Annotated in this window: 57 protein-coding genes and 8 tRNA genes (2 of these 65 running past the window's edge); 43 read left to right on the top strand and 22 right to left on the bottom strand. The window is 54.3% G+C overall.

All coding sequences use genetic code 11. The features are described 5' to 3' along the window. From tviB to CLV44_RS11470, 9 genes are all read left to right on the top strand, one after another. Nucleotides 1-831, top strand: the 3' portion of a protein-coding gene (gene tviB, locus CLV44_RS11510; protein ID WP_106592256.1) for a Vi polysaccharide biosynthesis UDP-N-acetylglucosamine C-6 dehydrogenase TviB. The gene continues 438 nt to the left of window position 1, outside the view; the window shows 831 of its 1,269 coding nt (coding positions 439-1,269); its start codon lies off the left edge, out of view; the stop codon is at nt 829-831. Nucleotides 832-859: 28 nt separating this feature from the next. Further along, the gene (locus CLV44_RS11505; protein ID WP_106592255.1) at nt 860-1,882 is read left to right on the top strand and encodes an NAD-dependent epimerase/dehydratase family protein; all 1,023 of its coding nucleotides are present in this window, start codon (nt 860-862) and stop codon (nt 1,880-1,882) included. A 37-nt stretch (nt 1,883-1,919) separates the two neighbouring features. Beyond that, nucleotides 1,920-3,026 carry a glycosyltransferase family 4 protein gene (locus tag CLV44_RS11500; RefSeq protein ID WP_281257827.1) on the top strand — a complete coding sequence of 369 codons (1,107 nt, stop codon included), beginning with the start codon at nt 1,920-1,922 and terminating at the stop codon, nt 3,024-3,026. Further along, nucleotides 3,023-3,979: a UDP-glucose 4-epimerase family protein gene (locus CLV44_RS11495; RefSeq protein ID WP_106592253.1), complete on the top strand. Its 957-nt coding sequence runs from the start codon at nt 3,023-3,025 to the stop codon at nt 3,977-3,979. The genes CLV44_RS11500 and CLV44_RS11495 overlap by 4 nt, the downstream gene beginning before the upstream one ends. Before the next feature lie 54 nt (nt 3,980-4,033). After that, a complete protein-coding gene (locus CLV44_RS11490; RefSeq protein WP_106592252.1) occupies nt 4,034-4,972 on the top strand; it encodes a UDP-glucose 4-epimerase family protein in 939 nt (312 codons plus the stop codon). A 61-nt stretch (nt 4,973-5,033) separates the two neighbouring features. Beyond that, complete coding sequence (locus CLV44_RS11485; RefSeq protein WP_106592251.1) at nt 5,034-5,588, top strand: sugar transferase; 555 nt, start codon at nt 5,034-5,036, stop codon at nt 5,586-5,588. A 75-nt stretch (nt 5,589-5,663) separates the two neighbouring features. Next, nucleotides 5,664-7,304 (top strand): glucose-6-phosphate isomerase, encoded by a 1,641-nt coding sequence (gene pgi, locus CLV44_RS11480; protein ID WP_106592250.1) that lies wholly within the window; start codon nt 5,664-5,666, stop codon nt 7,302-7,304. Then, complete coding sequence (locus CLV44_RS11475; RefSeq protein WP_106592249.1) at nt 7,301-8,575, top strand: nucleotide sugar dehydrogenase; 1,275 nt, start codon at nt 7,301-7,303, stop codon at nt 8,573-8,575. The genes pgi and CLV44_RS11475 overlap by 4 nt, the downstream gene beginning before the upstream one ends. A gap of 42 nt (nt 8,576-8,617) precedes the next feature. After that, nucleotides 8,618-10,597: a polysaccharide biosynthesis protein gene (locus CLV44_RS11470; RefSeq protein ID WP_245912680.1), complete on the top strand. Its 1,980-nt coding sequence runs from the start codon at nt 8,618-8,620 to the stop codon at nt 10,595-10,597. A gap of 18 nt (nt 10,598-10,615) precedes the next feature. Here CLV44_RS11470 and galU read toward each other — a convergent pair whose 3' ends face one another. Genes galU through CLV44_RS11455 form a run of 3 tightly spaced genes read right to left on the bottom strand, consistent with a single transcriptional unit; the run spans nt 10,616 to nt 12,569 of the window. Continuing rightward, nucleotides 10,616-11,491, bottom strand: a complete 876-nt coding sequence (gene galU / locus CLV44_RS11465) for a UTP--glucose-1-phosphate uridylyltransferase GalU (protein ID WP_106592248.1) — start codon at nt 11,489-11,491, stop codon at nt 10,616-10,618. After that, on the bottom strand, nt 11,481-11,636 hold the full coding sequence (locus CLV44_RS11460) for an oxidoreductase-like domain-containing protein (protein ID WP_106592247.1): 156 nt from the start codon (nt 11,634-11,636) through the stop codon (nt 11,481-11,483). Before CLV44_RS11460 ends, galU begins: the two co-directional genes overlap by 11 nt. Nucleotides 11,637-11,669: 33 nt before the next feature. Further along, nucleotides 11,670-12,569: a LysR family transcriptional regulator gene (locus CLV44_RS11455; protein ID WP_106592246.1), complete on the bottom strand. Its 900-nt coding sequence runs from the start codon at nt 12,567-12,569 to the stop codon at nt 11,670-11,672. A 146-nt stretch (nt 12,570-12,715) separates the two neighbouring features. Between CLV44_RS11455 and CLV44_RS11450 the strand changes: the two genes are divergently transcribed. Further along, nucleotides 12,716-14,476, top strand: a complete 1,761-nt coding sequence (locus CLV44_RS11450) for a putative bifunctional diguanylate cyclase/phosphodiesterase (RefSeq protein ID WP_106592245.1) — start codon at nt 12,716-12,718, stop codon at nt 14,474-14,476. A 3-nt stretch (nt 14,477-14,479) separates the two neighbouring features. On the opposite strand, the gene CLV44_RS11445 is transcribed toward CLV44_RS11450, so the two are convergent. Both CLV44_RS11445 and CLV44_RS11440 read right to left on the bottom strand, forming a co-directional pair. Next, nucleotides 14,480-14,555: transfer RNA gene (locus tag CLV44_RS11445), tRNA-Gly, on the bottom strand. A gap of 4 nt (nt 14,556-14,559) precedes the next feature. Beyond that, a tRNA-Glu gene (locus CLV44_RS11440) sits at nt 14,560-14,635 on the bottom strand. 126 nt (nt 14,636-14,761) lie between these two features. Between CLV44_RS11440 and CLV44_RS11435 the strand changes: the two genes are divergently transcribed. The 8 genes from CLV44_RS11435 to CLV44_RS11400 all read left to right on the top strand — a co-directional run bounded on the left by CLV44_RS11435 (nt 14,762) and on the right by CLV44_RS11400 (nt 18,424). Then, nucleotides 14,762-15,535, top strand: coding sequence for a hypothetical protein (locus tag CLV44_RS11435; RefSeq protein ID WP_106592244.1), 774 nt, complete (start codon nt 14,762-14,764; stop codon nt 15,533-15,535). A gap of 171 nt (nt 15,536-15,706) precedes the next feature. Continuing rightward, entirely contained in the window at nt 15,707-17,758 is a 2,052-nt protein-coding gene (locus tag CLV44_RS11430) for a putative bifunctional diguanylate cyclase/phosphodiesterase (protein WP_146139998.1), read from the top strand. 77 nt (nt 17,759-17,835) lie between these two features. Beyond that, nucleotides 17,836-17,911: transfer RNA gene (locus CLV44_RS11425), tRNA-Glu, on the top strand. Nucleotides 17,912-17,913: 2 nt separating this feature from the next. Then, nucleotides 17,914-17,989, top strand: a tRNA-Gly gene (locus tag CLV44_RS11420). A gap of 20 nt (nt 17,990-18,009) precedes the next feature. Beyond that, nucleotides 18,010-18,085: transfer RNA gene (locus CLV44_RS11415), tRNA-Glu, on the top strand. A gap of 32 nt (nt 18,086-18,117) precedes the next feature. Continuing rightward, a tRNA-Gly gene (locus CLV44_RS11410) sits at nt 18,118-18,193 on the top strand. A 47-nt stretch (nt 18,194-18,240) separates the two neighbouring features. After that, a tRNA-Glu gene (locus CLV44_RS11405) sits at nt 18,241-18,316 on the top strand. Nucleotides 18,317-18,348: 32 nt separating this feature from the next. Beyond that, nucleotides 18,349-18,424 (top strand) — tRNA-Gly (locus CLV44_RS11400). Between the two features lie 155 nt (nt 18,425-18,579). On the opposite strand, the gene CLV44_RS11395 is transcribed toward CLV44_RS11400, so the two are convergent. After that, nucleotides 18,580-18,975 carry a PA2817 family protein gene (locus CLV44_RS11395; RefSeq protein WP_106592242.1) on the bottom strand — a complete coding sequence of 132 codons (396 nt, stop codon included), beginning with the start codon at nt 18,973-18,975 and terminating at the stop codon, nt 18,580-18,582. A 148-nt stretch (nt 18,976-19,123) separates the two neighbouring features. Between CLV44_RS11395 and CLV44_RS11390 the strand changes: the two genes are divergently transcribed. Genes CLV44_RS11390 through CLV44_RS11370 form a run of 5 tightly spaced genes read left to right on the top strand, consistent with a single transcriptional unit; the run spans nt 19,124 to nt 22,674 of the window. Further along, nucleotides 19,124-20,056: an ABC transporter ATP-binding protein gene (locus CLV44_RS11390; protein WP_106592241.1), complete on the top strand. Its 933-nt coding sequence runs from the start codon at nt 19,124-19,126 to the stop codon at nt 20,054-20,056. After that, nucleotides 20,053-20,826: an ABC transporter permease gene (locus CLV44_RS11385; protein WP_106592240.1), complete on the top strand. Its 774-nt coding sequence runs from the start codon at nt 20,053-20,055 to the stop codon at nt 20,824-20,826. Before CLV44_RS11390 ends, CLV44_RS11385 begins: the two co-directional genes overlap by 4 nt. Then, nucleotides 20,823-21,647 (top strand): NADPH-dependent 7-cyano-7-deazaguanine reductase QueF, encoded by an 825-nt coding sequence (queF, locus tag CLV44_RS11380; protein WP_106592239.1) that lies wholly within the window; start codon nt 20,823-20,825, stop codon nt 21,645-21,647. The genes CLV44_RS11385 and queF overlap by 4 nt, the downstream gene beginning before the upstream one ends. Nucleotides 21,648-21,662: 15 nt before the next feature. Beyond that, entirely contained in the window at nt 21,663-22,220 is a 558-nt protein-coding gene (locus CLV44_RS11375; RefSeq protein ID WP_106592238.1) for a nitroreductase family protein, read from the top strand. 1 nt (nt 22,221) lies between these two features. Continuing rightward, nucleotides 22,222-22,674, top strand: coding sequence for a YiiD C-terminal domain-containing protein (locus CLV44_RS11370; protein WP_106592237.1), 453 nt, complete (start codon nt 22,222-22,224; stop codon nt 22,672-22,674). A 141-nt stretch (nt 22,675-22,815) separates the two neighbouring features. On the opposite strand, the gene CLV44_RS11365 is transcribed toward CLV44_RS11370, so the two are convergent. The 4 genes from CLV44_RS11365 to CLV44_RS11350 all read right to left on the bottom strand — a co-directional run bounded on the left by CLV44_RS11365 (nt 22,816) and on the right by CLV44_RS11350 (nt 27,144). Beyond that, a complete protein-coding gene (locus CLV44_RS11365) occupies nt 22,816-24,507 on the bottom strand; it encodes an ABC transporter permease (RefSeq protein WP_106592236.1) in 1,692 nt (563 codons plus the stop codon). Between the two features lie 79 nt (nt 24,508-24,586). Further along, nucleotides 24,587-25,612, bottom strand: coding sequence for a Fe(3+) ABC transporter substrate-binding protein (locus CLV44_RS11360; RefSeq protein ID WP_106592235.1), 1,026 nt, complete (start codon nt 25,610-25,612; stop codon nt 24,587-24,589). Nucleotides 25,613-25,818: 206 nt separating this feature from the next. Beyond that, a complete protein-coding gene (locus CLV44_RS11355) occupies nt 25,819-26,538 on the bottom strand; it encodes a 16S rRNA (uracil(1498)-N(3))-methyltransferase (protein WP_106592265.1) in 720 nt (239 codons plus the stop codon). A gap of 126 nt (nt 26,539-26,664) precedes the next feature. Next, nucleotides 26,665-27,144, bottom strand: a complete 480-nt coding sequence (locus tag CLV44_RS11350) for a MarR family winged helix-turn-helix transcriptional regulator (RefSeq protein WP_211298131.1) — start codon at nt 27,142-27,144, stop codon at nt 26,665-26,667. Nucleotides 27,145-27,504: 360 nt separating this feature from the next. On the opposite strand from CLV44_RS11350, the gene CLV44_RS11345 reads away from it, so the two are divergent. The 13 genes from CLV44_RS11345 (at nt 27,505) to CLV44_RS11285 (ending at nt 39,266) form a co-directional block, all read left to right on the top strand. Next, a complete protein-coding gene (locus CLV44_RS11345) occupies nt 27,505-28,743 on the top strand; it encodes an amidase (protein ID WP_342748493.1) in 1,239 nt (412 codons plus the stop codon). A gap of 17 nt (nt 28,744-28,760) precedes the next feature. Continuing rightward, nucleotides 28,761-29,909, top strand: a complete 1,149-nt coding sequence (locus CLV44_RS11340; RefSeq protein ID WP_106592232.1) for an acyl-CoA dehydrogenase family protein — start codon at nt 28,761-28,763, stop codon at nt 29,907-29,909. A gap of 25 nt (nt 29,910-29,934) precedes the next feature. Next, nucleotides 29,935-30,297, top strand: coding sequence for an IacB protein (locus tag CLV44_RS11335; RefSeq protein WP_106592231.1), 363 nt, complete (start codon nt 29,935-29,937; stop codon nt 30,295-30,297). Between the two features lie 10 nt (nt 30,298-30,307). After that, a complete protein-coding gene (locus CLV44_RS11330; RefSeq protein ID WP_170069328.1) occupies nt 30,308-30,826 on the top strand; it encodes a nuclear transport factor 2 family protein in 519 nt (172 codons plus the stop codon). Between the two features lie 57 nt (nt 30,827-30,883). Beyond that, entirely contained in the window at nt 30,884-32,173 is a 1,290-nt protein-coding gene (locus CLV44_RS11325; protein WP_106592229.1) for an aromatic ring-hydroxylating oxygenase subunit alpha, read from the top strand. 3 nt (nt 32,174-32,176) lie between these two features. Further along, nucleotides 32,177-32,662, top strand: coding sequence for an aromatic-ring-hydroxylating dioxygenase subunit beta (locus CLV44_RS11320; RefSeq protein WP_106592228.1), 486 nt, complete (start codon nt 32,177-32,179; stop codon nt 32,660-32,662). Nucleotides 32,663-32,673: 11 nt separating this feature from the next. Continuing rightward, on the top strand, nt 32,674-33,429 hold the full coding sequence (locus tag CLV44_RS11315; protein ID WP_106592227.1) for an SDR family NAD(P)-dependent oxidoreductase: 756 nt from the start codon (nt 32,674-32,676) through the stop codon (nt 33,427-33,429). Nucleotides 33,430-33,439: 10 nt separating this feature from the next. Next, nucleotides 33,440-34,402, top strand: a complete 963-nt coding sequence (locus tag CLV44_RS11310) for a PDR/VanB family oxidoreductase (protein ID WP_106592226.1) — start codon at nt 33,440-33,442, stop codon at nt 34,400-34,402. An 87-nt stretch (nt 34,403-34,489) separates the two neighbouring features. Next, nucleotides 34,490-35,518, top strand: a complete 1,029-nt coding sequence (locus tag CLV44_RS11305) for a TRAP transporter substrate-binding protein (RefSeq protein WP_106592225.1) — start codon at nt 34,490-34,492, stop codon at nt 35,516-35,518. Nucleotides 35,519-35,529: 11 nt separating this feature from the next. Beyond that, nucleotides 35,530-36,051: a TRAP transporter small permease gene (locus CLV44_RS11300; RefSeq protein ID WP_106592224.1), complete on the top strand. Its 522-nt coding sequence runs from the start codon at nt 35,530-35,532 to the stop codon at nt 36,049-36,051. Beyond that, the gene (locus tag CLV44_RS11295; RefSeq protein WP_106592223.1) at nt 36,051-37,367 is read left to right on the top strand and encodes a TRAP transporter large permease; all 1,317 of its coding nucleotides are present in this window, start codon (nt 36,051-36,053) and stop codon (nt 37,365-37,367) included. Before CLV44_RS11300 ends, CLV44_RS11295 begins: the two co-directional genes overlap by 1 nt. A gap of 39 nt (nt 37,368-37,406) precedes the next feature. Further along, entirely contained in the window at nt 37,407-38,330 is a 924-nt protein-coding gene (locus tag CLV44_RS11290; RefSeq protein ID WP_106592222.1) for a catechol 2,3-dioxygenase, read from the top strand. Between the two features lie 15 nt (nt 38,331-38,345). Further along, a complete protein-coding gene (locus tag CLV44_RS11285; RefSeq protein ID WP_106592221.1) occupies nt 38,346-39,266 on the top strand; it encodes a flavin reductase in 921 nt (306 codons plus the stop codon). Nucleotides 39,267-39,357: 91 nt separating this feature from the next. On the opposite strand, the gene CLV44_RS11280 is transcribed toward CLV44_RS11285, so the two are convergent. The 6 genes from CLV44_RS11280 to CLV44_RS11255 form a co-directional block, all read right to left on the bottom strand. Continuing rightward, the gene (locus tag CLV44_RS11280) at nt 39,358-39,666 is read right to left on the bottom strand and encodes an AzlD family protein (RefSeq protein ID WP_106592220.1); all 309 of its coding nucleotides are present in this window, start codon (nt 39,664-39,666) and stop codon (nt 39,358-39,360) included. Continuing rightward, nucleotides 39,656-40,372: an AzlC family ABC transporter permease gene (locus CLV44_RS11275; RefSeq protein WP_106592219.1), complete on the bottom strand. Its 717-nt coding sequence runs from the start codon at nt 40,370-40,372 to the stop codon at nt 39,656-39,658. The genes CLV44_RS11280 and CLV44_RS11275 overlap by 11 nt, the downstream gene beginning before the upstream one ends. 164 nt (nt 40,373-40,536) lie before the next feature. Next, a complete protein-coding gene (locus CLV44_RS11270; protein WP_106592218.1) occupies nt 40,537-41,130 on the bottom strand; it encodes a TetR/AcrR family transcriptional regulator in 594 nt (197 codons plus the stop codon). 9 nt (nt 41,131-41,139) lie between these two features. Further along, nucleotides 41,140-41,604, bottom strand: coding sequence for a MaoC family dehydratase (locus tag CLV44_RS11265; protein WP_106592217.1), 465 nt, complete (start codon nt 41,602-41,604; stop codon nt 41,140-41,142). 136 nt (nt 41,605-41,740) lie between these two features. Continuing rightward, complete coding sequence (locus CLV44_RS11260; RefSeq protein WP_106592216.1) at nt 41,741-42,754, bottom strand: LLM class flavin-dependent oxidoreductase; 1,014 nt, start codon at nt 42,752-42,754, stop codon at nt 41,741-41,743. Nucleotides 42,755-42,781: 27 nt separating this feature from the next. Continuing rightward, nucleotides 42,782-43,372 carry an antibiotic biosynthesis monooxygenase gene (locus CLV44_RS11255; protein WP_245912679.1) on the bottom strand — a complete coding sequence of 197 codons (591 nt, stop codon included), beginning with the start codon at nt 43,370-43,372 and terminating at the stop codon, nt 42,782-42,784. 161 nt (nt 43,373-43,533) lie between these two features. On the opposite strand from CLV44_RS11255, the gene CLV44_RS11250 reads away from it, so the two are divergent. Together CLV44_RS11250 and CLV44_RS11245 are read left to right on the top strand one after the other, a co-directional pair. Beyond that, nucleotides 43,534-44,424, top strand: coding sequence for a LysR family transcriptional regulator (locus CLV44_RS11250; RefSeq protein ID WP_170069327.1), 891 nt, complete (start codon nt 43,534-43,536; stop codon nt 44,422-44,424). Nucleotides 44,425-44,516: 92 nt separating this feature from the next. Then, nucleotides 44,517-45,482 (top strand): AraC family transcriptional regulator, encoded by a 966-nt coding sequence (locus CLV44_RS11245; protein ID WP_106592214.1) that lies wholly within the window; start codon nt 44,517-44,519, stop codon nt 45,480-45,482. A gap of 48 nt (nt 45,483-45,530) precedes the next feature. On the opposite strand, the gene CLV44_RS11240 is transcribed toward CLV44_RS11245, so the two are convergent. From CLV44_RS11240 to CLV44_RS11215, 6 genes are all read right to left on the bottom strand, one after another. Next, a complete protein-coding gene (locus CLV44_RS11240) occupies nt 45,531-46,349 on the bottom strand; it encodes an IclR family transcriptional regulator (protein WP_106592213.1) in 819 nt (272 codons plus the stop codon). Nucleotides 46,350-46,467: 118 nt separating this feature from the next. Further along, nucleotides 46,468-47,178, bottom strand: a complete 711-nt coding sequence (locus tag CLV44_RS11235) for an ABC transporter ATP-binding protein (protein ID WP_106592212.1) — start codon at nt 47,176-47,178, stop codon at nt 46,468-46,470. A 2-nt stretch (nt 47,179-47,180) separates the two neighbouring features. Next, the gene (locus CLV44_RS11230) at nt 47,181-47,960 is read right to left on the bottom strand and encodes an ABC transporter ATP-binding protein (protein WP_211298130.1); all 780 of its coding nucleotides are present in this window, start codon (nt 47,958-47,960) and stop codon (nt 47,181-47,183) included. Further along, a complete protein-coding gene (locus CLV44_RS11225; protein ID WP_106592211.1) occupies nt 47,957-48,919 on the bottom strand; it encodes a branched-chain amino acid ABC transporter permease in 963 nt (320 codons plus the stop codon). Before CLV44_RS11225 ends, CLV44_RS11230 begins: the two co-directional genes overlap by 4 nt. Nucleotides 48,920-48,934: 15 nt before the next feature. Next, on the bottom strand, nt 48,935-49,798 hold the full coding sequence (locus CLV44_RS11220; RefSeq protein WP_106592210.1) for a branched-chain amino acid ABC transporter permease: 864 nt from the start codon (nt 49,796-49,798) through the stop codon (nt 48,935-48,937). A 65-nt stretch (nt 49,799-49,863) separates the two neighbouring features. Next, nucleotides 49,864-51,036, bottom strand: a complete 1,173-nt coding sequence (locus CLV44_RS11215) for an ABC transporter substrate-binding protein (RefSeq protein WP_106592209.1) — start codon at nt 51,034-51,036, stop codon at nt 49,864-49,866. A 278-nt stretch (nt 51,037-51,314) separates the two neighbouring features. On the opposite strand from CLV44_RS11215, the gene CLV44_RS11210 reads away from it, so the two are divergent. The 5 genes from CLV44_RS11210 to CLV44_RS11190 form a co-directional block, all read left to right on the top strand. Further along, nucleotides 51,315-52,238, top strand: a complete 924-nt coding sequence (locus tag CLV44_RS11210) for a catechol 2,3-dioxygenase (protein ID WP_106592208.1) — start codon at nt 51,315-51,317, stop codon at nt 52,236-52,238. 219 nt (nt 52,239-52,457) lie between these two features. Next, on the top strand, nt 52,458-53,798 hold the full coding sequence (gene benA, locus CLV44_RS11205) for a benzoate 1,2-dioxygenase large subunit (protein ID WP_106592207.1): 1,341 nt from the start codon (nt 52,458-52,460) through the stop codon (nt 53,796-53,798). A 3-nt stretch (nt 53,799-53,801) separates the two neighbouring features. Then, on the top strand, nt 53,802-54,296 hold the full coding sequence (locus CLV44_RS11200; RefSeq protein WP_106592206.1) for an aromatic-ring-hydroxylating dioxygenase subunit beta: 495 nt from the start codon (nt 53,802-53,804) through the stop codon (nt 54,294-54,296). 71 nt (nt 54,297-54,367) lie between these two features. Then, complete coding sequence (gene benC, locus CLV44_RS11195) at nt 54,368-55,381, top strand: benzoate 1,2-dioxygenase electron transfer component BenC (protein ID WP_106592205.1); 1,014 nt, start codon at nt 54,368-54,370, stop codon at nt 55,379-55,381. A gap of 10 nt (nt 55,382-55,391) precedes the next feature. Then, nucleotides 55,392-55,923 carry the 5' portion of a 1,6-dihydroxycyclohexa-2,4-diene-1-carboxylate dehydrogenase gene (locus CLV44_RS11190; protein WP_106592204.1) on the top strand. It continues 254 nt past the right edge of the window, so only the first 532 of its 786 coding nucleotides appear in the window; the start codon lies at nt 55,392-55,394; its stop codon lies beyond the right edge, outside the window.

Below are 55,923 nucleotides of genomic sequence, written 5' to 3'. Positions count from 1 at the left end.
GGCTACAGCCCAGAGCGTATCAACCCGGGCGACAAAGAACACCGTGTTACCACGATCCTCAAAGTGACCTCCGGCTCCACGCCTGAAATAGCGGACACCGTGGATCAGCTTTACCGCTCCGTTATCACTGCCGGTACTTACAAAGCAAGTTCCATCAAAGTGGCAGAAGCGGCCAAGGTGATCGAAAACACCCAGCGAGATGTCAACATTGGCCTGATTAATGAATTGGCGCTGATCTTCAACAAGCTGGGCATTGATACTGAAGAGGTATTGAAAGCCGCCGGTACAAAATGGAACTTCCTGCCGTTCCGCCCCGGCTTGGTAGGGGGGCATTGTATTGGTGTTGACCCCTATTATTTGACTCACAAGGCGCAGTCGGTTGGTTATCATCCAGAGATTATATTGGCGGGTCGTCGTCTGAATGATGGTATGGGGGCATATGTAGCCAGTCAACTGGTGAAGGCCATGCTGAAAAAGCGTATCCATGTGGAAGGTGCACGGATACTGGTAATGGGGTTGACGTTTAAAGAGAACTGCCCGGACTTGCGCAACACTAAAGTGGTGAATATCGTTGATGAGCTGAAAGATTACGGTGTTCAGGTTGATTGCTATGATCCGTGGATCAATCCGGAAGAGGCAGAGCACGAGTACAGCATCAGCCCAATCAGTGCGCCTGCAGCAGGTGAGTATGATGCGATCGTGTTGGCGGTTTCCCATAAGCAATTCACGGATATGGGTGCTAAACAGATTCGTGCTTTGGGTAAGGGCACGCACGTGCTTTATGATTTGAAATACATTCTACCGGCTGAGGCCAGCGACCTACGCCTGTAATTTACTGGAAAGACTGAGCGATATATATATGACTGCTTATCAACAACTACTGGAATCACTGTCAGCACACTCTAAAACCTGGCTGATCACCGGAGTGGCCGGTTTTATTGGTTCTAATCTACTTGAGCATCTACTGAAGTTGAACCAGCGAGTGGTGGGGCTAGATAACTTCGCTACCGGTCATCAGTACAACTTGGATGAAGTTCAGAAACTGGTCACGCCGGATCAATGGGCTGGTTTTACCTTAGTTGAAGGTGATATCCGTCACCTGGATGACTGTCAGAAAGCCTGTGCTGGCGTGGACTATGTACTGCACCAAGCCGCGTTGGGGTCTGTGCCGCGCTCCATTAATGATCCCATCACCACCAACGCCACAAACATCAGCGGTTTTCTGAATATGTTGGTTGCTGCGCGTGATGCTGAAGTTAAGAGTTTCACCTACGCTGCCAGTAGCTCCACCTACGGGGATCACCCAGCGTTGCCCAAGGTGGAAGAGAATATCGGCAAACCTTTGTCACCCTATGCGGTGACCAAATATGTGAATGAGCTTTATGCTGATGTTTTTGCTAAAACCTACGGCTTCAATACTATAGGTCTGCGCTACTTCAATGTTTTTGGTAAGCGTCAAGATCCTAATGGTGCATATGCAGCAGTGATACCGAAATGGACGGCCTCCATGATTCAGGGTGACGATGTGTGCATTAATGGCGATGGTGAAACCAGTCGTGATTTCTGCTTCATCGAAAATGCGGTACAGGCCAATCTACTGGCCGCCACAGTTGAGGATGGTGCCAAAAACGAAGTCTACAACGTGGCCGTAGGCGACCGAACCACACTGAATGATCTTTACCGCGCATTACAGGCAGCCTTGACTGAAAATGGCAAGCCTTACGAGAATGCCCCGGTTTATCGCGATTTCCGCGCCGGTGACGTACGCCATTCACAGGCAGACATTAGCAAGGCTGCGGACAAGCTGGGCTATGCGCCGGAATATCACATCATGGAAGGCATAGCCAAGGCTATGCCTTGGTATGTTGAGAATGTGAGTTGATATCATATTGAATAACAGGCCAAAGAAAATTTTATTTGTGGTGAATGCGCCTGAATTTTTCCTATCGCATCGCTTGCCATTAGCATTAGCGGCACAAAAATTTGGCTATGAAGTACATGTTGCAACGGCCAACGGACCTGATGTTGAAAAGGTTAGAGAATACGGTTTTTTTCATTACACAATACCCTTTGCTCGTAGCGGACAAAATCCAATAAGGGAGTTGAAAACAATATTATTTTTAACCAGGTTGTTTCGTGCTGTTAAGCCTGACTTGGTGCATTTGATTACAATTAAGCCAGTATTGTATGGTGGAATTTCTGCTCGAATTGTCGGTATAAAATCGGTAGTTGCGGCCGTTTCCGGGTTGGGAACTGTGTTTTTGGCATCATCAATAGCCGCTAAATTACGTCGATGGTTAGTAACATTTTTATATTCCACAGCTTTTAAGCAGAAGCGCTTGACGGTAATTTTTCAGAACCCTGATGACCGGGATACTTTACTCGAATTGGGCGTGGTTCGCTCAACTGAAACGTTTATGATACGTGGTTCAGGTGTTGATTTGGCAGACTATCCTTATGTCCCCGAGCCAGTTGGAACACCAGTTGTGGTAATGGCTGCTCGTTTATTAAAAGATAAGGGTACTCTAGATTACATTGAAGCCTCACGCCTCTTACATCAAAGAGGTACTGATCTGAAAATGCGTTTGATCGGGTCGCCTGATCCAGGTAACCCAACGACAGTTACTCAGCATGAGCTGGATGCTTGGGCTTGTGAAGGAACGGTTGAGTTGCTTGGCTACCGTAAGGATATTGCTGATCAGTATGCTGCTGCGAACGTTGTTTGTTTGCCGTCCTACCGAGAGGGATTGCCGAAAAGCTTGATAGAGGCCGCAGCCTGCGGGCGTGCAGTGGTCACCACGGACGTACCAGGGTGTCGAGATGCGATTATACCTGATGTAACAGGATTATTGGTGCCGATTAGAAATGCTAGCTTACTGGCAGATGCGATCCAGAAGTTGGTTGAAGAGCCAGAACTAAGAGAGCGGATGGGGCGTGCAGGCAGACGTTTAGCAGAGGACGCGTTTACTATTGAAAATATAGTGGCGCAGCATATGAGCATTTACCAGGAACATTTGGAACAATGACAAAACACACCAGAGTATTGGTAACGGGGGTAACAGGTTTTGTTGGAGGGGCTATAGCGAGATCTCTGGCTAAATTGGGAGTTATCGATTGTGTTGGTAGTGTCAGAATGATAGAGCCTGCTAAAAAATATTTTTGTAGACTCGTGGAGGTTGGTGAGTTGGATCAACTTACTGACTGGTCTTCTGCTCTGAATGGTCGGCAAGTTGTCATTCACGCTGCCGCTCGTACCCACATCATGAAAGGGAGGGGGGGTAAGCCGCAGGCCGAATACCATAAGGTTAACGTTGACGGCACTCTCAATTTAGCCCGCCAAGCGGCATCAGCGGGTGTTAAGCGTTTTATTTTTATAAGCTCTATCAAAGTGAACGGTGAACAAACGAGTTTAGGTAAGCCGTTTACAGCTGATGATATGCCTGCTCCTGAAGATGCTTATGGTATGTCCAAATTAGAAGCTGAACAGGGGCTTCAGGCGCTGGCCATTCAAACAGGTATGGAAGTTGTGATCATTCGCCCCCCTTTGGTATATGGTCCGGGCGTAAAAGGCAATTTTGCCAGTATGGTTAGACTTGTGAAAAAAGGAGTGCCTTTACCCCTGGGGTCTGTTAATAATCAGCGTACACTCGTCGCTTTGGATAACTTGGTTGACCTTATTCTCACATGTATTAATCACCCAGCAGCGGCTAATCAGGTGTTCTTGGCGGGCGATGGGCAAGACTTATCTACCACAGAGTTGTTGAGCGGTGTTGCAAAAGCTATCGGTAAACCTTCCCGCTTGGTTCCAGTTCCGGCTGGGCTATTAATGACAGGCGCGAAGCTGTTGAATAAAAAATCAGTGGTGCAGCGGCTGCTGGGTTCTTTACAAGTCGATATTACCAAAGCACGTGAAATATTAGGATGGAATCCGCCAATCAGCGTGAACGAGGGGCTTAAGCGATGTTTTACTGATGCTTAGGTACTACGGTATCAACACAATGATGCAAATAAAGTATGCGGAGCGCCGGCGATAGTGAATGTATTGTTAACAGGGGCAACGGGTTTTGTTGGTCGTCGGCTTGTAGATTGTTTATTGAACAAAACAAGCGTTGATTTAACAGCCGCTGTACGGAGTCATTCAGTACCAGAGCATGTACCATGTGTTATGGTTGATGATCTAGATTGGGATACTGATTGGTCAGCAGCTTTGCGTAACCAGCAAGTAGTTGTTCATGCAGCAGGTCGTGCCCATATTATGAAGGACTTGGCAAGTGACCCTCTTGCGGAATATCGTAGAATCAATGTGGGCGGTACGCTTAACCTTGCTCGCCAAGCAGCAAAAGCGGGTATTAGACGATTTGTTTTTATTAGTACTATTGGTGTGAATGGAAATATAAATACTTGCCCGTTTACCGAAGATGATTTACCCAATCCTGTTGAACCTTACGCTCAGTCCAAATGGGAAGCTGAGCAAGGTTTGTGGGATATACAAAAGGCAACTGGAATGGAATTGGTTGTTTTACGTCCACCACTAGCATATGGATATAATGCACCGGGTAATTTTGGTAACTTAATACGCTGGGTTGAAAAAGGCATTCCACTGCCGTTTGGTGCTATTCACAATCAACGTTCACTGGTAGCACTCGATAATTTGGTTGATCTGATTACGCTTTGTATTAACCATCCTGCGGCGGCTAATCAAACATTTCTTGTTAGTGATGGTCATGACTTGTCTACTACTGAATTGTTGATTGGTGTTGCCAGTACAATGGGTAAGCCTTCGCGTTTGTTGCCAATCCCTGCTGGAGTATTAATGCTGTGTGCAAGGTTTTTGGGTAAAAAGGCGCTAGCTCAGCGTTTATTAGGCTCTTTACAGGTGGATATTTCTAAGTCCCGTACATTATTAGGGTGGGAGCCTCCTGTTTCAGTGAAGGAAGGTTTACAGCGCTGTTTTGATAAAAAAAATAATTAATTAGGGAATGTATCCTGGTTTTTAATTTAAAATTTATTAGTGAAATAATAAGGGTGTTGATGTGATCCGGTTGTTTGATTTTGTATTTTCTTTACTGGGGTTGGTGTTTGGTTTTCCGGTACTGTTGTTGCTAACGGTTATTGGTTTTTTTGATACCGGTTCGCCCATTTTCCGGCAGGAGCGGGTGGGACGGCATAAAAAGCCGTTCACGCTGGTCAAGTTTCGCACCATGCGTAAGGACACCACTTCGGTGGCCAGCCATTTGGCCAGTGCTGATGCGATCACGTCCTTTGGCCGCTTCTTGCGTCGTACCAAGTTGGATGAGCTACCGCAGCTGTGGAATGTGCTCAAAGGTGAGATGAGCCTGGTCGGGCCGCGCCCCTGTCTGTTTAATCAGCAGGAGCTGATCGCCGAGCGTGAACAGCGCGGCGTGCTGAATGTACGCCCGGGAATTACCGGGTTGGCACAAGTGAAGGATATCGATATGTCGACCCCGACGCTATTGGCTGAAACCGACCAGAAAATGTTGCAAAGCCTCACGGTTGGGGCATATTTCAAGTACATCCTCATGACCGTTGCTGGTAAAGGAGCGGGTGATCGAGTGCCTGGCAAATAATGAGCCTGCTTGGACTGACTGCGTTAAACTCCTTTCAGTTACACCTTAACCCGTTCAGACAAGGATTGATTGGCAATGAAAGACTGCCAGGCCATGCCGTCGTTACAGCGTAAAGCCGCCGGTATGCCCCCCCTGCGTGAACTTTTTGATACCCATCCCGCGCGGGGTACGATTTTTCGTGCCAGCGGTGCCGGTATTACCCTGGATTACAGTAAGCAGCGTGTGGATGCCGAGGTGCTGCAGGCGTTGGCGCAGTTGGCCGAACAGAGCGGTTTTGAGGCTGAGCGAGCGCGCCTGCTGGCGGGTGAAGCTGTCAATAAGACTGAAAACCGTGCGGCTTGGCATACGGCACTGCGTGTGCCCGCTGATCAGCAAACAGCGGCCCAGTCCTGTGTTGAAGAGCAATTGCAGCGGATGGAGGCCTTGGTCGGCAAGGTGCAGGCCGGTGTGTGGCGCGGATTTTCCGGCAAACGCATCACTGATGTGGTGAACTTGGGGGTCGGTGGTAGTGATCTTGGGCCGTTGATGGTCACGCATGGGCTGCGTGAGCATGCTGAGCCTGCCGGCCGTGCGTTGAATGTGCATTTTGCCTCCACCATTGATGGCAGTCAGCTGTTTGATCTGCTGGACCGTCTCAATCCTGAAACCACTCTGTTCATTATTTCGTCCAAGTCGTTTACCACCATCGATACCCTGTCCAATGCCGATACCGTGCGTTCCTGGTTGGCCAGCCATTGCAATGATGAAACGTTGCTTTTGCGTTGCCACTTTATTGGCGTCTCGGCGGCGCAGGATAAGATGACGGCCTGGGGGCTTCCGGCCGAGAATCAGCTGTATTTCTGGGAGTGGGTGGGGGGGCGCTTTTCGCTGTGGTCGACGATTGGCTTGCCGATCGCGCTGGCGCTGGGAGCGTCGGTGTTCCGCCAGCTGTTGGCTGGTGCACATGCCATGGATGAGCACTTTCGTACCGCTCCGCTGTTACAGAATGTGCCGGTGATGTTGGCGCTACTGGGTGTCTGGAATGTCAATTTTCTCGATATCCGTGCCCATGCCATTCTGCCTTACGATGGGCGTTTGAAATACTTTCCCTCCTATCTGGAGCAGCTGGAGATGGAAAGTAACGGCAAATCGGTGAATCAGGCCGGTGAGCCACTGGACTACGCCACCTGTCCGGTGCTGTGGGGTGAAATCGGTGCCAACGCCCAGCACGCCTTTTATCAGCTACTGCATCAGGGCACGCAAGCGGTGGCGTCCGACTTTATTCTGGCGGCCTGCCGTTATGAGGCGACAGCCCATATTGCCTATCACGAGCAACTGCTGGCGCAGCATCAGCTGAATATCGCAAACTGTCTGGCCCAATCACGGGTGTTGGCCTTTGGTGATGCGGCGGTGGCGGCGGATGATACCCCCTGGCGCCGCTACCCCGGTAATCAGCCATCCTCTACGCTGTTGCTGGAGCGGCTGGACCCGCGGTCATTGGGGGCGCTAATTGCCGCGTATGAACACAAGGTGTTCACTCAGGCTGTGATCTGGGGCATCAACCCCTTTGATCAGTGGGGGGTTGAGCTGGGCAAGCAGGTGGCGTTGCAGTTGCAGCCGCTGCTGAATAACTCCGGTGCAGCCTCGGCCGCCAAACTCGACACCTCGACCCGTGCATTGGCGTTGAGTATCCAGCAACAACAAGCATCTGAACAGGATAACGGGGGTAAGGCATGAAGGTCCGTGTATTGGGCTCCAATCTCGAAGCCTGGACGCTGGCGGGCGCGTTGGCGTTTACCGGGTGCCGGGTCAGCCTGGAAGCAGCGCAACTCCCCGAGGAAGGGTCTGATGTCAGTGAGCCGGATCTGTTGCAATTGCTGGAACAGCAGCGGGATGCCGGACGCTTGCAACTGGATGACTCAGAGGAAGCCGGCGATCTGTTGTTGGTTGCCTGTCGCCACGCATCGCTGGAATCGTTGCAAATGGCGGTACAAGGGTTCGTTGAAAATGTATCTGCCAATGTCGGTGCGCAGCCTTTGATTGCGCTGGTACAGTCGATGGCAATCGGTACTACGGATCAGTTGCAGCAATGGCTTGATGAACAGGGTGCAGGTCATATACGAGTCATTTTCTGGCCGGCGTTCATTCAATCCGGACGTGCATTAGAGAGTGTTACGCGCCCCGAGCGCATTTTGTTGGGATGTGAGGATGAGCGTGCCGTTCAGTTGATGCGACGTCTGTTGACTCCCTTTAATCGCAGCCGCGATACATTGCTGGTGATGTCACCCAAGGAAGCCGAACTGAGCAAGCTGGCAATTAACGGCATGCTGGCGACGCGCGTCAGTTATATGAATGAGTTGGCCCAGCTGGCGGCGGACAAGGGGATTGATATCGAGCGCGTGCGTCAGGGGATGGGGACGGACTCCCGTATCGGCTTTCAGTACCTTTACCCCGGTTGTGGATTTGGTGGTGAAGCGTTCCTGGAAACCCTGTCTCAGCTCAGTCGTGAGTTGGCGCACCCGAACGAAGCAGGATTGCTGAGCAGTGTGTTTGCCATCAATGAGCAGCAGAAAGACCTGTTGTTTCAGAAGTTCTGGCGTTACTTCAAGGCGGATATTCGTGGCCGCAAGGTGGCGATATGGGGGTGTGCCTTCAAGCCCAACACCTCGGGTATTGAAGGCAGCCCTGCGTTAACGCTGATCCGGGCGTTGCTGGCGCATGAAGTGGAAGTGCATGTCTATGACCCAATGGCGCTATCGAGCCTGCGTCGGCAGCTGGGTGGACTGGATAAGCTGGTTTTTGCGCCAAGCGCTGAGGCGGCTGTGGCACAGGCAGATGCTCTGATGTTGGTAACGGAGTGGAAAGAGTTCTGGAACCGGGATATGGACGATATTCGCCTGCGTATGCGCACGCCCTTGCTGCTGGATGGCCGCAATATTCATGACCCCGGCCACATGGCGGAGCTTGGCTGGGTCTACTCAGGTATTGGGCGTGGGGTTTCGATATAATGCTGTTTTGCAGTCGACATCATTGAGCGGATTTTTTTGAATATGGACTCAAGCGGCGTTTCCTTGCGCTCACTACACTACCGCATCCTTGCGTTGGGGCGTAATTATAAAAAAGCACTGATGGTACTGGCTGACTTCATAGCCTTGCCTGTTGCGCTCTGGTCAAGTTACGCGTTGCGGCTGTCACAGTGGTGGCCTACAGACTACATGGCAGAAGTCTGGTGGTTGTTTCTGGCGACGCCGGCAGTGGGGCTGGTCGTGTTTATGAAGCTGGGTCTGTACCGTGCGGTTGTACGCTTTATGGGAGCCCAGGCCATCCTTGCGGTGTTCAAGGGGGTGGTGATCCTCGCGGTCTTGATGTGGGCATCCGCGTTTTTCTTCAATGTTGAAAAATTTCCCCGATCAGTACCGATCATCTTTGCTCTGGCGGCACTCGTCTATGTCGGGGGAAGCCGTTTGTTGGTGCGTAACTACTACCACTGGCTTATTGGCCATTATGTACACAAGGAACCGGTTCTGATCTACGGAGCCGGTGGTGCGGGGGTTCAATTATCGACGGCGCTCTTGGGTGGTGGTGAATATGTGCCGGTTGGTTTTGTGGATGATGATCCCACTTTATGGAAGACAACGGTCAGCGGCATGCGGGTTTACAACCCGCAAAAACTTGCGCAGGTGATTGAGTCAGAAGGGGTTACACATGTTTTGCTGGCGTTGCCGTCAGCAACCCGCAGCGACCGCCGGCGTATTCTGGAACAGTTGGCTGAGCACTCGGTCTATGTGAAAACCATTCCGTCGATGTCCGAACTGGTTTCTGGCGAATCGTTGGAGGCCTTGCGTGATGTCGATCCGGAAGACTTGTTGGGGCGTGAGCCCGTACCGCCGATTGAAAGCCTGGTCGCATCCAGTATCAAAGACAAAGTGGTCATGGTCAGTGGTGCCGGGGGTTCTATTGGCTCGGAAATCTGCCGCCAGGTTCTGCGTAACGGTCCTCGTGCGTTAGTACTGTATGAAATGAGTGAGTTTTCTCTCTATTCCATCGAGCAGGAGTTAGCTAAGGCTGCAGTCGCCGAAAAATTGGACGTCCCCTTGTATGCGATGTTGGGGTCGGTGCTTGATGCGGCGCGTGTTCGCCGTATTCTGGACCGCTTCGGCGTGCAAACCATTTATCATGCCGCTGCATACAAGCATGTTCCCATGGTGGAGCATAATGTGTTCGAAGGCATTCGAAATAATGCACTGGGCACGCAGGTCATGGCAGAAGAGGCGTTGGCAGCAGGTGTTGAGCGTTTTGTTTTGATTTCAACCGACAAGGCGGTGCGCCCTACCAATGTTATGGGGGCTACCAAGCGCCTGGCTGAATTGATTATTCAAGGGCTTGCACAGCGGTCGGGTGCTTCGCCTTGCGCTCCGCACGAGACTGTCTGCAAGACGATTTTCTCTATGGTGCGATTTGGTAATGTGCTGGGTTCTTCCGGTTCGGTTGTGCCGCTGTTTCGTCGTCAGATTGAGGCGGGTGGGCCGGTGACAGTCACGCATCCTGATATTACACGCTTCTTCATGACCATTCCTGAGGCGGCTTCGCTTGTCATTCAGTCGGGGTCCATGGCCAAAGGTGGTGATGTTTTTGTGCTTGATATGGGAGAGCCGGTGAAAATAGTGGACCTGGCGCGGCGGATGATCCAGTTGATGGGCTACGAAGTGAAAAGTGAACAGCATCCGGACGGCGATATCGCCGTCGAATATACCGGTCTGCGCCCCGGTGAAAAATTGTATGAAGAGCTGCTGATTGGCGCAGATGTGATCGGGACCGAACATCCCAAAATCATGCGCGCGCATGAAGAAAGCTTGCCAGCAGAGCTGTTGCAGGAGTTACTGGACCAGCTGCAAACGGCCATGGAACAGGCTGATAGTCATGCTGGGCGTGAGCTGTTGCAGCGAGCGGTGAGGGGATTTGTGCCATCATCGCCAAACGTGGATCTTTTGCTCAAGACGGCTCCGCAGACGGGTGCCATCATGCATTAATGCAGTTCTCTGGTGCGTTCAGCGTCGTGCCAGAAAGGCTTGAAGTTCAGCTGCGGTTTCGGGGTGCTTCAATCCAAACGCGATGTTGGCTTGAAGTAAGCCCGCCTTGTTGCCGCAGTCATACAGATCACCTGCCATGGTAAAGGCCTCCAGCTTTCCGCCCTCGTTGAGCAGTGCTTCAATGGCATCGGTCAGCTGAATTTCATTGCCTGCCCCCGGAGGAGTATTTTTCAGTAGCTCCATAATCCGTGCCGGGAGGATATAGCGTCCTACAATTGCCAGGTTCGAGGGTGCATCGGCCAAGGCGGGCTTTTCTACGACAGCGGTCATGGCGGCACTTTGGCCGCTGGCGGGGCATTCGCTGCCGCAATCAACGATACCGTAGCGTTCGACTTGATCTTCCGGTACGGCTTCCACCATGATTTGACCCGTCCGGTTGCGGTGATATGCCGCAACCATATTCTGCAGATCACACGCTTCGCTAGTACCATCGATCAGCATGTCAGGCAGCATGACGGCGAAGTCTTCGTCACCGATCAGTTGGGCGGCGCAAAGCACTGCGTGTCCCAGGCCTTTGGCCTCGTCCTGTCGTACCGATATTAACTGCACCCCTGCCGGCAATGTGTTGCGTACGGCTGCAAGGAGTGCGCTCTTGCCCTTGCTTTCCAGTACGTGCTCCAGCTCGGCATTACGGTCGAAGTGGTCTTCCAGAGCTGATTTGCCGCTGCGGGTCACAAGAATGATCTGAGTAAAACCAGCCGCCGCGGCTTCTTCAACAACGTGTTGAATCACTGGTTTGTCGACAACGCTGAGCATTTCTTTAGGTATGGCCTTGCTGGCAGGGAGTACTCGTGTGCCCAGGCCGGCAACCGGAATAATGACTTTATTCAACATTGTTCAAGTCCTTTTCTGCCTGCTCCTGCAGCCGCTTCTGCTCTTCCTGCCACAGACGCATCTCAGCGTAATAGGTATCCCAAACACAGGGTTCGCAAGCACTTTCACAACATTCGCCATCGGCGGGGGGGAGTGGTTTTTCCATTATCATCCAGTCGAGGTCTTTCAATCTGTAGGCCTATTCTACCGATTGCGTAAAAGTCTGGCCATTAGCCTTTGCGTGAATCATGGACGCCAGCTTGTTGACACCCGGGCGGGCGCGTTCTCCGTCCGTTCGGATCAGATACAGCTCTACCGTGCGCATACTACTATTGCCCAGTGGCAGCGGGGTGAGCGTGCCCTGTTGCAGGGCATGCTGAATACGGGTTTCCGGGTACCAGGCATAGCCAACTTTTTTGCTGGCGGCGAGGAGGGATGTCTCCAAATCGCTGAAGGTCCAGCGCTGCTCGGCACCGAGCCAGCCGGAATCAAGGTCGCGGCTACCGGAGTCGCGCACAACCAGCTGGCGATGCTGGCGCAGGTCGTCCAGGGTCAAGGTGTGATCCAATTGGTGTAGTGGGTGTTCGGGATGGGCACAGGCGATAAAGCGAACACTGATCAGTTGCTCGCCGAGGCAGCCCGGCGGCACACGGCCACTGATGGACAGGTCGACCTGGCGTTTGAGGACAGCTTCGTCACTGCCGCTAAGAACAGTCTCAAACAGTTCGATGCGAGTATGTGGATGATGCTCGGCAAATGTCGCCAGGATATCCAGCATCCATTCGCGAGGGTAGATGGTATCCATGGCGATACGGATCCGGGCTTCATATCCTTGGCCGAACTGTCGAGCCAGTTGTTCTGTTTGTTCGGCTTGTTCCAGTAGTCGCTGAGCATGACGATACAGGGACTGGCCGGGTTCGGTCAGAGTGGCGCGGCGGCCGGTAAGCTGGAATACGCGCAGTTCGAGTGTTGTTTCCAGTTTTTGTATTGCATAGCTGATGGCGGATTGGCTTTTGCCCAGCTGCTCGGCGGCCTTGGCATAGCCACCGGCATCGACGACGGTGACCAGTGCTTGCCATTGCTCCAGCGTAACCTGCATTTTAAGCTCCGTTTGATCTGTCGTACTGATTTATGTGAGAGATGATGGCGTAATTCTTGGGTTCGGTCGATTGTTTTGCGGCTTTGCAGGTGGCAGAAGGTGTGGCAAGCTGGGATAAAATAATAAAATTCCAGGGATAAAAGCCCGTGCATTTATCTATATTGCCAGCCAAGTCGCTGTTGCATCGATTGCGTGGACGTCGGTCGCCAACGCTTGATCAGCTTAATCTTACCTTGTCGGCAGTGCTGGATCAGAGCCCTGCCTGCATCATTATCACTGATCTTGTGGGACGGGTTTTATATGTAAATCCCGGCTTCTCCCGCGTCACGGGTTATTCATCTGCCGAGGTGCTGGGGCGCCCTGTCAGTCTGATCAAGTCCAGCCGTACCCATGCCGATACGTTTGGTCAGCTCTGGCGGGCCCTGCGGGAAAAGGGAGAATGGCATGGCGAGTTGCTGAATCAGCGCAAGAATGGCGAGTCTTACTGGGTTGCGGCATCAGTCTCTACACTGCGTAACGAAGAGGGGGTAGTCGACCGCTATCTGTCGATACAGGATGATATTTCGCTACGTAAACACTACGAAGCTCAGCTTTTTCACCGTTCAAACTATGACCTGTTGACCGATTTGCCCAATCGGGAACTGATCCAGGACCGTCTGCAGCAAGCGCTTGATATGGCCGAGTCTCAGCATCACCAGGTGGCGGTACTGTTCGTCAATTTACTCCAGTTCCGGCGGGTCAATGAAACCCAGGGGCACGAGGTGGGTGACCGGCTGCTATGTCAGGCTGCGCAGCGACTGCAGCAAGTACTGTCCCCACTGGAAAGTCTGGGGCGTGTCGGCGGAGATGAGTTTGTCATCATCATGCCTGAGGTCAGTCGTTTGCAAGCGGTAGAACATTTGAGTCGTTGTGTATTACAACAGTTGACTGAGCCTTTTCGTCTGGGTGATGCTGAGCTGCACATATCGGCGTGCATCGGTGTGTCACTTGGGCCGGAGGATGGTGATAGTGCTGATGCCTTGTTGCGTCATGCTGATGCTGCTATGCAGCAGGTGCGCAGTCGACGTGAGAGTGGTTGTTGTTTCTTTCGCGAGGAAATGAACGCAAAGGCGCGAGACGGACTTGCAATGGAGCGTGCGCTGCATGAAGCGCTGGCGTGTGAAGCGTTTGAGTTATGGTATCAGCCCTTACTGGATTTGAAATCAGACCGGTTGCAGGGTGTTGAGGCATTGGTACGCTGGCGGCGCGGAGCCGATGACTGGGTATTGCCTGACCAGTTCATTCCTCAGGCTGAAGAGAGCGGGCAAATTATTGGCTTGGGGCGTTGGGTGCTGAAGACGGCGGTTCATCAGGCCGCTGCCTGGCAGTGTGTGCTGAACCGGCCTTTGGAAATGGCGGTAAATGTCTCGCCGCGAGAGATGCTGTATCCGGGGTTTGTGGATGATGTAGCCGCCGTGTTACGTGAATCCGGGATCATGTCGGGTACCTTGACACTGGAGATTACCGAATCGATTTTTATGGAGCCGGAGGATGAGTCTCGAGTTGTTGAGATACTTGAGCGGTTGCGGGGTCTTGGTGTCAAGTTGGCGATCGATGACTTCGGCACCGGCTTTTCGGCGTTGGGTTATCTAAAGCGCTTTCCGGTAGATGTTTTGAAGATTGATCGTGAGTTTGTACGCGATATTCATGTTGATATGAACGCAGCTACGTTATGTCAGGCTATTATATGGATGGCGAAGGGTTTGCAGATGGGAGTTGTTGCCGAAGGGGTAGAGTGCGCGGAACAATTAGACATATTGAGGCAGTCGGGAGCAAGAAGCATTCAAGGCTACCACATTGCCAAACCGCTTGAATCAAAAGATGTGCTTATGTTTATAAGCAAAAACGATGGCTATATTGAAGAGTAAAACTGGAGCGGGAAACGAGACTCGAACTCGCGACCCCGACCTTGGCAAGGTCGTGCTCTACCAACTGAGCTATTCCCGCTGATTGGCGTCCCATAGGGGGTTCGAACCCCTGTTACCGCCGTGAAAGGGCGGTGTCCTAGGCCACTAGACGAATGGGACACATACGTTGTCAGTGCCTGACAGCGGTGCGAATATTAATGGCATGAATTGTGGCGGTCAAGCGTTTTTACTCTTTTTGTTATAGAATCAACGCCTTCGGCGCTTGAGCAGGGTGAGTAGTACAGCATGACACCGACACAGACCGGCTTGATGATCGTGGCGGTTATTATGGTGATGGCCATGATTGCGTTCACGATACAGTCTATTGAGAATCAGCGGCGCGAGCGGCGGATGAAACTGTTGCTGCTGAAAGACCAAGTGCGGCGAGCGGACCACCTGCTGCACAGTTTGCCTGAACACTATATTACCCAAGAAATACGCGACTTGTTGGTGCAGTACCTGCATCGGCGCTGGAAACTGATCCTCGAGCTTGAAAACACAACGGATAATCAGCAGAAAGTCAGTGACATGGATGCCTTTGCGGCCCTGCCTCTGCCGGTGGTCGAGCATCCGGAAGGGTCAATGACGCTGCATACCGACCGCAATCATGCTGAGCGCACGGCCGCGCTGTTGCGCGAACTGTTTCAATTTCTGTCGGAACTACAAGCAGGCAAAGTGATTTCGGATATGCGCGCATCTGAGGTGATATATCAGGTTAAAGAGGCCTACACTCGAACCCGCCTGGATGTCGAATTGATGGATGCCCTTGAAGTCGAAAGTGCACGTGGCCCATCGGTTGCGTTGCCGCGTTACCGTACGGTATGTGCCAAACTTCAGGGGCTGAATCAAACCCAGCAGCTTGATCGCCAATTGTATGAGCTGGGGGTGCACATGGACGGATTGCAGGTGCAGGTGGATGAGGCGCGTGAGCAGCGCGAAGCTGAAGAACGTAAACGTCGAGAAGAAGAAGCGGCAAAAGAGGACAAATTCGCCCCGCGTTCCTTTACCAACTATCGTTGAATACAGGTGCATTCGCAGAGTCTTTAGCTCTACAATAATTGCCGCATTGAATGTATGCGATTACAACAGGCCGCCGGTCATGCCTGTAAATAACCCGAACCGAGAATCTTTGTGCCCCCAAAACTACACGTCGAACCTATAGATATAGACACTTTGGAACAGTTGCGTTTCATGCAGGCAAGCTTGGAGCACCTGTCGGACCTGGTGGTCGTGACCGATGCTGGTACTGAACGCGAGCCGCAGATCGTGTATGTCAATCAGGCAGTGGTGAGCCGTACGGGCTATCAACGGCACGAGTTGCTGGGGCGCAATCCACGCATGTTCCAGGGGCGTGATACCGATCGGGCGACAGTCAGTCGCATTGCTGCTGCGCTGCGTGTGTGCGAACCGGTACGTGAAGAGCTGCTCAATTACACCCGTGACAATACCCCGTACTGGATCGACATTACGATTGTCCCGCTCAAGGGGGCTGCTGGCGAGGTCACGCATTTCGTCAGCACTCAGTCCGATATTACGGTACGCAAGCAGGTTGAACAGGACCTGATGCTGTTCCGCCAAACCATTGATCAGAGCCCATCCAGCGTCATCATTACGGACCGTCTTGGCAAGATCACGTATGTAAATCGTGGTTTCGAGGTCAACTCTGGCTATCAGGGTGAGGAGGTGTATGGGCGTACACCCGGTTTCAGGGCCTGGAAACCGGAAAGCGAGTCTGACAAAAAAGCGTTTTGGGATCACCTTAACAGCGGGCAGCCCTGGCATGGTGAGTTCGTTAACAGACATAAGGATGGTCACCAGGTCATAAAGCGGGCGATGGTGTCACCGGTGCGTAAGGAAAATGGTGAGATCAGTCATTTTCTGTCCGTTGAACAGGACGTCACTGCCGAGAAAAAAGCGTTGGAGCAGCTCGAATTTCTGGCTTATCACGATACGGTTACCGGGCTGCCGAATAGACGCTTGCTCGAGAAGCGAGGGGCTGAAATGCTTGATTCTTCCGCCCAGGCTGATGGCAGTTATGCGCTGGTGCTGGTCGATCTGGATGATTTCAAGCGGATCAATGATGCTTATGGGCTCGGCTTCGGTGATCAGGTGCTCAAAGTGGTGGCGCGACGTATGGCGTCGTGCGTATGGGACGTGGACGAGCAGGCGGCGCACCTCGGCGGGGATGAGTTCAGTTTGCTGTGGCGAGTGAAAGCCGACGATGACGGGTCTGAATTGAAGGCGCGGCTGGATGCCCTGCAGGATATTCTGGCGGGCCCGGTACTGATCGAGCGTCAAACGCTGTCATTAACGGCAAGCATGGGCGTTGCCTGGGTTGAGGTGACGGCCGATCACTTTACGGCGGTGCAGCGCAATGCCGATCTGGCATTGTATCGGGCCAAGCAGAATGGCAAGGGGGGGTATGCTTTCTTCAAACCGGAACTGGATGCTGCGGCAAGGCGTCGGGTGAGTCTGGAGGAGGCGCTGCGAATTGCCATTCTGCGTGATGAGCTGAGCATCGCGATTCAGTCCCAATACTCTCCTTTGAGTCAGATTAAGGGGGGGGAGGTGCTGGTGCGCTGGCTCAATGGGCCGGATGGGGTGCCGGTTTCACCAGCGGAGTTCATTCCGGTTGCTGAGACTTCAGGGTTGATCAAGCCGCTGACGCTGTTGGTGTTGAGCAAGGCCTTGGCTGTTGTGACAGAGCTTATGGATGCTGGAATCCTGCTGCCTTTGTCGGTTAACTTCAGTACGGATCTGTTTCGTGATGTAACCTTGATTGACGGGGTGTTGGCGCTGGTGGCTGAGTCGGGTGTGCCGCCCGAGTTGCTGGTGCTGGAAATTACCGAAAGTCTGTTTATCGATACGCAGGCGGATGTTCTGGCTAACATGGAGCGGTTGTCTACGGCAGGCTTGAAGTTCTCACTGGACGACTTCGGGACCGGTTATTCGAATTTGGCTTATTTGAAGCGGATGCATTTGAGTGAGCTGAAGATCGACAAGAGTTTCGTGGATCACTTGCCGCATGACGATGATAACCGTGCGATTGTGCGCTCCATCCTGTCCATCGCCCGCCAGTTGAGGTTGCGTGTCGTGGCTGAAGGGGTCGAAACAGCGGCCCAGGCCGATTTTTTGTCCGCGCATGGCTGTGATCTGCTGCAAGGCTATCTACTGCATAAACCGGCACCGGCTGCAGAGTGGGTGTCGAGTGTTAAATTGCTGAAAAGTGAAAAAAAAGTGTAAAAAGGGGTTGATCGGTAAGGGGGGTATACGTACTATATGCGCCTCCTCGATGAGGAACGCGAAAACGTTTATACAGTGTCCCATTCGTCTAGTGGTCTAGGACACCGCCCTTTCACGGCGGTAACAGGGGTTCGAACCCCCTATGGGACGCCACTGCGGGAATAGCTCAGTTGGTAGAGCACGACCTTGCCAAGGTCGGGGTCGCGAGTTCGAGTCTCGTTTCCCGCTCCAAACGTTTAAGCACAGGCATTGTCCCATTCGTCTAGTGGTCCAGGACACCGCCCTTTCACGGCGGTAACAGGGGTTCGAACCCCCTATGGGACGCCACTCTCATGAAGATTCTGTCTTCAAGAGTGTAAGCGGGAATAGCTCAGTTGGTAGAGCACGACCTTGCCAAGGTCGGGGTCGCGAGTTCGAGTCTCGTTTCCCGCTCCAACATGCCTGAAGTGAAAAGTTGTACACATTGGTGTGCGACACAGTGTGTCCCATTCGTCTAGTGGTCCAGGACACCGCCCTTTCACGGCGGTAACAGGGGTTCGAACCCCCTATGGGACGCCATCCTCCTGAAGAGTCTGTCTTCAAGAGTATAAGCGGGAATAGCTCAGTTGGTAGAGCACGACCTTGCCAAGGTCGGGGTCGCGAGTTCGAGTCTCGTTTCCCGCTCCAGTTTTACATTCTTATCTTCAAGTTTTCCTTTATATGCCTCGTTTATGCCATGCCCGACAGTATTCCTGTTGTGCGTGTTTCTGTGCGTTTGTCTGTGGATAACCTGATGACAACCCGACCAGGCACTGCCGTGCCGAGCTGTCACGAGGGGCGTATCAGTGTTGGCCAAACAGACGGTTGCGCGCCGCCAGGTAGTCGAATGAGTCGTGTCCGGCTTCCGCTTCAGCCAATGCTTCATCCAGTTGCTGGAACTGTTCGATCTCTTCATCGCTCATAAAGTGCAGACATTCGCCGCCAAACAGCCAGAACAGGTCGCGTGCTACCAGAGGGACCAGTTGCGGGTAGGTGCGTACCAGTCGCACCAGCAGGTTTTGCCCGTCATCGAAAGCGTGCGGCTGATGTTGTTCGAAGGCTTCTACCAGTTCGGCAAATTGATCGAGAAACTCCAGGTTGGCCGGGTCAGCGGCTTCATGCTTGAAGATCTCCTGCTGCATCAGGTTGTTGTAGGCAATCTTCAGCAGATTGAGGTGAAAGGCATGAGAGTCGGTCATGCGGAGCTCCAAAGGGTTGCGGGTTGAGTCGACGGCTGACCGGACGAGAAGGCGGGCAGCAGAACGGGTACAATGGGGGGCTGGGATTGAATTTTCAAGCTCCGACCACATTAAGTAGCTTCTTCTAATACAGTAACAAAGGCAGGACATGACGACAGCTCTATCGATACAGGATCTGCGCAAGGTCTACGGCAACGGCTTCGAGGCTCTGAAGGGTATCTCGCTGGAAGTGCAGCAGGGAGATTTCTTTGCACTGCTAGGTCCTAACGGTGCTGGCAAGTCGACGACACTGGGGATCGTCTCTTCATTGGTCAATAAAAGTTCAGGCAAGGTCAGTGTGTTTGGCCATGATATCGATACGCAGCTGGCGCAGGCCAAGCAGTGTCTGGGCGTCGTGCCGCAGGAGTTCAATTTCAACCCGTTCGAGAAGGTGCTGGATATTGTGGTTACCCAAGCGGGTTATTACGGTATTGCTCGTGCCCAGGCGACTGAACGAGCCGAACGGTACCTGCGCAAGCTGGGATTGTGGGATAAGCGTAACGAGCGTGCACGCATGCTGTCCGGTGGCATGAAGCGTCGATTGATGATTGCGCGTGCGCTGGTGCATGAGCCGCGCCTGCTGATTCTGGATGAGCCAACGGCGGGGGTGGATATCGAGCTGCGCCGTTCCATGTGGGATTTTCTGACCGAGATTAACGCGGCGGGAACAACCATTATTCTGACCACCCATTACCTGGAAGAAGCCGAAAGCCTGTGTCGCAACATCGCCATCATTGACCATGGCACGATTATCCAGAATACCAATATGAAGGCACTGCTGCAGAAGCTGGACACGGAAACGTTCATTCTCGATATCAAGGATGACTTTGCCGAACTGCCACTGTTGGAGGGGTATGTGATCCGCTCGCGTGATGCACACACGCTGGAAGTGGATGTGCCCAAGGCGCAGGGGCTGAATGGCTTGTTTCAGCATCTGGCGACTCAGGGGCTTGAGGTCACCAGTATGCGCAACAAGTCGAACCGCCTGGAAGAGCTGTTTGTGTCGCTGGTCGACAAGAATTTGAATCAGGAGAATGCATGAATACCCGGTTGCTCTGGATCGCTTTTGTCACCATCGTCGTCAAGGAGATTCGTCGATTCACCCGTATCTGGGTGCAGACCCTGCTGCCGCCGGCGATCACCATGACGCTGTATTTCATCATTTTCGGTAACCTGATCGGCTCCCGAATTGGTGAAATGGGCGGATTTGATTACATGGAATACATCGTGCCGGGCCTGATCATGATGTCGGTGATCACCAACTCTTACGGTAACGTGGTGTCTTCATTTTTCGGCACCAAGTTTCAGCGCAATATCGAAGAGCTGCTGGTATCGCCAGTGCCTGACTGGATCATATTGGCGGGTTACGTGATCGGAGGTGCGTCACGTGGCTTGATGGTGGGTTTCATCGTTACCTTGCTGTCACTGTTCTTTACCGACTTGCAGATTCACCACCTGTTTATCACGATTACGGTGGTGATCTTGACTGCGATTCTGTTTTCACTGGGGGGCTTTATCAATGCTGTATATGCCCGTACCTTCGATGATATCGCCATTGTGCCGACATTCATCCTGACGCCGCTGACCTATCTGGGCGGGGTGTTTTACAGCATCCAGCTGTTGCCGTCTTTCTGGCAGGGTGTGTCCCAGTTGAATCCTATACTGTATATGGTGAATAGTTTCCGCTATGGCATTCTGGGCGTCAGCGACATTGATATCGGTTTTGCCTTTGCCATGATTATTGGTTTTATCGTACTGCTGGGCAGCTATGCGCTGCATCTACTCAAGACTGGCAAGGGGATTCGCGAATGAGCGAGCATGAGCAGGTCAAGGCGTCTCCGCTGGGGCAGGAGACCGCGTACGTCAATGAATATGATGCCTCTTTGTTGTACCCGATTGCCCGCGATTTGAATTGGGCCGCGAAGGGAGTCAAACGGGCGGCGCTGCCGTTCCGCGGTCTGGATATCTGGAACGCCTATGAAGTGTCCTGGCTTGACCGCGGTGGCAAGCCGGTTGTACGTCTGGCGGAATTTCGTATTCCTGCCAGCTCGCCACATATTATCGAGTCGAAGTCATTCAAGCTTTATCTCAACTCCTACAACCTGAGTCGTTTTGGCGGTGAAGCAGACGTACGGGAGCGCATGACCGCAGATCTGTCGGCTGTGGCGGGGGCTCCGGTTGAGGTGATCCTGACGTCGCTGACGGCACCGGTCGAAGTAGTGCAGTTGAAAGGCCGTTGTCTTGATGAGCTGCCGTTGCAGGTTGAGCATTACACTCCCGCTCCTGAACTGCTGACGGCTGGAGGTGCGGTGCAGGATGAAATATTGGTGAGTCATCTGCTCAAATCCAACTGCCCGGTCACCGGTCAACCGGACTGGGCCAGTGTGCAGATCCGTTACAAGGGGCCGCAGATCGATCAGAAGGGGTTATTGGCATACCTGATTTCATATCGTGAACATGGCGACTTCCACGAGCAGTGTGTGGAAAATATCTTTATGGATATTTGGCAGCGTTGTCGGCCGCAGAAGCTGAGCGTCTATGCGCGCTATGTACGTCGTGGCGGCCTTGATATCAATCCCTATCGTTCCAGCATCAATGATGTACCACAGAATCTGCGCCTCTCACGCCAGTAAATAGCGAGGAAGACCATGGAAGCACTCGACGCCTTGATCAATCGCGTATCCTGCCCGCGCCTGGAAGGGCCGGCACCTACTGCAGAGCAGCTGGAGCAGATGCTGCAGGCTGCTCTGCGGGCACCGGACCATGGTGCGCTGCGCCCCTGGCGGTTCATTATCACTGAGGATGAGGGGCTGGTGAAGCTGGGGCAGTTGTATGCGGCCGCCGCCCGTGCTGATGATCCGACATTGGCGGAGGCACGTTATGAAAAATACGCCAACATGCCGCTGCGGGCACCAATGGTTATTACCGTGGTTGCAGTGACCCGTGAGCACCCTAAAGTGCCGGTCGGCGAGCAGATGATCTCGGCCGGTTGCGCTGCGCATGCTATTACTCAGGCTGCACATGCCTTGGGTTTGGGTGCCATGTGGCGTACCGGTGAGATGGCTTATCATCCTCAGGTTGAGCAGGGGCTGGGCTTGCGTGAAGGTGAGTGCATTATCGGTTATATCTATCTGGGTCAGCGTTGCCGTGAGCGTCGCGCGCCACAGCTGGAAAGTGCCGACTTCGTAACTCGCTGGGAAGGCTAACATGAAGCTGACTGACACCACCGATTTCCTGAGCTGGCTCCAGCCCAGGATTCCGCTGCTGGAACATTTGGGAGTTGAACGCCTGGACTGGGATGGGCAAACGCTGGAGATCCCGACGCCGCTGGCGCCCAACGTCAATGACAAGGGTACCGGTTTTGGTGGTTCTCAGGCCGCGATCGCTACGGTCGCGGGTTGGTGCTTGACCACGTTATGCCTGAAAGAGCGCGGACTGGAGTGTGATGTCGTGATCGCCGACAGTCATCTGCAATATCTCAAGCCGGTCACGGGTGACTTTGTTACGCGAGTATCGCTGGATGATGTCGCAGACGCCGATGCCTTGGTAGCGCGGATAGGCGAGCGCGGCAAGGGTAAGCTGAAGCTGGTGGCTGAAGTACTTTGTGGCGGTCAGACGTGTATGAGACTGGAAGGGATGTACGTCGCGATTCGGCGCTGAGCGCCTCTGATCATGTTTAGGAAGCTGGATCATTGACCAATCGCTTGCGCGGCAGGCTCCCACGCCATTCGGTGCAGAGATATGGGAGCCTGCTTGCAGGCGACAAATTTGATGTGCCCAGACACACAGGGGGCGGAGTGATCAGCTTCCCTGGCGGGTTGAGGTGATGGTTCGGCTCAGCAGGATTACCGGTATGATGCCGACCAGTACGATCAGCATGGCAGCCGGTGCACTGGTTTCCAGCATCTCGTCCGAAGCGTACTGATACACATATGTTGCCAGCGTATCGTAGTTGAACGGCCGTAGAATCAACGTCGCCGGCAGCTCCTTCATCGCATCCACAAACACCACCAACAGTGCCGTCAACAATCCTCCCCGGATCAGGGGCAGGTGGACTTTGCGCAGGGTTTGCAATGGGTTCAGGCCCAGTGAGCGTGATGCCATATCCATGCTGGGGGTGACTTTGGCCAGTGAGGATTCCACGCTGCCGGTCGACACGGCCAGGAAGCGCACACAGTAGGCGAAGATGATGGCAAAAGACGTGCCGCTGAGTAGCAGGCCGGTGCTGAAACCGAAATGACTGCGCATGAACGCATCAATGCTGTTGTCGAAAGCGGCCAGAGGGATGATCACGCCGATCGCCAAAACCGCGCCAGGCAGTGCGTAACCCAAGCTGCTCAGGCGTGCCGCGAGCGTTAGTGACTTGAAGCCCGGGTAGAGGCGTTTGCTATATGCCAGCACGATAGCGACAGCGACAGTCAGCAAGGCTGCGAGGCTGGACAGGGTAAAGCTGTGAGTTGCGTGGGCGATGAAGTCGGCTTCTGTTACTTGATCCAGTCGACGCAGGGCGTAACGGCCCAGCACTACAAACGGGATCAGGAAGCCCAACAGGACGGGCAGAGCGCAGGCCAGGGTCGCCGCTGCCGACTTGAGCGGTGACAGCGTATAGCGATCGATGCTGCGGAAACGGTCGCTGCCGGTGAACTGGCGCTGGCGTGAGCGGGCGATTCGTTCCAGTGATATCAGCAGAATCACGAACACCATCATCAGGGTCGCGATCTGGGCGGCGGCGCCGATATTGCCCATATTCAGCCAGGCATCATAAATGCCAGCGGACAGGCTTTTTACGGCAAAATAATCCACCGTGCCGAAATCGTTCAGGGTTTCCATTGAGACCAACGACAGACCCACGGCAACGGCGGGTCGGGCAATTGGCAGCGATATGCGGTAGAAGCTCTGCAGTGGCGAGCAGCCAAAAATGCGGCTGGCGTCCCGAATGCTCATGGATTGTTCCAGAAAGCTCGCCCGTGACAGCAGGTACACATAGGGGTAGAGCACCAGCGTCAGCATCAGGATTGCGCCACCGAGGCTGCGGATATCCGGAAACCAGTAGTCCATTGCGGTTTGCCAACCGAACAGTTCGCGCAGGAAGCTTTGTATCGGGCCTGCGTATTCCAGCAGGTCGGTATAGAGGTAGGCGATCAGGTAGGCAGGCATGGCAAAGGGCAGCAGCAGCGCCCACTCAAACAGGCGGCGGCCAGGGAAATTGCACATGGTCACCAGCCAGGCCGTGGATACACCAATCAGCACCGACAGGCTGCCAACACCCGCAAGCAGCAATAGTGTGGTCTTGATGTAGACCGGTAAAATGGTGTCGACCAGATGTGGCCAGATGTTTTCAGTCGGAAACAGTGCCAGCCAGAATACGGCCAGCACGGGCAGCATTACCAGCAGTGCGCTGCCCCAGGCAACCGAATACCAGCCCGGCATGAAGCGGCGCGGCTTGCGGGTATCGATCAATGGTGCGTCGGCAGTAGCAGTAATGTCGGTCATGATTCGCTAGAAGGCACAGAAACGGTAGCCGGGAAGACTACCGTTTCAGCGTGCAACTGTCGATTATTCAACAGAATAATCAGTTATCGAAGCCGACTTTGTCGACCAGGCGAGAAGCTTCGGCACGATGTTTAACCACATCGCCCAGGTTAACTTCATCAGCCTTGAATGTGCCCATGTGTTCTTTGAGTAGCGGTGACCATTCAGTATTCGGGCGCACCGGGAACTCGAAGTTCACGTCGGCATACATCTGCTGGGCCTTCTCGCTGGTCAAAAACTCGATCAGCTGCAGAGCGGCATCCGGATGCGGTGCATGTTTGGCCAGTGCGGCACCGGAGATGCTCATGTGCGCGCCACGATCATCCTGATTCGGGAACACCAGATTCACGGACTGGGCCCAGGCGACCTGTTCCGGTTCCTTTTCGTTGGTCAGCATCTTGCCATAGTAGTAGGTATTGCCCAGTGCGAGATCACACTGGCCTTCTTTCACGGCTTTGACCTGTGAACGGTCGTTGCCCTGCGGACGACGCGCCAGATTTTCCTTCACGGCGGTCAGCCACTGTTCGGCCTGCTCAGCACCGTCGTGCTCGATCATGGAGCCGATCAATGAAAGGTTGTAGGAGTGCTTGCCGCTGCGGGTGCAGATGCGGCCTTTCCACTTCGGATCAGCCAGTTCTTCATAGGTTTTGATCTCGCCCGGTTCAACGCGATCCTTGGAGGCATAGATGATACGCGAGCGTGCGGTCAGACCGACCCACTTGCCATCCTTGGAACGATACTGTGCCGGCACATTGGCGTCGATCACATCGCTGTTGATGGTGGCAACGAGGTCACGCTCAACGGCATCGTGCAGCGGTCCGATATCGGAAGTCAGGATTACGTCGGCGGGTGAGTTGGCACCTTCATGCTGCAGACGCTCCAGCAAGCCATTTTTGGAGAAGATGACGTTAGCCTTGATGCCGGTCTCGGCAGTGAAGGCTTCCAGCAGCGGCTTGATCAGGAATTCCTGACGGTAGGAGTAAATATTCACCTCGTCAGCGGCCTGAGCTACGCTGCCCAGGGTGGAAAGTGCCAAACCTGCCAGTAGTGCTTTTTTCGCGATCATCGATATATCTCCAGTGCAACCGAGTAAAAATAGCCCGGCGTCGAAGGTGACTAAAAACTTAATGCGAATTGTTATCAGTTTTGGTTCGCATGTCAATGGTATTGAGTATGATTCTTGTTTTCGACTTATATCAATGAATTATATAGGGCTATTACACCGTTACACCAGTGCGCCAGATCACGCATTTGTCGGTCGCAAGGCTCGGATCAGAGTGCCAGGGGGAATAGGCGTGACAGTAATACGGGTACGGCAGTTTCAACCCGTAAAATACGTGGTCCCAGGTGAATCGGTTCAAGGCCTGCTTCGCGTAATTTGTTGACCTCATAGGCGATGAAACCACCTTCGGGGCCGATAGCCAGGGTGGTGGGTTCTGCAGTTGCTGCCGGGCAGGGTGTCGCGTCATAGGGGTGCGCGACCAGTGCGCGTGTGTTGCGGGCAATCGCGGGCAGCTCATCCTCGACAAAGGGCTTGAAGCGTTTACGCAGATAGACGTTGGGCAAGCGTGTATCACCAGCTTGTTCCAGTCCCAGCAGGAGGTGCTCACGTAGCGTGTCTGCATGCAGGATGGGGGTAGACCAGTAGCTCTTGTCGACGCGGTAAGAGTTGATCAGCCACAGCTCCTTGACGCCCAGGGTGGCCACGGTTTCCAGTGTGCGCTTGAGCATTTTGGGGCGGGGCAGAGCCATGATCAGTCGCAGCGGCAGTGGCTTGGGTGGCGCCTGATTCAGTTGTACTCGCAGCTCCAGATACTGGTCGGTCAAGACGGTGACTTCACCCAGGCCGATCAAACCATTGAGTACCCCGACCCGAAACCGCTCGCCGACTTGTGCCTTATGAACGCTGCGCATGTGCTGAAAGCGACGGCCACTGATGCGCACATGGTGTGGACCTTTAAAGTCGGAGGTGTAGAGCAGAATCAGATTCACGGGCGATACCGAGCGGTTGAAAAAAACGCCGATCATAGCATTGTTGGCCGCTGTGGCGGCATTCGGGGCTGTGCTCCAAGGCTTGTCATTTGGTTTTTCGGTAGCGTGTAGTGGGCTGGGTAAGAGTCAGCCTGTATGCGAATTCAAATTGTCATATAGCTTGGCCAGTAGCACGTTGGTGCGTTGAATTTGTGCTGAGCTGAGTCCTTTGAAACTGTTGCGGAACAGGTTTTTGACCGAATCTCTTATTAGTTCCAGGCTCTCTAGCCCCTTGCTGGTTAAGGAGACTAGCGTGACCCGGCCGTCATCGGGTGAAGTTATCAGGTTGACGAGCCCTTCATCACGCATTCGATACACAATCTTGGTCGTTGTCGGCAGTTTGGCAACCGCGTGGCTGGCTATTTCTGACATGCTCAGCTCTGAATGTTCTTTCAGAATCATAATGATTCGCCAGCGTGGTACGTCCATGTCGACACGTTTGAGTAACCGCTCCATCTCCTGTGTATAGAGTGCATTCAGCTGTGCAATCCAGTAGAAGGGGAATTCGCTACGTTTAAAGCTGTCGCTGAGCGGATCGTACATGTCCATTTTGTTTTTGCTGTTCATCAGTCAGTACTGCCATACAGGTTTGCCCAGTCAGTACGACGGGGAGTGTAAGGGTGATTGTGGAAATATACTCTTAATCACTTTAGGGGGGGAGTTTTTTGCATATTTTGGTCAAAAAATAATTCGTTTTCACATGTTTTATTAAGCATTATATCGTCCATTTATGGGATCTTAACATCTCGAAAGTAAGATCCTTGCTGTTTTTATACTCTCATAAATATGTTTTTTTGCTTTTCTAGTCTGTTAATTGGCGATTTTCATGACTTTTAGTGTTTTTTGATCTTTCTTCTTGTCGCTGGTATTGGCGTACTGAAGTTTTGGTCTGCGGTTTTTAATGTTTCTATTTAGTTGACGTTTCAAGTGATAAGTGAAATTATTTTGCTGTGCTCATCGACACTTGAAAGTCCCTGGATTGATAGTTGTTGGCCTACAAAAAATATAAAAGCGAGAGCTCACATGACAGCACTACTGGCTCGGTATGAACTTGGATCGATTGGTGGTCTAAGGGTCGCAGTAAAGGATTCCGTGGATGTTGAAGGCGTTCCAACCCGTCTTGGGAGTGCCGCATGCGAAACAGTGACACCAGCAACTGCGCATGCCGAAATAGTCCATAACATCCTCAGCGCCGGTCATCAGATTATCGGCAAGACGCTTATGCACGAGCTTGCATTTGGTGTCACCGGTATCAATCACTATTCGGGCACGCCTGTTAACACCCTCTATCCAGATTTGATTCCGGGTGGTTCTTCCAGTGGTTCTGCGGTTGCGGTTGCAGATGGCACTGCCGACTTTGCCATTGGTACGGATACAGGTGGTTCTGTCCGCGTGCCAGCAGCTTGTTGCGGTGTGTTTGGGTTCAAGCCAACCTTTGGCCGTGTCAGTCGTCAAGGTGTTTGGCCCACAGAAACTTCTCTCGATTGCGTAGGCCCCTTCGCTGCAACCTTGTCGGTGTTGGAGAAGGCAGAGCAGGCTCTGGACCCCAGCTTTAACCTTGATGTAATTACCAAGAAAAAATTCCATTTTGGTCTGGTGGCTGACACCTCGGCCCGTTCAGAGGTGGCCACTGCTCTGCAGCATTACCTGAAGCAGAGCGGTGTCAGCCAGGCTTCGCTCAGTTTGCCGCTTATGGAAGACGCCTTTCTAGCCGGTTTGGACGTGATCAACGCCGAGACGGCATTAGCCTGTAAAACTTTCCTGGATACTGGGCGAGTGGGGTTGGATGTGGCCGAGCGGTTACGTAAAGCCGCGCAAACGACGGCTGGCCAAGTTGCCGTTGCTGAACACGTCAGAGATCGTTTTTCCCGCCAGTTAGACGCTCGGTTTGAAGTGTTTGATGTGTTGGTGATGCCTGCGCTACCTGACTACCCATTGCGACGTGAAGAGGCTTTTGCTGGTGCAACTGATCTGCGGATGACCGCGTTGGTGCGACCGTTCAACCTGTCGGGTCACCCGGCTTTAGTCATACCGTTTGAAGTTGGTGGTTTGCCGATTGGTATTCAGTTGATCGGGCGTAAGGGAGCGGACGAAGAGGTGTTTCTGGCAGCCCGCGAATTGGTGCAAAGAAGTGCATCACTTAACAACAATAAATATACACAGTGACAGGGGAGCATAGCGACATGCCTGGCTATCAGATTGATAAATCCCTTTGGGGCGGGGAGGCCGTATTTAATGCCCTGTTAGACGATGTACGCACGCGTAGACATGAGTTTGAAGACCAGAAATATATCTCTCAGGATATCATCGAGTCCTTCAAGCATATTGGTGTTTACCGTGCGATGGTGCCTAAGGCTATGGGGGGCGACGAACGCTCGCCTATGGAGTTCCTGCAAATGGTTGAGTCTTTGGCTGCGGCCGACGGCTCTGCCGGTTGGGTCGCAAGCTTTGGTATGAATCCGGCCTATTTGGCAGCATTACCATCGGAAACCATCAATAAGATCTGGTCCGAGACACCAAACGTGGTGTTTGCGGGTGGTATTTTTCCGACCCAGCCGGCGAAAAAGGTCGAGGGCGGCTTCATTGTCAACGGTTGCTGGAAGTTCGGCAGCGGCTGCATGGGCGCCTCCTTGATTGGTGTGGGTATTCAGCCTGATGGTGGCGAACCGCTGCCGCGTATGGCGGTGATGCCAGCGAATAAGGTGAAAATCAAACCTAACTGGGATGTGATTGGCATGGTGGGTACCGGCAGTCATGACCTGGTTGTAGAAGACGTCTTCGTGCCTGAAGAGTGGACCTTTGTTCGCGGTGGTAAGCCCAATATCGAATCCGACTTTTTTCGTTACCCATCGTTGTCCTTTGCCGCGCAGGTACTTGCGGTAACGACGGCCGGATTGGCTCGTGAAGCACTGGATGTGGTTCAGGCAATGGCCGCCGGGCGCAAGTCTGTTACTGGCGCGCCCAATCTGGGCGAGCGTGAATATGTGCAGATCGAAATCGCCAAGGCGGAAGCCAAGGTGCGTTCGTCTCGAGCCTTCTTTTACGAAGCTACAGAGGCTGCTTGGAGCACCATCAAACAGGGAGGCGAGCCGAGTCGTGATCAGGTCAATCTGGTGCGCTTGGCAACGACTAACCTGGCCCACGAATGTGCCGAGGCGATCCGTTCGACCTATCAGGTCACAGGGATGACGGGCGCTTACAACGATCATCCTCTGTCACGCATTCTACGTGATTCCATGATGTGTACTCAGCACGCGTTTATGGGCGCCATCACTCTAAAGAATGCCGGTGCCATGTTTTTCGGCCATGACCCCCTGCCGGGTTACCTGTAATTGAATAATAACAAGGAGATACACCATGAGTGACAATAAACCTTTGCGTGTCCTTTTCTGCATGGGCATCAACCAGAACTTCATGGATGCCCCGCGTGAAGAGCAGCTCGACGTTTGGGCCGCTTTCGGTGAAATGTGGAACGGCATTCACGACATGGAAGGGGTTGAGGTGATCGGCAACATGGATGACGACCAGAGCATGGTTGGTCCGTCCAATGGCTATCCCTGGACAACCTACCTGCTGGCCGATGTGAAGGACTACGACACTGTCTGCGCCTGCAGCAACCTGTTCCGCTCGACCGAAGTTGGCAAGGGCCCTTACAAGCTGTGGCGCTACGCCAAGGTAGAGGCGCGTATTGGTCGCGAGCTGATTGTACAGCGTGCCTGAGGATGGATTGATGAGCGAACTTGAACAGCTGCGTCAGCGTGTGGGTGTCCTTGAGGCCGCCAACGAGGTCAGCGCCTGTCTGCATGAATATATGCAGCTGTGCGACTACCTCAATGAAGGTTTTGATCTGGATCCGCTGATGGCGCTGTTCACAGAAGACGCCATCTGGGAAGGCAAGGGTAAGCGTTATGCCGCGACCTTTGGTCGCCGGGAAGGGCGTGAATCGATTCGTGCGATGTTCGACAAGTACACCCAACCACCGGCCCACTTCGCCCTTAACGTGCATTTCTTGACGTCTGAAAAAGTGGATGTGCGCAGCGAGACCGAAGCCGAGGGTACTTGGGTGCTGCTGCAGACCGCTACTTTTGCCGATGGCCGGTCCCAGCTAAGCAGTGCGCTGCTGGATGTGCAATTCCGCCGGGAGGGCGGGCGCTGGAAGATTGCGCATTTCTGCACCACCAGCCGCTTTAATCGCCCGGTGCAGACGCCTTGGGATAACCCGCAGCCTTTGCCAGTCCCCGAAGAATAATAAGAGACGTGGCGGCCTGATGGGTGCCAGCCGGTCATGAATATAGAGAGCAAGACCATGAGTGAACTGATCGAAATGCAGAGCGTCAGCCTGAAAGCGGCTGAAATGGTTGAAGAGGGACGTGTACACAAGTCGCTCTATTCTGACCCGGCCATCTTTGAGGAAGAGCTGGATAAAGTCTTCAACAACACGTGGGTATTTGTGGGCCACGAAAGTGAAGTGCCTGAGGCTGGAAGCTACAAGACGGCCTGGGTCGGGCGTCAGCCAGTGATTCTGAGCCGCGACCGCAAAATGAACCTGCATGTGCTGCAGAACCGCTGTCGTCACCGTGGTGCCACCGTCTGCGAAGGCCGCAAGGGTAAAACCAAGAGTTTCACCTGCCCTTATCATGGCTGGGGCTATGGTCTTGACGGTGCCCTGCGTGCGCTGCCGAAGCCGGAAGAGTATGAAGGCGTATTCGACAAGAAAGACTTCCCCTTGGAACGTTTGCGCCACGAAAGCTATCAGGGGTTGGTGTTTGCTACGTATCGCGACGACATCGAATCGCTGGAAGATTTTCTCGGTGGGGCGAAGAAGTGGATCGACCTGTTCATGAAGCAGGGGGGAGGCTACCCGGTCAAAGTGTTGGGAGAGCACCGTTTCAATTTCCCGGGCAACTGGAAAATCCAGCTGGAAAATACCACGGATGCCTACCACTTCCCGATCATCCATAAGTCATTCGTGACCTCACTGGATGATCACACAGCTGATATTTTTGATTTTCTACATGGTGATGGCTTTGTTGAAGACTTGGGTAATGGCCACAGCGTGATGGTCATGATTCCTGAGCTGGTCGATCTGGAAAGCGATCTTGATCAACCGATCCCGCCGCGCTTCCAGAAACTGGCCGACGAATTGCGTACCGAAGGCAAGCCTGAAAATGAAGTGAAAAAGCTGGTGCGTGCTGCACACGGCACCGGCTTTAACCTGAATTTGTTCCCGAACGTTTCCTGTTCAATGGCGTTCTTCCGTGTCTTGCGTCCGGTTAGCGTCGGTGAAACCGAAATCCAGCATGTGGCATTAGGGGGTGAGGGTGCGCCTGCACCGTTTAACCGCAAACGCATGCGTCTGCATGAGCACTTTCAGGGACCAATGGGGTTTGGTACGCCTGACGATGGCGAAGCTTGGGAGCGTGTACACAAGGGATCTCAAGCGGGTAATGATGGTTGGATTCTGGTCAATCGCGGCTTGAATAACCTCCACACGTCGCCGGATGGCAATGTGGCGGGTGCGGTCTGTTCTGAAACCGGTATGCGTGGTGCCTACCAACAGTACAAAAGAATGATGGCTGCAGGTGAGGAGAAGTAAGCGATGAAACTTAATACCCAACTGCTCAATGATGTTACGGCGTTCATTTGGTATGAAGCGGATCTGCTGGATCACAAAGGCTACCAGGAATGGCTGCAGCTTTGGAGCAACGATGGCCTCTACATAGTGCCGGCGGAGTTTGATGCCGATGACAACTATGAAGATACTCTGAACCTGGCGCTGGATAATGCCGACATGCGCCGCATGCGTATCGCTCGTCTGGAAGATGGCGAATCCGTGTCGGCCAACGCGACCGGCAATACTGTGCGCATGGTCTCACGTGTGCGCTTGCTGGAAGCCGGTGATGACTTGGTAATCGCCCGCTGTGCCATGACCCTGAACGAGATGCGTCACGGCAAGTTGGTGACTTACCCTGCGGATGTGGAATATCAGTTAAAGCCCGCTGCGGATGGCTATCGTCTGGCCCGAAAGGTGGTGCGGTTGATGCACGCCGACAGCTTCCTGCGTACTGTCAGCTTTATCTTCTGAGGAGGTCGCCCATGTCCACATCTGCACAGTTTCAGGTGGCGCTGGTCACCGGTGCCGCTCAGGGGCTGGGCCACCACATCGCCGCGCGTCTGCATGACGCCGGCTACCGCGTGGTGCTCAGCGATATCAATCTCGAAGCCGCGCAACAGGCGGCCACAGCGCTGGATGGCAGCGGCGAAACCGCTATGGCGGTGCGCCTGAATGTGGCCGAACAGGCCGATTTTGAAGCTGCGCTGGCGCAGGTGCTGGAGCGCTGGGGTGCCCTACATGTGCTGGTCAACAATGCCGCCGTGACTCGGGCGACCCCGGTGATGGAGATTTCCGCCGACGAGTTCAACGACATCGTCAATATTAACCTGGGCGGCACCTTTGTGGGCTGCCAGGTGATGGGGCGATACATGGCGGATCAGGGCTATGGCCGCATCATCAACATGTCCTCTCTGGCGGGCCAGAACGGCGGCACCTCTACAGGTGCGCATTATGCCGCATCCAAGGGCGGCATCCTGACACTGACCAAGGTGTTTGCCAAAGAGCTGGCGGCGCAGGGCGTTACCGTCAATGCCATCGCGCCGGGTCCGATCGATTCGCCGATGGTGAAAGCACTGGTGCCGGAAGAGCGTCTGCCGACACTGCTGGGCGCAATCCCGGTGGGGCAGTTGGGCGAGGCCGATTTTGTCGGCGACATGGTGGTACAGCTGGCACGGCCGGAAGCGGCGTTCGCCACGGGCACCACCTGGGATATCAACGGCGGCCTGTTCATGCGCTGAGGCAAAACCTATGACCACGAATATCGATAACACACTTATTCAGGCGACGGTGACCCGTCGTGATGACCAGACCGACGAAATTGCGGTCTTTGAACTGGCGACTGCCGATGGCACTGCTTTGCCTGCCTTTGAGGCCGGTGCTCACATTGACGTGGTGGTGGCTCCCGAGCTGATCCGTCAGTACTCCCTGAGCAATGCGCCGGGTGAGCCCACCTATCGCCTGGGCATTCTTAATGACCCGGATTCACGTGGCGGCTCGCGCCAGATCCATGCTGACCTGAAAGCCGGTGCCGAGGTGCAGATCAGTGCCCCGCGTAACCACTTTCCGCTGGAGATGGACGCCGAGTATAGTCTGCTGATCGGCGGCGGTATCGGCATTACTCCGATGATCGCCATGGCCTATGCCCTTAAAGCGGCCGGCAAACCCTTCGAGCTGCACTACTGCAGCCGCAGTGAAAGCAAGGCCGCGTTTCTGAACGAACTTACGAGTGCGTTCGGCGATCGTCTGGTACTGCACTTTGATGATGCCGGTGAAGACAGCCGCATCGATCCCAAGGCATTGGCGTTAGCACGGCCTGGCACGCACCTCTATGTCTGTGGCCCCAGTGGTTTCATGGACTGGGTGATTGAGCAGGGCAAGGCGGCCGGTTTGCCTGACGCTCAGGTTCACTTCGAATACTTCAATGCTGACGTCGACATCAGTGGCGAGGCGTTTGAGGTGTATGCCGAGGCCAGCGACGTGACCGTGAAAGTCGGTCCGAATGAAAGTATCGCGACGGCGCTCAAGGCGGCTGGCGTGAAGGTCCAGATGTCATGTGAAGAGGGTGTGTGTGGCACCTGTATCTGTGACGTATTGGAAGGAACACCAGACCATCGGGACCTGTTCTTGACTGATGAAGAGAAAGAAGACAACGACCAGATCGCACTCTGTTGCTCTCGGGCTAAAAGTGAGCGATTGGTGGTTGATATCTGAAGATCGTGTGCTGTCAGGCCTGCCATGGATGTGCTGTGGCGGGACGCCGGTTCAGACCGGAACCAAACTGAAAACGGGAGAATAACAATGAAAAAAATCCTCCGTGTTGCAGCTTCTGCAACGATTGTACTTCTGGCATCCACCGCACAGGCGGAAACCCGCTTGACCATGTCATCCTGGCTACCATCGGGTCACCCGTTGGTGAAAGATGTCATGAAGCCCTGGGCTGAAAGTGTAGAGGAAGTCACCAACGGCCGGGTTAAAGTGATCATGTTGCCCTCGGCGTTGGGCCACCCCAAGGTTCACTACGATATCGCCCGTGAAGGTCAGGCGGATATTACGTACAGTGCCCATGGTTACACACCGGGTCGTTTCAAACTATACAAAATGGTTGAGTTTCCGTTCGGGGGTAACAGTGCCGAAAGCACGTCTGTGGCGTACTGGAATGTGTACAACGAATACTTGAAGCCAGCCGGTGAACACAAGGATGTCAAACTGCTGGGGTTGTTCACGCATGGTCCGGGTCATATCCACAACAGTCAGCGGACAGTGAATGCGGCTGCTGATCTTAAAGGTCTGAAGCTGCGTGTAGGTGGTGGCATCATGAATGACATTAGCACTGAGTTGGGTGCAGTGACCTTGCAAAAGCCTTCATCCAGTACGTATGAACTGGTGTCCAGTGGCGTAGCCGACGGTACTCTCTTCCCGCTGGAATCAGTGCCAGCATTCAATATTCAGAACAAAACCACCCACACCACCCTGGTGCCGGATGGTTTGTACAACTTCAGCTTCTTTTTGGTCATGAACCGTGACCGCTTTGCCGATCTGTCGGAAGAAGATCAGCAAGCAATTGAATCCGTATCGGGCGAGGCTTTTGCTCACTTGGCTGGAAAAATGTGGGATACACAGGACGCCCAAGGGCTGGAATCAATCAAGGCCAACGGCAACGAAGTCGTGACCGCTGATGCAGCATTCCTGCAAGAAATTCGTAATGCGAGTGCGCCGATGGAAGCGCAATGGCTGAAAACAGCCGCGTCTTTAGGGGTTGATGGCGAAGCTGCATTGAAGGCCTTCCGCGAGCATAGCAAACAGCAGGACGTGGCCCAGTCACGCTGACAGGTGATCCGATGAATTCAACTTTAAATCCTGCAGTAAGCTGGGTCCATCGGGGTGAGCGTGCTGTTCAGCATCTGCTGAGCGGCACCGCTGCCATTGTCATGTTTCTGATGATGGCGCTGACCCTGGTCGATGTCCTTGGCCGTTACCTGTTTTCAGCGCCAGTGACCGGTGCTTTCGAGCTGACCGAACTGATGCTGGCGGCCGTGATTTTCCTGGGTTTGCCGCTGATTACGGCGGAGAACGGACATGTCGCGGTCGATATTATGGACTCAGCATTTGGTCCTCGTGCTCAAGTGGTTCAGGAATGGCTGATTGCACTGGTCAACATACTGGCATTCGCAATATTCAGTTGGATGCTCTGGAAGCACGCTTTCAAAGTGTATCGCTATGAAGATACAACGGCTGTACTGCAAATACCTTATGCCTGGCTCGGATTTCTGATGGCAGGCACCACCTCGCTGGCAACGTTGACGTTATGCCTGCAGCTGCTGTTCAAGCGTACTGACAAGACCTCAGGAGGTAAGCAGTAATGGAGGCGAGTCTGATCGGCTTTGCAGCACTCATGGTGCTGATTCTGGTACGGATCCCGCTGGGGATTGCCATGGGGGTCGTGGGTGTTATCGGCTTTGCGCTGATGCAGCAGATCGAATACGGCAACCCGCGCGGCTGGGATAGCGCACTCAACATGATTGCATCGACCGCGTTTGATACCGGTTTGGCGTATGGTTTGTCAGTCGTGCCACTGTTCCTGCTGATGGGCAACCTGATTACCGAATCAGGCATGTCGAAGGAATTGTACCGTGCGGCCAATGCGTTCCTGGGACATTTCAAGGGTGGTTTGGCACTGGCAACCGTGGTGTCCTGCGGTGCCTTCTCGGCCGTGTGCGGCAGCTCTATGGCAACCGCAGCGACCATGTCCAAAGTGGCTATGCCGTCGATGCGCGAGTTCAAGTATGACGACAGCCTTGCTACCGGTGCGATCGCAGCCGGAGGCACCCTGGGGATTTTGATACCCCCCAGCGTTATTCTGGTGATCTATGGCCTGATGACCGAAACGGATATAGGCCAACTGTTCATTGCCGGTTTGATACCGGGGCTGATTGGCGTGATCCTCTATATGGCGGCTGTGGCATGCGCTGTACGCCTGAAACCGGGCATTGGTCCGGCAGGCAACCGTTCGAGCTGGAAGGAACGGTTGATTTCCATGAAGGGGATCTGGGGCATCAACCTGATCTTCATCATCGTCATGGGAGGGATCTATGCGGGCATCTTCACGCCGACCGAAGCGGCGGGGATAGGAGCCTCGGGTGCCTTTCTGATCGCGTTGTTCAGCGGCAAACTCAGCTTCCAGATGTTCAATCGTTCACTCAGTCATGCGGCGCGTACCACCGCCATGCTGTTTTTCCTGGTGATCGGAGCGGTGATTTTTTCCAACTTCATTAATCTCACCGGCATGCCGATGTTGCTCAAGGATTGGGTGATGGAGCAGGGCTTCAGCCCGTTCATGGTGATCTTGATACTGATTGGCGTGTACCTGCTGCTGGGCTGTGTGCTTGAGAGCATGTCCATGATCCTGCTGACGGTGCCGGTGTTTTATCCGATGGTGGACGCGATGGGGTTTGACCTCGTTTGGTTCGGCATCCTGGTGGTCGTCGTGACTGAGATCAGCCTGATCACACCACCAGTGGGGATGAATGTGTTTGTGCTCAGAGGTGTGGTTCCTGATGTGAAGCTGTCGACCATCTTCCGTGGTGTAACGCCATTCTGGCTGGCGGATATTGTCCGTTTGGTCTTGATCGTCACGATTCCATCACTGTCACTGATGCTGCCACATGCTGTCGGCTGAGTAAGCGTCGCAAAATAACAATAATGAAGAGGTGACCCAATGAAAAAAGGTGTAATGCGTCCCGGACATGTTCAGCTTCGAGTGCTGGATCTGGATGACGCCCTGCAGCACTACATAGAGCTGATGGGCTTGATCGAAATGGACCGTGATGATCAAGGTCGCGTCTACCTGAAAGGCTGGACTGAAGTGGACAAGTTTTCGGTCGTGCTACGAGAAGCAGACCGCCCGGGCATGGACTTCATGAGCTTTAAGGTGCTCAGCGAAGCGGTGTTGGAGCGGTTGCATGGTGAGCTTGTCGCGTATGGTTGCGAGGTCGAGTCCATTCCTGCCGGTGAACTGAAGGGTTGTGGTCGTCGCATCCGTTTTCAGGCCCCGACCGGGCATCACTTTGAGCTGTTTGCGACCAAGGAACAGACCGGCCGTTATGGCGTTGGCAATCACAATCCTGAAGCCTGGCCGCGTGACCTCAAGGGCATGAAGGCACAGCGCTTCGATCATTGCCTTCTGTATGGGCCCGAACTCGACAAGACGCTGGATCTGTTCTGTGAAGTGCTTGGCTTTGATCTGTGTGAGCAGGTGATGACGCCGGACGGCAAGCGTGTGGCACAGTTCCTGACCACCAGCATGAAGGCACACGACATCGCCTTCATCGATCACCCGGAGCCGGGCAAGTTCCACCACGCCTCCTTTTTTCTGGAAACATGGGAAGATGTACTGCGCGCAGGTGACCTGATATCCATGACTGATACCTCCATCGACATCGGCCCGACCCGTCACGGTATTACCCATGGCCAGACGATCTACTTCTTCGATCCGTCCGGCAATCGCAACGAGGTGTTTTGCGGTGGTGATTATTTCTATCCGGACCACGAGCCAATCACTTGGGATGCGGACAAACTGGGCAAGGCGATCTTCTACCATGATCGTCAGCTTAATGAGCGTTTCCTGACTGTCTTGACCTGATGCTGGAGAATTTCGATGTCATTTGATCCGAAAGATTTTCGCCGGGCGCTGGGCAAGTTCCCCACCGGTGTAACTGTTATTACGACGCGTAATGCTGATGGCAACCCGGTTGGCATGACCGCGAGCAGTTTCAATACCCTGTCGATAGATCCGGCACTGGTGCTTTGGAGTATCGACAAGGGGGCTTACAGCCTGGATGCCTTTACCAAAGGCAAGAGCTTTGCCATCAACGTACTGCGTAACGATCAGGTAGATCTGTCCAATAATTTCGCCCGTCGCGGCGAGGACAAATTCGCGGATGTCGAGACGCAGGACTGTGCCAACGGTGCACCTCTATTACCGGGTGCTGCCGCCTGGTTTGCCTGTAATACCTGGGAAGTTTACGAAGGGGGGGATCATTTCATCATCGTTGGTGAAGTGACTGAGTATGGCTATGCCGATACTGTAAGCTCGCTGGTTTTTCACAATGGCCGCTACGCTATACCGGAAACCCACCCTGCTGCGCAGGCTCCGACTGAATCGTTGGCGGCGCGGGGGTTCCTGGGTGACTATCTGTTGTACCAGTTGCGCCAGACGTTGAATGCGTATGCAGCGGACTTCTATCCACAGCTGAGTCATTTCGGTGTCACGGCAGAAGAGTGGCGTCTGCTCACCCTACTGGCCAATGGTGAGCCAATGGCTCCCGAAAAGATCAGTCGTTTTGTGTCCCAGCCATTGAAAGAGCTGGCTGAGACTGGCGAGTGGTTACAGGACAAGGGCCTGTTATTGGTCGCTGACGAGAACTTCCGTCTGACCGAGAAGGGCCAGCACCTGGCCACCCGGTTACTGGATAAGGCGATCGAGCATGAGCAGCAGGCCATGTCTTGCCTCAATGCCGAACAGCAACAGATGTTGAAGGATAGTTTGGGGGCATTGCAGAAGGGCTTCGTTGGCTGACCCTCTGTAAAGCAGGGAAGCTCGCCAACCCTGTGCCACGGTTGCAGGGCTTATTGGGTGAGTCCCCAAGGCCTGTGGGTGCTGGAGTAGATCAGAGCTGCCTGAACATTGCTGCCGCCAATACCCCGGCGGCAATGGCAGGCAATGGTTTTTTTACCACCAGCATGGTGATCGCAGTTGTTAGCAAGGCGAGGCGGGCACCATTATCACCGTTCAGGGCCATGGGGGCCAGAATGGCGACCAGCACCGAGCCGGACATCGCATTGATAAATTGCTTCACGCGGTAGCTGATGGGCACGAAAGACATGACGAAGACACCTCCCCAGCGGGTCGCCAAGGTCACGAGGGCCATGGCCAGAATAACGCCCAGTGTGCCCAGCCCGGCTGTATCAATGTTCATGGCTTTGCTCCATCCAAAAGAGACCAACAACGCCGCCTGCGAGCGCACCGACAAGCACGTGGCTGTTATCAGGCAAGTACCGGTAAGCCATGAGTGATGATGCCGCTGCGATGGTCCAGATCAACAGCATGCGGAGGTTCTTTTCACCGCCTACAACCATGGCCAGAAGGAAACACCCCATCACCATGTCCAGCCCAAGACTCATGGGGTCTTGAATAGCTCCACCAAAGTAGATTCCCAGCCAGGTACCGAAAACCCAGAATGACCAGAGGGCGAGACCGCCGCCCAGTAAAAGTCCAAAACCCGGCTGCCCCCGGCTAAAGGCCTGTATTGACATCGCCCAGTTGGCATCAGATGCAACGAGCATAACGCTATAGCGTTTTGCCGGTGAAAGATGGTGTAGCCAAGGGTACAGCGTCGCCCCCATCAGCAAGTGTCGGGCGTTGATCGCAAACACCGTGATCAGCAAGGTGAAAAGCGGTACCTGAGGCCCCCAAAGCTCCAGTGCAGCAAACTGCGACGCACCGGCGAAAACCAATGTGCTCATAACCACAATCATCGAGCCGCTCAGCTCGGCTTGCGTTGCTGCCAAGCCAAAAGCGATGCCGAATGCGATGACAAAGACGGCAATGGGAACCAGCTGCTTGAATCCTTGCCAGACCAGTCGAGTGTTCAGTTGATGCAGTTCTGTCTTGACGCCAGACATGGCTTACTCCTTTTATATCCGGCTTTTTGGGGCACTATGATGAACGTGGCGGTCAGGATTTCGCACTGGTCAATGTGCATGGCTGTGTGAGGCAGTCACATTGAGGCAGTCCTTCGGTGGCACAGGGTTCCTTGTATGCATGGTGTCTCTCCTTAACTGAAGTATCACGGCGTTGGGGGAGGTGTCTGGATAGACTCCAGCCAGTGGCGTGTTTCTGCCAGGATTTGGTCGGATAGCTCCGTGCCTTTCGTTGCCCGCGCCAGCATCAGTGCGCCGGCAAGGCTTGAGAGACGGCCGATGGCCGCGCGCCGCCGCTCTGTAGCAGAGGGTTCTGGGCTGGCTTCAGTTAAAATCCCCAACAAGCCCTCCAGCCCTTCGGCAAAAATCTGGTGCAACATGTCATCGCTGGAGCGGCCCACTTCACAGCCCAGTGCAGCGTAGATACAGCCTGTCGCTGCCGAGTCCCGGTGCTCAGCGGTGAGGTAGCGACTGAGCAGCACAGCCAATCCATCCTCTGCATCTGTATCGCGTGCAGTATGCCAGTCCGTTTCTGTTTGTTGGGCGACAAGGCTACATGCCTCAGCAGCCAGTGCTTCCTTGGAGGCAAAATACCTGTAGAAGCCCCCGTGTGTAAGACCGGCGCTCGCCATGATCTCTGCCACACTGACCCCGTCAAGCCCTCGTTCTCGAAACAGCTGGCCTGCGATGCCCAGTATCTTGGCACGGTTACGAGCAGTCGTTTCGCGGCTTGTTTTCATGGCAGTGCCTCAGGTGGCCGGTGAGGCTCTACGCATGACGACCAGTTTGGACGTCATCGACTGGACAATGGCATCGTGCTGGTTGAGGGTGTCGGACCGAATGGTGACGATACCTCTGTCAGGGCGTGACCTTGACGGGGTCACTGCGACGACTTCGGTTACGACTTTCAGGGTGTCACCGGGTCGGGTGGGGGCTGGCCATGTAACTTCGACACCGGCACCAATCAGTCCACCTGCGATAGGTGCGCCGCCCTCGACAAGCAGGCGCATGGTGATGGCCGCAGTATGCCATCCACTGGCAGCAAGCCCTTTGAAAATGGTTTTTTGTGCGGCCTGGTCATCCAGGTGGAAGGGTTGAGGGTCAAAACTGTGTGCAAATTCTTTTATTTGCCCCTCATCCAGTTGTGCGCTGGCGCTGGTGAAGACCTGCCCAACTTCAAGCTCTTCCAAGTATAACGAATTTTCTGTGCTCACGGTCGCGGTCCAATGGGAGGATGATTTAAGATGACAGTCATCATCTAATTTTCTTGATCTTAGATGATGACTGTCATCAAATCAAAGTGTTCATCAGCGACCGCGGGTCTGGTATTCAATGATGAACCGGCTGGATCTAACCGATCAGCACGTTTGCCAATTGCTTATAGCTGCGCAACCGGTGCTGATAATCATGGGTGACCGTCACAATACCGACCTCATCGGATTGGTACCGATCGGCCACGTGGCTGATCTGCTCGGCACATTCTTCGGCTGTACCCAGAATCATCGAGTTCAATACCGCATCGAAGAAAGCCTTGTCGGATGCGCTCAGTTGTTCTTTCAGACGCAATGCCTCGTCGGGTGCTTTGACCACTTCACGAACCCCCTGACGGAAAGCTTTCACCTTCCAGTACACGGCAGGGGCTGCAAGATATTCTGCTTCCTCACGGCTGTCGGCACAGAGTGCAGCCACTGCGATATTGGCTTCGGGCTCGCCAGGGTGGCCAGCGTTGTGCCAGGCCTGCTTGTATTCGGTCAGCACGCTCGGTGGGGCCGGCTCAGGGCTGATAAACAGGGCGAGGGTCATTTTCATGCCGATCTGTCCGGCCAGCCCGGCGCTGCCGCCACTGGAACCCAGCATCCAGGTTGCAGGCGCAGTCGGTTGCCCCGGCATCACCTGCAGGCCTTTGTACGCGTGACTACCAGGCAGGGTATTGTGCAGCAAATGTTGCAGTAGCCACGCCTGTTCGGCGTAGTCTTCCAGCCCGGGTTGGGCCGGATACGCAAGGGCGTGTGAGGCGAGAGCATCACCCCCGGGGGCGCGGCCAATGCCGAGATCGATACGGCCTGGGTAAAGGGTTTCCAGCATGCTGAACTGCTCGGCTACTTTGTAGGGGCTATAGTGCGTCAGCATGACACCGCCACTGCCGACGCGAATGCGCTCAGTTACGCTGGCGATATGGCTGATAAGAATTTCGGGGCAAGGGCCTGCAAAGTTGATGCTGTTGTGGTGCTCGGCCAGCCAGTAGCGGTGGTAGCCGAGGCGATCACAGGCGCGTGCCAGATCAACCGTCAGTGCCACGGGGGAGGTGTTACTTGGCAAGCCCTGTACAGGGGATTGATCAACAACGGTCAGTTTCAAAGTCATGAGGGTTCCTGAATTCGTAGGCTCGGCTTAACGTTCGCCCTGTTCCCGCTTGGGAAACAACCAAAAGGCAAACCATCGCGTGAAACGCGGCATCAATAAATAGGACATGGCGACCATCACCACGGCGGTCACTAGAAACGTTCGGATCAGTAGTGGTATCTGTGCCAATTGTTCTCCGAACAGGAAGAAGATCAGTGTGACCGTAGGGTAGAGTGCTAGCCAGCTGACAATCGTCATTTTGTATTTGGGGGGCGGCTTGACCGGATTGTGCCCGGGCAGGGTAAACCAGTTGATGATGCCGGACATGGTCTCGACCTTACTGGGCATGACTAGCAAGGGTTCAATCTGCTCCAACAGTTCGGTACGTTCAACAGACTGCTGCCAGGCATCCAGGCTCTGTTCGTCGGCAAACTTGAATATGATGCGATATTCAGGGTCGTTCGGGTTGGCGGGACGAAACAGATCGGCACCTAGGTACCCCGGGTAGTGAGAAGCTCGGCAGGTCATTTCACTGCTCAATTGCTCGAACCGGGCTTCCTGACCCTTGATCACGCGGCGTGAAATAACCACCGTGATAGTGCCCTCTCCCGGACGTGTAGATTCTGTTTCTGGCATCATGAAGACTCTGGCAGTATTGGTAAGATGGACGGTGCAGATCGGTAACGGCCGGTTGGGCATTAGCTGAAATGTCCGTGTTATGGTTGACCAATATAGGTCGGTGGGGATATTTATCTACCGGATACACGGGAAGGCGTGATTTCATTTTTGAGAATAACAACATGAACTATCAGGATCTTTACTACTTTATCAAGGTGGTCGAAAAGGGCAGCCTGGTGTCGGCGGCCCGCTATTTGGACATTCCAACCTCAACCTTGTCCCGTCGTCTGCAGGCATTCGAGCAGCAGTTGGGGTACAAGCTTGTGCATCGCAGTTCGAAAAAATTCGGCCTGACCGAGTCTGGTCAGCGTTTCTTCAGTAGTCTGTCACCGGTGATGACCGAACTGGAGATGCGCTCGGAAGACGTAAACAGCGAGCTGTCTTCTCTCTCTGGCGATATTAAGGTGACCGCGCCACTGACATTGGGCCATCACTACGTCAAGGAGTGGGTGTTTGAATTCATGGAAATCAACCCACGAGTTAGTGTGGAGATGTTCCTGAGTAACCAGAACGTGGACCTGGTCAAAAACAGCATCGATATCGCTTTTCGTTTGGGCAAAGTGACGCTGAACGATTGGATTTCGCGGCCACTGATGGAAACCGAAATGGTAGTGGTAGCTACGCCGGAACTGCTTAACCGGCATCCGCAGCCGCAGCAGCCCGAAGGGCTGGCTGAGTTGCCACTGGTGGTGCTTAAGCGTTCAGCTTTTTGGCGTTTTCAAGACTCTGACGGCCATGCTGTGACGTTCACGCCTCATGCCCATCTGCGCACCGACGAGATTCGTTTTGCGGTGGATGCCGTTAAGCGGGGACTGGGGGCTTGTTGCCTACCCCGTTATGTTGTTGCAGACGAGCTGGCGCGGGGTGAGCTGGTCCAGCTGTTGTCTGACTGGTCGATGGAAGGACGAACCATGCACATGCTGTATCCACATCGTGAAAGTCTGCCAGCCAAGACGCGAGCGCTAATCGAGTTTGTAATGGAGAAGGTGCAGCAGAATCCGGGTAGCGTTTGACGGAGCAATAGGCAAAAAGTAGCCATTGCATCCAATGAGTGTTTACCTATAATTAAGCCGTTAACAATAATTACAAGCAAACGGTGCAGCCGATGTTCTCCAACGTGCTCAGTAACGCGGTGGTTTTTGACCACGCACACCCGCTCGAAGTGTCAGACTATGTCAATCAGCATGTGGGTCAGCACAGACTGGAATTCAGTGATCTTAATCTCAGCCGTCGTCCCTCCTCGCGGTTGCGTTACCGCAATTTTGCCGGCATAGGCCTGTCGTCCATAAGTTATGGTGATGATGTTCAGGTACGATGCCCTGAACTGCAGGGGATTTATCACTTTCAGGTGGTCACCCAGGGCGAATGCCGCTGGCATTTTCGCGACCAGCGCCTGCTGTTGCGTCGTGGCCAAGCGCTGATGATGAACCCCGGTGAACAGATGGACCTGGCCTATTCCGGCGATTGTGAAAAGGTTATCGTCAAAGTGCCCGAGGAGCTGGTGCGAGAAGCCTGTCTGGAGCAGGCCGGGCGAGTGCCCAGAGCCGGTATCCGCTTCGAGCGCAAGGTGATCGAACTGGAGCAGTCACTCTGCTTTATGCGCCTGCTGGATGCGCTGTTGCTGGAGGCCAATGAGAGCGAGTTGGACCTGAGCCACCTGCAGTTGCCCTATCGCGATATTCTGATTCGAAAGCTGTTACAGCAGTTCGACAGCAACCTGGGCAGTGGCAATGATTGCACCATCAATGACCGCAGCTTCACCCAACTGCTTGCCTATATTGAAGCCCATGTGCGTGATGATCTGTGCGTTGAAGAGCTGGCACAGATAGGGAATGTCAGTGTCCGTACCGTCTACAATCTGTTTGCCAAATACTTCAACGTCACTCCCAAGCTGTTCATCAAACAATCCAAACTTAAGAGCCTGCGTGAAGATCTGCGTCACAACAGCGGTATTCGCAATGTCACCGAAGTGGCACTGGACTACGGCTTTACCCATTTGGGTCGCTTCTCATCGGACTATCGTAAAATGTTCGGCGAACTCCCCTCCGAAACCCTGCGCCAAAAGCGCTGAGTCTCGAGCGCTTTTACCCATTGATGAGCTGCCGGACCGCCTGTTTCTTCAGATCAGGTCCGGCTTGTGGTTGATGCCGCAGATCGCCCCGGTGACCTGCCGGGTGCAGGCCAGTACCATTTCGTTGTAACGGCTGCCTGGACTCACATCCGTATCACCATTCATTCCCATCAGGCTGATCACGGAGGAAATGTTGCCGTTGATATCATAGATGGCGCTGGCCACCACGTTGATATCGGGCAGAAAATCGCCGTAGAAACTGCACTGATTATCCTGCCGTATTTGCTCCAGATGGGCGCTGAACCCCTGTCGGTCCAGAGTTTTGCCCCGGTGACGGGGCAACGCCGGCGGATGGCGGTAGAAGTGATCCAGAATCTGTTCACGGCGAACTACCGGCAGGTTGGCAAGAAAGATGCGGCCAGAGACGGAAAAGAAGGGTGACAGCTCCATGCCCAGGCGCACGTTCAGTGCCACCGGCTGGCTGGCATCAAGCCACTTGATCACCAGCGGGGCTTGGCCGTTCCATACCGTGACAGATACGGTCCTATCGCTGTCCGCATTGAGCTGTTCAACGGCCTTGAATGCCTGCTGGATGGGGTCGATCCGCTTGAGCGCCGCGACGCCCAGCATCAGGCTGGAAGTACCCAACACATAGCTATGGTTGTCCTGGTTGATATAGTCCATGCGCATCAGACTGACCATGTACTTATGCAGCCGGCTGGGTGACAGCTCAAGACGATCAGACAGGTTTTTCAATGTCAGTGGCCGGGGGGACTCGGCCAAGGTATTGAGGATGCGCAGGCCGATTTCCAGGGAGCCTATGCCCTGACGCTGGCTATCAGGCGTTTTCTCTGTCTGGTCAGACATCTGAGGGTATCCGTTAATGGCGCCGAAAGTGGGGGATTCTACCAATTCCATGGCGGAATCCCCAACTGCCTTGCGTCCAGAACGGTGCAAGAGGGCCTGTTGACTCGCTGTCATGACCTCAGACGCCGAGATAGGACTCGACTTCATCAAGGCTCTGCATCAGCTGACTGGACCCGGCGCTGAACACTACCTGTCCCTTCACCAGCACGATATGCTGGTCACACAGGTCCTTGAGTACCTGAATGTTCTTGTCCACGATCAAGGTGGAAATGCCGCTTTCCTTGATGCTCCTCACCACGTCCCAGATCTCCTTGCGGATCAGCGGTGCCAGACCTTCAGTGGCCTCATCCAGAATCAGCAGGTCGGGATTGGTCACCAGCGCCCGACCGATGGCGAGCATCTGTTGTTCACCACCGGAGAGCTGAGTGCCCAGGTTGGTCAGACGTTCCTGCAGGCGGGGAAAGGTGTCCAGCACCCGCTCGACAGTCCAGTTCTGTTCACCTTTCTGGTTCGGCCGTGCGGCCATCTCCAGGTGCTCGCGCACGGTCAGGTTGTGGAACATGCCGCGGCCTTCCGGCACATAGGCGATATCCTTGCGCATGCGCTGCCAGGTGGGCAGGTGGCTGATCTCTTCCCCCTGAAAAATCACATGACCACTGCGCGGGGGTACCAGGCCGAGGATCGATTTCAGCGTGGTGGTCTTACCCATGCCGTTGCGCCCCATCAGGCTGACCGCCTGGCCGGGCTCGATGGCAAAGCTGACCCCGTGCAGAATGTGGCTCTCGTCGTAGTAGGTATGCAGGCCTTTTACTTCTAGCAGTTTCGTCATTGTCAGAATACCTCGTCGCCTTGCCCCAGATAGGCCTCTTTTACCCGTGGATCGTCACGCACCCGATCCACGCTACCAGTGGTCAGGTGTTGGCCGTCAACCATGACCGTCAACTGGTCGGACAACTCGAATACCGCGTCCATGTCGTGTTCCACCAGCACGATGCAGTACTCCCGTCTGAGTTTTTTCAGCAACTCGATGATCAGCTGAGACTCTTCGTGGCCCATACCGGCCATGGGTTCATCCAGCAGCAACACCTCCGGCGAGGTGGCCAGTACCATGGCGATCTCCAGCTGGCGCTGTTCGCCGTAACTGATGTGTGAGGCGACCTCGTTACGGCGATGGCCCAGCCCCACTTTTTCCAGGGCTTCGGTGGCGATCTCATCAAGCACTTTCTGGGTGTAGCGCGAGCGCAGGAAATTAAAATTGCCGCCCATGCGCCGCTGTACCGCAACGCAGCAGTTTTCCAGGCAGGTGGCGCCCGGATAAATGTTGGTCTTCTGAAAACTGCGACCGATGCCCCGTCGAGCAAAGGCGTATGACTTGATCGCCTCGATGGCCGCACCCTTGTGCAGAATGCTGCCCTGAGTCGGCTTGTAATGGCCGCAGAGCATGTTCAGTAGGGTGCTTTTGCCGGCGCCGTTGGGGCCGACAATGCCGTGCAGTTGTTTGTCGTAGAACTGCAGCGAAATGTTATCCAGCGCCTTGAGTCCTCCCCAGTATTTGCACAGCCCTTGGGTTTCCAGCATGACATCCAGATCCAGTGATACTTGGGTGTTCATATGCGTTTCTCCAGCAGTTTCTCCATATATCCGGCGATGCCGTTTTTGAAGATCATCACCATGGCGATAATCAGGATGCCCATGAACAGCATCCAGTATTCGGTTAGGTGCTCGAGCAGGTAGTGCAGTCCTTCATAAGCGAAGGTGCCCAGAATGGCGCCGTATATGGAGCCCATGCCGCCGAGAATCGACATCACCAGTGCCGAGCCGGAGGTGGTCCAAGCCATCATCGACGGGTTGACGAAGCCATACTGCAGGGTGAACAGGTAGCCGGCGTAAGCACCCAGTGCCGAGGCGATGACATAACTCATCAGGCGGTACATGAATATGTTGTAGCCCAGAGCAGTGGTGCGGCCGGGGTTTTCGTTGATGGCATCCACTACGCGTCCGAAACGGGAGCGAATCAATACGCGGAAGAACACTAGCGTATTGAACAGTGACAACAGACACAGGTAGTAGAAATGGATCGGATTATCCAGATCGAAAAAGCTAAGGCCAAAGATGCTGGTTTCAGGCTTTACGTAAATGAACAGACCGTCGTTACCTCCGAACTCGATTGAGTCGGAGAAGAAGTAAAAGGCCATCTGCGCGAACGCCAGGGTAATCATGATCATGTAGATACCGCTGGTTCTCAGCACCAGAAAGCCGATCACTAGTGCGACAGCTGCAGCAATTGTGCAGATGTAAAAGGTATAGACCCAAAAGTTTACCGCCTCGTATTCGGGAGCGATCATCCAGAACAGATACCCCCCGAGGCCATAGAACATGGCGTGGCCAAGCGTAATCAAGCCGCAGCGGCCGACCAGGTAGTCCAGCGACATGACAAAAAGGGCAAAGATCATAACGCTGGTCAGTTTGCTGACAAAGAATGTGTTCTCGGCCAGAAACAGCGGCATCAACAGTGCCAGGGGGAAAAACACCCAGATAAAGTAACGTTCGGTACGTTTATTGAACAGCATGGTACGGACTCCGAATCAGGAAGAGAACAAACCCTGAGGCTTGATCAGCAGGATGAACGCCATGACGATGTAGATCATCATGCTCGACATCTGTGGCACCAAAACTGATGCGAATGTATCCACCAGCCCTACCAGCAACGCTGCCACGAATGCGCCCTTGATCGAGCCCATGCCACCAATGACCACCACCACGAAGCAGGTGATAAGGATGTGTTCACCCATGCCGGGTACGATGGACGACATGGGTGCTGCGACTACACCTGCGACAGCAGCCAACATGACACCAATGGCAAACACGATGGTATAGAGCTGGCGGATATCGATGCCCAGGCACTCCACCATCTCACGGTTGGATTCACCGGCACGGATCAGCATGCCCAGACGGGTCTTGTTGATCATGAAGTACATCACCACTGCGATGGCAATGCAGAGCAGGGCAACGAAAATACGATAGACCGGGTATTCGAGCACATCGGTCAGCGGCACGGCACTGGATAGCGCTGCAGGGACGGCAACGCCCAGTGGATCATTGCCCCACAGAAGGCTCTGCAGGGCGTTGAACACGAAGATCATGCCGATGGTCAACAACACCTGGTCGAGATGATTACGCCGGTAGAGCTGCCGAATCAGGGTACGCTCTACGACCACACCGATGATAAGCGCAATTACCGCCGAAATGATGGCGCTGAGAGCGAAACTGCCGGTATGTTCGACGAAATACCAGGCGAGGTAGGCACCGACCATATACATGGAGCCATGCGCCAAATTGAGGATGCCCATAACGCCAAACACCAGCGTCAGGCCCGAAGCGATCAAAAACAGCAGCAGGCCGTACTGCAGGCCATTGATTAGCTGCACAAGAAAAAGAGACGTGTCCATGACAGAGCCCGGTGAAATCAGTTGGTTGGAAACGATCGGGCAGACTCTGCCTGCCCGACAGAGGATCAGAGCTTGCAGCCGCGGCCCGGGTCGGCCAGTGCCGGCGAGGCAATCTCGAGCACCTTGTTTTCGCCGTTTTCCACGGTTCGCAGATAGATGTTCTGCACCGGGTTATGCGCGGCCGAGAAGGTGAAGTCACCGCGCGGGCTGTTTACAGTGGTGGTTTCCAGCGCCTTGATCAGCGCCTTTTGGTCGGAGATGTCGCCCTTCAATTCGTTGACCGCAGAGGCAATCATCAGGCCGGTGTCATAACCCTGGACCGCATAGATGTCCGAGGACTTGCCAAACTGTTCCTTGTAGGATGCACGGAACTTATTGTTCAGATCGTTATCCAGCGTATCTGCATAGTGCAGCGTGGTGAGGATGCCTTCGGCAGAGTTGCCCTGAGCTTCCAGGGTGCCTTCGGTGAGGAAGCCGGAGCCAAGCAGCGGAATCTTGCCTTTCAGGCCCAGCGCATCGTAGTCCTTGACGAACTTGACCGCGCCGCCACCGGCAAAGAATACGAATACCGCATCAGGGTTGATGGAGGCAATTTCAGACAGGTATGCCTGGAATTCGGTTTTCGGGAAGGGCACCAGGATCTTCTTGACCACCTCACCACCGCCGGCGGTAAAGGATTCTTCAAAGGCGTCCAGGCTTTCCTTGCCCATGCCGTAATTCCAGCTCATGGTGACCACTTTCTTGTAGCCTTTGTCCAGCGCGACTTTGCCCATGGGGTAGGACGGCTGCCAAGAGGAGAACGAGGTACGGAACACGTTTGGTGAACACAGCGGACCGGTTACTGGGCCGGCACCGGCGTTGGGCACGATCATCACCGTATCCTTGCCGCGCAGTACCTTGAGCATGCCCATGGCGACACCGGAGTGAACCGGGCCAATAATAAAGTCGGCTTCGCTGTTGCTAAGCAAAGAAGAAGCGATTTCTGGTGCGCGTTCGGGGCGGGCTTCGGTATCGATTTCGATATATTCAATCTTGCGGCCGTGCAGCTGGGCTGCATTTTCCTGCAGCGCCATCTTCATGCCATTGCGGGTGGCATCACCCAGGGCACCGTAAACACCGCTGAATGGCAGCATAACGCCTACCTTTATTGAATCCTGGCTGGCAAGAACTGGCGCACTTAGAGTAAGCGTTGCCAGGCTTGCGGCTACGGCGGTGCGCAGCGTGTTGAACTTGAGCATGTGAGACCTCTCGTGGAGTTTTATTGTTATGGTCCACTGATTAGAAAGAACCCTGATCGGCACCAATAGCCGCAGCGTGCAGACGTGTGTCCAGAAACTGCAATGCACTATTCAATCACCGCATTAATCGTGCCGAGGCTGATGTTGAGTAGGCTGCAGGCTGCAGGCAGTGGATAAAGCTTGCATTGGGCGGATTTAAAGCCGGGCGTTGGCCTGTAATAGTCGAGTCATGGCGGCTGATGCTGGTCTCAGCCGAACAGATAATAAAAGAGGTGGCTATGAAAAAAGGTGTGATGCGTCCGGGACATGTGCAGATTCGCGTGCTGGATATGGATGAAGCCGTCAAACACTACGTGGATCTTCTCGGCCTGATCGAAATGGACCGTGACGACCAGGGACGAGTCTACCTGAAGGCCTGGACCGAAGTGGACAAGTTCTCCGTTGTACTGCGTGAAGCAGACGTGGCCGGCATGGATTTCATGGGCTTCAAATGCCTCAATGAAGAGGTGGTGGACACGCTGCGTGCCGAGCTGATCGAATTTGGCTGCGAGGTAGAAGACATTCCGGCTGGCGAACTGAAAGACTGCGGCCATCGCGTACGTTTTGTTGCCCCGACAGGTCACGCCTTTGAGCTTTTTGCAACCAAGCAGCAGACCGGCAAGTGGGGCGTAGGCAACCGCAACCCCGAGGCCTGGCCGCGTGGTCTGCAAGGTATGCAGGCGAACCGCTTCGATCACTGTCTGCTCTATGGTCCCAACCTGGATCGTACACTGGAGCTGTTCCGGGATGTGCTTGGCTTTGATCTGGCTGAACAGGTGGTTGCGCCGGATGGCAAGCGCGTTGCCCAGTTCCTCACGGCCAGCATGAAAGCTCACGATGTGGCATTCATCGATCATCCCGAGCCGGGCAAGTTCCACCATGCCTCCTTCTTCCTGGAAACCTGGAACGACGTACTCAAGGCAGCGGATCTGATCTCCATGACCAATACCTCCATTGATATCGGCCCGACCCGTCATGGTTTGACTCACGGCCAGACCATCTACTTCTTCGACCCGTCCGGCAACCGCAACGAAGTATTCGCCGGTGGTGACTACCACTACCCTGATCACGAGCCGGTGACCTGGGATGCGAGCGAGCTGGGCAAGGCGATCTTCTACCATGACCGTCAGTTGAATGAGCGCTTCCTGACCGTTCTGACCTGATCCTGTTGTTGTGCTGCACTCGACTGTATGAGTTCCGCAGTCGAATTTTTTACGCCGTCATATGACGGCGTTTTTTTATGTACAAACGTGCGAGCCCTCGCACACTTTTCCGAAGGGCGCATAAGCTCGCTGCACATATGGGATAAAGAATGGCACTGGCTGGATAGTGACCACTGGCACCGCCCTCTAATCTGAGACAAACAATAAGGAGGGCATAGCATGCAAGACAATCTGATAGCCAAAGTGGGCGGTATGATGGAGGTTGATAAAGAGCAAGGTCTTTATCGCGGCCGTCGTGACATGTTCACTGATCCCGAGCTGTTTGACCTTGAGATGGAGCACATCTTCGAAGGCAACTGGATCTATTTGGCGCATGAAAGCCAGGTCGCCAACCCGAATGACTACTTTACCGGTTATATTGGTCGCCAGCCCATCGTCATCACTCACAACAAGGATGGTGAACTGAACTGCTTCATCAACGCCTGCAGCCACCGAGGCGCTGTGCTCTGCCGTAAAAAGAAAGACAACAAGTCCGTTTTTACCTGCCCATTCCATGGCTGGAGCTTCAACAACTCCGGCAAGTTGGTCAAGGTCAAGGATCCCCATGATGCAGGCTATCCGGACTCCTTCAATTGCGAAGGCTCCCATGACCTGAAAAAGGTCCGGATGGAAAACTATCGCGGCTTCCTGTTCGGTTCTCTGAATGATGATGTTAAACCACTGACCGAACATTTGGGCGAAGCGGCCAAGATCGTCGACATGATCGTTGACCAGTCACCGGAAGGCCTGGAAGTGGTCCGCGGCTCCTCCACCTATGTCTATGACGGTAACTGGAAACTGCAGGCCGAGAACGGTGCTGACGGCTACCACGTCTCCGCTACGCACTGGAACTACGTTGCCACCACGGGTCGTCGCAAGGCCGGCATGTCAGCTGATGACGTGAAGGCGATGGATGCATCCACCTGGAACAAGCAGAACGGTGGTTTCTATGCCTTTGAGCACGGCCATATTCTGCTGTGGATGAATTGGCCCAACCCGCAGGACCGTCCGCTGTACGAGCGCCGTGATGAGCTGGTCGAGAAGTTCGGCGCTGATCGTGCCGACTGGATGATCGGCAACCTGCGTAACCTCTGCCTGTACCCGAACGTGTTCCTGATGGACCAGTTCAGCTCGCAGATTCGTCACTTCCGTCCGATCTCCGTCGACAAAACCGAAGTGACCATCTACTGCATCGCGCCCAAGGGCGAGAGTGCGGAAGCGCGTGCGCACCGTATCCGTCAGTACGAAGACTTCTTCAACGCCTCAGGCATGGCGACTCCGGATGATCTGGAAGAGTTCCGCGCCTGTCAGGAAGGTTTCAAGGGCATGAATCTGCCCTGGAACGACATGTGTCGCGGTGCCGAACACTGGATCGACGGTCAGGATGAAGATGCGAAGAAAATCGGTGTGCATCCGGTGATGAGTGGCGAGAAGGTCGAGGACGAAGGTCTTTACATCGTTCAGCATCACTACTGGCAGAAAGTGTTAACCGAAGCGGCACGCAAGGAAAAGGGGGAGTAAGCCATGACTATCAGCTACGACGAAATTCGTGATTTCCTGCACTCTGAACAGCGTGCGCTGGATGACAAGGACTATGACAACTGGCTGGAGCATTACGACAAGGGTGCCGAGTTCTGGGTGCCCAGCTGGGATGTGGATGGTGAGCTGACCGAGGACCCGCAGTCCGAGATCTCCCTGATCTACTACGCCCGTCGTGATGGCCTGGAAGATCGTGTGTTCCGCATTCGTACCGACCGCTCCAGCGCCAGTTCTTTGCCGGAGCCGCGTACCCAGCACATGCTGAGCAACCTGGAGGTGCTGAACGCATCCGCCGGCGATGCCGATGTGCGCTACAGCTGGATGACCAGCAGCGTGCGTTACAATGATGTCGATACCTATTTCGGTACCGCGTTTGTCACCCTGGCGCGTGGCGATGACGGCAAGCTGAAGATCAAACGTAAGAAGGTTGTGCTGAAGAACGACTATATCCACCACGTTGTGGATATCTATCACCTTTGATCTCGACCCAACATAACAAGTGTCCCTCGGGGTGTCATCGGCATCCCTGAAGGGGACCGAGGTAGCACACAATGTATAAAGTAGCACTCAATTTTGAAGACGGTGTGACACGCTTCATTACGACTTTGCCGATGGAATCGGTTGCCGATGCAGCCTATCGTTCCGGGCTCAACATCCCGCTGGACTGCCGCGATGGTGCCTGTGGTACTTGCAAGTGTCACTGCGAGTCGGGCAGCTATGAGATGGACGGTTACATCGAGGATGCGCTATCCGATCAGGAAGCTGAACAGCAGTTTGTGCTGACCTGTCGCATGATCCCGGAAGCCGATTGTGTGGTTACCGTGCCGGCATCATCCGAAGTCTGTGTGCGCAGCCAGCAGGCGGATGTGCATGCCAAGCTGACTGATATTAACCGACTGTCCGAGTCGACCCTTTCCTTCACGGTCTCCGGTGATCAGGTGCGTGCCATGCACTTCCTGCCGGGGCAGTACGTCAATGTTCAGGTGCCGGGTACCGACCAGTCCCGAGCCTACTCCTTCAGCTCTATGGTTAATCAGGATGACGAATCCGTTTCTTTCCTGATTCGTGTCGTACCTGAAGGCCTGATGAGCACCTACATGGCCGAAAACGCCAATGTTGGTGACAACATTACCCTGCGTGGCCCCTTCGGCAGCTTCTACCTGCGCGACATCAAGCGCCCGGTATTGATGCTGGCTGGCGGCACGGGGCTGGCGCCCTTCTTGGCGATGCTGGAAAAGATCCAGCAGGACGGCAGCGAATACCCGATCCACCTGATCTACGGTGTCACCAATGACACTGATCTGGTAGAAATGGGCAAACTGGACGCTTTTGCCAGCGCCATCGATAACTTCACTTTCAGTGCCTGCGTGGCATCTGAAGACAGCAGCTGGCCGCAGAAGGGCTATGTCACCAACCACATGGGGCCGGGCCATTTGCACGATGGCGATGTCGACATCTACCTGTGCGGTCCACCGCCGATGGTTGAAGCGGTCAACAGCTTCATGCAGGAAAAGGGCATTCAGCCTGCCAGCTTCCATTACGAGAAGTTTGCCGCGAGCAAGTAAGGGGAGCGATATGCGAGCTGAACGTTTTAAAAACAAGGTGGCCGTGGTCACCGGTGCGGCCCAGGGAATCGGCCGTGCCGTCGCCCTGCAGATGGCGGTCGAGAAAGCCAGTCTACTGTTGGTGGATCGCTCCGAGATCATCAAGGAAGTGGCTGAAGAAGCCCTGGCCGCCGGTGCCGCAGCGGTACAGACTATCAATGTAGACCTGGAACAGTATGCCGGTGCCTGCAAGGCGATCGATGCGGCCGTCAGCCATTTTGGCCGCATCGATATTCTGGTCAACAACGTGGGCGGCACCATCTGGGCTAAACCCTACGAGGCCTATGAAGAGGAACAGGTTGAGGCCGAGATCCGTCGTTCACTGTTCCCGACCCTCTGGTGCTGTCATGCCGTGCTGGCGCAGATGCAGAAGCAACAGAGTGGAGTGATCGTGAATGTATCCTCCATCGCAACCAAGGGCCTTAACCGTGTGCCCTATGCGGCGGCCAAGGGGGGGGTTAATGCCATGACCGTGTGCATGGCCTTTGAAAATGCCAAACATG

Source organism: Marinobacterium halophilum (genome assembly GCF_003014615.1).
In the GTDB taxonomy this organism is placed as follows: domain Bacteria; phylum Pseudomonadota; class Gammaproteobacteria; order Pseudomonadales; family Balneatricaceae; genus Marinobacterium; species Marinobacterium halophilum.
The sequence above is the reverse complement of the archived record's forward strand: the minus strand, read 5'-3'. Positions and strand labels throughout refer to the sequence as shown.

Bases quoted from the DNA above. Each gene is read 5' to 3' on its own strand.
- CLV44_RS11505 (WP_106592255.1), top strand. From the start codon at position 860: ATGACTGCTTATCAACAACTACTGGAATCACTGTCAGCACACTCTAAA.
- CLV44_RS11495 (WP_106592253.1), top strand. From the start codon at position 3,023: ATGACAAAACACACCAGAGTATTGGTAACGGGGGTAACAGGTTTTGTT.
- pgi (WP_106592250.1), top strand. From the start codon at position 5,664: ATGAAAGACTGCCAGGCCATGCCGTCGTTACAGCGTAAAGCCGCCGGT.
- CLV44_RS11475 (WP_106592249.1), top strand. From the start codon at position 7,301: ATGAAGGTCCGTGTATTGGGCTCCAATCTCGAAGCCTGGACGCTGGCG.
- CLV44_RS11470 (WP_245912680.1), top strand. From the start codon at position 8,618: ATGGACTCAAGCGGCGTTTCCTTGCGCTCACTACACTACCGCATCCTT.
- galU (WP_106592248.1), bottom strand. From the start codon at position 11,491: ATGTTGAATAAAGTCATTATTCCGGTTGCCGGCCTGGGCACACGAGTA.
- CLV44_RS11460 (WP_106592247.1), bottom strand. From the start codon at position 11,636: ATGGAAAAACCACTCCCCCCCGCCGATGGCGAATGTTGTGAAAGTGCT.
- CLV44_RS11455 (WP_106592246.1), bottom strand. From the start codon at position 12,569: ATGCAGGTTACGCTGGAGCAATGGCAAGCACTGGTCACCGTCGTCGAT.
- CLV44_RS11435 (WP_106592244.1), top strand. From the start codon at position 14,762: ATGACACCGACACAGACCGGCTTGATGATCGTGGCGGTTATTATGGTG.
- CLV44_RS11430 (WP_146139998.1), top strand. From the start codon at position 15,707: ATGCAGGCAAGCTTGGAGCACCTGTCGGACCTGGTGGTCGTGACCGAT.
- CLV44_RS11395 (WP_106592242.1), bottom strand. From the start codon at position 18,975: ATGACCGACTCTCATGCCTTTCACCTCAATCTGCTGAAGATTGCCTAC.
- CLV44_RS11390 (WP_106592241.1), top strand. From the start codon at position 19,124: ATGACGACAGCTCTATCGATACAGGATCTGCGCAAGGTCTACGGCAAC.
- CLV44_RS11385 (WP_106592240.1), top strand. From the start codon at position 20,053: ATGAATACCCGGTTGCTCTGGATCGCTTTTGTCACCATCGTCGTCAAG.
- queF (WP_106592239.1), top strand. From the start codon at position 20,823: ATGAGCGAGCATGAGCAGGTCAAGGCGTCTCCGCTGGGGCAGGAGACC.
- CLV44_RS11375 (WP_106592238.1), top strand. From the start codon at position 21,663: ATGGAAGCACTCGACGCCTTGATCAATCGCGTATCCTGCCCGCGCCTG.
- CLV44_RS11370 (WP_106592237.1), top strand. From the start codon at position 22,222: ATGAAGCTGACTGACACCACCGATTTCCTGAGCTGGCTCCAGCCCAGG.
- CLV44_RS11365 (WP_106592236.1), bottom strand. From the start codon at position 24,507: ATGACCGACATTACTGCTACTGCCGACGCACCATTGATCGATACCCGC.
- CLV44_RS11360 (WP_106592235.1), bottom strand. From the start codon at position 25,612: ATGATCGCGAAAAAAGCACTACTGGCAGGTTTGGCACTTTCCACCCTG.
- CLV44_RS11350 (WP_211298131.1), bottom strand. From the start codon at position 27,144: ATGAACAGCAAAAACAAAATGGACATGTACGATCCGCTCAGCGACAGC.
- CLV44_RS11340 (WP_106592232.1), top strand. From the start codon at position 28,761: ATGCCTGGCTATCAGATTGATAAATCCCTTTGGGGCGGGGAGGCCGTA.
- CLV44_RS11335 (WP_106592231.1), top strand. From the start codon at position 29,935: ATGAGTGACAATAAACCTTTGCGTGTCCTTTTCTGCATGGGCATCAAC.
- CLV44_RS11330 (WP_170069328.1), top strand. From the start codon at position 30,308: ATGAGCGAACTTGAACAGCTGCGTCAGCGTGTGGGTGTCCTTGAGGCC.
- CLV44_RS11325 (WP_106592229.1), top strand. From the start codon at position 30,884: ATGAGTGAACTGATCGAAATGCAGAGCGTCAGCCTGAAAGCGGCTGAA.
- CLV44_RS11320 (WP_106592228.1), top strand. From the start codon at position 32,177: ATGAAACTTAATACCCAACTGCTCAATGATGTTACGGCGTTCATTTGG.
- CLV44_RS11315 (WP_106592227.1), top strand. From the start codon at position 32,674: ATGTCCACATCTGCACAGTTTCAGGTGGCGCTGGTCACCGGTGCCGCT.
- CLV44_RS11310 (WP_106592226.1), top strand. From the start codon at position 33,440: ATGACCACGAATATCGATAACACACTTATTCAGGCGACGGTGACCCGT.
- CLV44_RS11305 (WP_106592225.1), top strand. From the start codon at position 34,490: ATGAAAAAAATCCTCCGTGTTGCAGCTTCTGCAACGATTGTACTTCTG.
- CLV44_RS11300 (WP_106592224.1), top strand. From the start codon at position 35,530: ATGAATTCAACTTTAAATCCTGCAGTAAGCTGGGTCCATCGGGGTGAG.
- CLV44_RS11295 (WP_106592223.1), top strand. From the start codon at position 36,051: ATGGAGGCGAGTCTGATCGGCTTTGCAGCACTCATGGTGCTGATTCTG.
- CLV44_RS11290 (WP_106592222.1), top strand. From the start codon at position 37,407: ATGAAAAAAGGTGTAATGCGTCCCGGACATGTTCAGCTTCGAGTGCTG.
- CLV44_RS11285 (WP_106592221.1), top strand. From the start codon at position 38,346: ATGTCATTTGATCCGAAAGATTTTCGCCGGGCGCTGGGCAAGTTCCCC.
- CLV44_RS11280 (WP_106592220.1), bottom strand. From the start codon at position 39,666: ATGAACATTGATACAGCCGGGCTGGGCACACTGGGCGTTATTCTGGCC.
- CLV44_RS11275 (WP_106592219.1), bottom strand. From the start codon at position 40,372: ATGTCTGGCGTCAAGACAGAACTGCATCAACTGAACACTCGACTGGTC.
- CLV44_RS11270 (WP_106592218.1), bottom strand. From the start codon at position 41,130: ATGAAAACAAGCCGCGAAACGACTGCTCGTAACCGTGCCAAGATACTG.
- CLV44_RS11260 (WP_106592216.1), bottom strand. From the start codon at position 42,754: ATGACTTTGAAACTGACCGTTGTTGATCAATCCCCTGTACAGGGCTTG.
- CLV44_RS11255 (WP_245912679.1), bottom strand. From the start codon at position 43,372: ATGATGCCAGAAACAGAATCTACACGTCCGGGAGAGGGCACTATCACG.
- CLV44_RS11250 (WP_170069327.1), top strand. From the start codon at position 43,534: ATGAACTATCAGGATCTTTACTACTTTATCAAGGTGGTCGAAAAGGGC.
- CLV44_RS11245 (WP_106592214.1), top strand. From the start codon at position 44,517: ATGTTCTCCAACGTGCTCAGTAACGCGGTGGTTTTTGACCACGCACAC.
- CLV44_RS11240 (WP_106592213.1), bottom strand. From the start codon at position 46,349: ATGTCTGACCAGACAGAGAAAACGCCTGATAGCCAGCGTCAGGGCATA.
- CLV44_RS11235 (WP_106592212.1), bottom strand. From the start codon at position 47,178: ATGACGAAACTGCTAGAAGTAAAAGGCCTGCATACCTACTACGACGAG.
- CLV44_RS11230 (WP_211298130.1), bottom strand. From the start codon at position 47,960: ATGAACACCCAAGTATCACTGGATCTGGATGTCATGCTGGAAACCCAA.
- CLV44_RS11225 (WP_106592211.1), bottom strand. From the start codon at position 48,919: ATGCTGTTCAATAAACGTACCGAACGTTACTTTATCTGGGTGTTTTTC.
- CLV44_RS11220 (WP_106592210.1), bottom strand. From the start codon at position 49,798: ATGGACACGTCTCTTTTTCTTGTGCAGCTAATCAATGGCCTGCAGTAC.
- CLV44_RS11215 (WP_106592209.1), bottom strand. From the start codon at position 51,036: ATGCTCAAGTTCAACACGCTGCGCACCGCCGTAGCCGCAAGCCTGGCA.
- CLV44_RS11210 (WP_106592208.1), top strand. From the start codon at position 51,315: ATGAAAAAAGGTGTGATGCGTCCGGGACATGTGCAGATTCGCGTGCTG.
- benA (WP_106592207.1), top strand. From the start codon at position 52,458: ATGCAAGACAATCTGATAGCCAAAGTGGGCGGTATGATGGAGGTTGAT.
- CLV44_RS11200 (WP_106592206.1), top strand. From the start codon at position 53,802: ATGACTATCAGCTACGACGAAATTCGTGATTTCCTGCACTCTGAACAG.
- benC (WP_106592205.1), top strand. From the start codon at position 54,368: ATGTATAAAGTAGCACTCAATTTTGAAGACGGTGTGACACGCTTCATT.